The following is a 57002-nucleotide window of genomic DNA, read 5'->3' as shown; positions in this document are numbered from 1 at the left end:
GGCAGCCTGCGGGCCCAGGCACGTACCCAGTCGTCCATCGCGATCTCCGACGATGGTGTGAATTGGGTGCTGTGCAATGCCTCCCCGGATATTCGCGCACAGCTGCAAGGCTTTGCGCCGATGCAACCGGGCCGTGCCCTGCGCGACACCGGCATCAGTGCGATCATCCTGATGGACAGCCAAATCGACCACACCACGGGCCTCTTGAGCCTGCGCGAAGGCTGCCCGCACCAGGTGTGGTGCACTGACATGGTCCATGAAGACCTGAGCACCGGCTTCCCGCTGTTCACCATGCTCACCCACTGGAACGGCGGTCTGGCCTGGAACCGCATCGAACTGGACGCCAGCTTCACCATCCCGGCCTGCCCGAATCTGCGCTTCACTCCATTGCCACTGCGCAGCGCTGCGCCGCCTTACTCGCCGCACCGTTTCGACCCGCATCCCGGCGATAACATTGGCCTGATCGTTGAAGACCTGCGCACCGGCGGCAAACTGTTCTACGCCCCGGGCCTGGGCAAAGTCGACGCGCCACTGTTGGAGATCATGGCCGGCAGCGACTGCCTGCTGGTAGACGGCACGATGTGGGACGACGATGAAATGCAGCGCCGTGGCGTCGGTACCCGCACTGGTCGCGAGATGGGCCACCTGGCGCAAAACGGCCCCGGCGGCATGCTGGAAGCGCTGGAGCAACTGCCGGAGCAGCGCAAGGTGCTTATCCACATCAACAACACCAACCCGATCCTCGATGAAGATTCTCCCGAGCGGGCGGAGCTGGTGCGGCGCAATGTCGAAGTGGCTTACGACGGCATGAGCATTGAATTGTAGGAGCAGACGACATGACTGACACACCGTTGACTACCGCCGAATTCGAAGCCGCCTTGCGCGCCAAGGGCGCCTTCTACCATATCCATCACCCTTACCATGTGGCGATGTACGAAGGCCGTGCCAGCCGCGAACAAATCCAGGGCTGGGTCGCCAACCGCTTCTACTATCAAGTGAACATTCCCCTGAAGGACGCCGCGATTCTGGCCAACTGCCCGGACCGCGAGATCCGTCGCGAGTGGATCCAGCGCTTGCTCGACCACGATGGTGCTCCCGGTGAGGACGGCGGTATCGAAGCCTGGCTTCGCCTGGGCGAGGCAGTCGGCCTCGACCCGGACCAACTGCGCTCCCAGGAATTGGTGCTGCCCGGCGTACGGTTTGCGGTGGACGCCTACGTCAACTTCGCCCGTCGCGCCAGTTGGCAGGAGGCCGCCAGCAGCTCGTTGACCGAACTGTTCGCGCCGCAGATCCACCAGTCGCGCCTCGACAGTTGGCCGCAGCATTACCCGTGGATCGACCCAACCGGCTACGAATATTTCCGCACTCGCTTGGGGCAGGCCCGTCGCGATGTGGAGCACGGCCTGGCGATCACCCTGCAGCACTACACCACCCGCGAAGGCCAGGAGCGCATGCTGGAAATTCTCCAGTTCAAACTGGACATCCTGTGGAGCATGCTGGACGCCATGAGCATGGCCTACGAACTCAAACGCCCGCCGTATCACAGCGTGACCGAGCAGCGGGTCTGGCATAAAGGGATCACCCTATGAGCTTTGATCGCAGCAGAACACCGACCTGGCGCCAGGGTTATCGCTACCAGTACGAGCCTGCGCAAAAGGGCCATGTGCTGCTCTACCCAGAGGGCATGATCAAGCTCAATGACAGCGCCGCGTTGATCGGTGGTTTGATCGACGGCGAGCGCGACGTGGCCGCAATCATCGCCGAGTTGGATAAACAATTCCCAGGTGTGCCTGAGCTCGGTGATGACATCGAGCAATTCATGGAGGTCGCCCGTGCTGAGCACTGGATCACCCTTGCCTGAAAAGCCGGCCATTGGCCTGCCGCTGTGGCTGCTGGCCGAGCTGACTTACCGCTGCCCGCTGCAGTGCCCGTATTGCTCCAACCCGCTGGACTTTGCCGAGCAGGGCAAGGAACTGAGCACCGAGCAGTGGATCAAGGTATTTCGCGAAGCCCGGGAAATGGGCGCCGCGCAGCTGGGGTTTTCCGGCGGTGAACCGCTGGTGCGTCAGGACTTGGCCGAGTTGATCGCCGAGGCGCGCAAACTGGGGTTCTACACCAACCTGATCACTTCCGGCATCGGCCTCACCGAGCAGAAGATCAGCGACTTCAAGAAGGCCGGCCTGGACCATATCCAGATCAGCTTCCAGGCCAGCGACGAACAGGTAAATAACCTGCTGGCCGGCTCGAAAAAAGCCTTCGCGCAAAAATTGGAAATGGCTCGTGCGGTGAAAGCCCACGGCTATCCGATGGTGCTGAACTTCGTCACCCATCGGCACAATATCGACAAGATCGACCGCATCATCGAGTTGTGCATTGCGCTGGAAGCGGACTTTGTTGAGCTCGCGACCTGCCAGTTCTACGGCTGGGCGCAGCTCAATCGTGTTGGGCTGTTGCCAACCAAGGAGCAGTTGGTGCGCGCCGAGCGCATCACCAACGAATACCGCGCCAAGCTCGAAGCCGAAGGCCATCCGTGCAAGCTGATCTTCGTGACGCCGGATTACTACGAAGAACGCCCGAAAGCCTGCATGAACGGTTGGGGCAGTATCTTTCTTACAGTCACGCCAGACGGAACCGCCCTGCCCTGTCACGGCGCCCGACAGATGCCGGTGCAGTTTCCGAATGTGCGCGACCACAGCATGCAACACATCTGGTACGACTCGTTTGGCTTCAACCGCTTTCGCGGCTACGACTGGATGCCGGAGCCATGCCGCTCATGCGACGAGAAGGAAAAGGACTTCGGCGGCTGCCGTTGCCAGGCCTTCATGCTCACGGGGGATGCGAGCAATGCCGACCCAGTGTGCAGCAAGTCCGAGCAGCACGGCATCATCCTGCAAGCGCGGGAAGAGGCCGAACACGCCACCCAGACCATCGAGCAACTGGCCTTTCGCAATGAGCGCAATTCACGGCTCATCGCAAAAGGCTAACAGCCTCAGCGCTTGGCGATGATGTACACCGCGTGGATGATCCCAGGGAAGTAACCGCACAACGTCAGCAGAATATTCAGCCAGAACGCGCCGCCGAAGCCTACTTGCAGAAACACACCCAGTGGCGGCAGCAGAATGGCGATGATGATACGAATGATGTCCATGGGTCAGCTCCAAAAAATCGGCTCGTGTGAGCCGTGTAGCTAATCGACCTTTGCCATTCGTGAGGGTTCAGTGAATTCTGGCATTGAGCCATCCTGTAACGAGCAGGCAAAAAAACGCCCCCAGCCAAAAGAATCAGGCTGGAGGCGCCGCGTATACCGCGAGACGGTTCAGAAAAATGGGGTTAAACAGCGATGCCCTTGCGGCATTGCAGCTGTGCGGTACGCACGCGGGAGAAGGCGCGAGCAAGGCGCAGGAGCATTTCGTCAATGTTGCTTTTGCTCACCGTCAGCGCTGGCGTGAAGCGTAGGCAGTCAGGTTGCGGGGCGTTGAGGATCAGGCCTTCTTGCAGTGCGGCGCTTACTACAGCATCGGCAGAATCATCCGACAACGTCAGCCCCCACATCAGGCCCTGGCCGCGCAGTTGGCCGTGGTCGTAGCGATAGGCCAGACGAGTGAGGCCTTCGCCAAGATAAAGGCCGGACTCGCGCACATGCTCAAGAAAGCCATGCTCCAGCACGGTATCGAGTACCGCCGCGCCGGCTGACGCCATCAACGCATTGCCGTGATGCGTGCCTTCCAATTCGCCTACTTCGAAACAACACGCCTTGCCACGCGCCAGCAGCGCCGCCAGGGGCACGCCGCCGCCCAGACCTTTGCCAAGGGTGATGATGTCGGCGCGTACACCGTACTGTTGTTCGGCCAGCAACGTGCCGTAACGACCGAGGCCTGTCTGCACTTCGTCCAGGATCAGCAGGATCCCCAGTTCACGGCACAAGCGCTCAACGCCCTTGAGGTAGCGCTCCGTCGCAGGGGTTACGCCGGCACCCTGGATCGGTTCGAGCATGATGGCTACGGTTTGAGCATCGACAGCAGCGTGCAGCGCCGGCAGGTCGTTGAAAGGCACATGGCTGAAACCAGGCAATTGCGGTTCGAAACGGTTTTCCAAAGTACCGGCTGATGCAGCCAGCGCCGCGAAACTGCGGCCATGGCAACCGTTGCTGGCACTGATGATGCGGTACGCGCCACCACGATGCAGCTGACCCCATTTGCGCGCCAGCTTGATCGCCGCTTCACAGGCTTCCGCGCCACTGTTGAGCAGATAAGCCTGGTCGCTGCCGGTACGGTGACACAAACGGTCGACGAGGTTGAGTTGGGCACGGTTATGCAGACCCACGCCGGGGTTGATCAACGCTTGGGTCTGGTCACTCAGCGCTTTGATCAACACCTGGGGGCTATGGCCGAGGCTATTGGCGCCATTGCCTTGGCTGAAGTCCAGGTAAGCGCGGTCGTCGCTGTCCCACAACCAGGAACCTTGGCCACGCACGAAGACTTGCGGCGGCCTCGCCACCGTGGGCATCAAGGATTCGCTGGAAGGATCATCGTGCTGCGTATCCAAGACCAAATCGTCCAGACTAGGCGCGGGGCGGCGAATAGAGAACAAGTTCACAGATCCCCCCCGATAGCAACCGAGCAAGCCGCGAAGACTGCCTGTGAATTTTTTGAGTTGCCTATGTAAACGCTATCAACACAAACACTGTTCATTGCCTGATCTGGCCCTGTAAGCCCTGCGAATAGGCGCTAGACTAGGCGCCTAAAGGGCTAACAGCCATTTCGATTTTTCAGCTTTTTCGATAAGAAAGACTTATGGATTTCAAGCAACTGCGTTATTTCGTCGCGGTGTATGAAGAGGGCCATGTAGGCCGTGCCGCCGAACGTCTGTCGATTTCCCAACCAGCTTTGTCGCAACAGATTCGCCAACTGGAGCAGAACCTGGATGTGAGCCTGTTCGAGCGCAGCAGCAAACGTCTACTGCCAACCCTGGCCGCTCACACGCTGTACAACCACGCGTTGCCGTTGATAGATGGCATGCAGCAAGCCGTCGAAGCGCTGCGCAACTTCAAGGGCCAGGCCCTGCGCACCTTGGCTATCGGCGTGCTGCAAACCGTGCACACCAGCCTGGTGCCGCAGATGCTTGAGCGCGTACGCAAGGCCCAGCCGCATCTGGTGGTGCAGATTTACGAATTGACCGGGCTTGAGATTGAACGGCGCCTGCTCAATGGTTCGCTGGACATCGGCATCAGTTACCTGCCACCCCGTCAGCCGGGATTACATGGCGTGCTGCTGTATGAAGATGAGTTGAAAGTGGTCATTCCGGACGATCATCCCCTGCGCGAATTCAAGAAAGTCTCGCTGAAACAGGCGGCCGAGCTGCCGATGTTGTTGCTGGGGGAAGAGTTTCAAATCAGGCAGATCTGGCAGGGCCAACTCGCCAACCTTGGGCGACGGCCACAAGTCCAGGCTGAGCTCAACACCATGGTGGGGATTCTCGACAGCCTGCCCCATACCAAACTGGCAACGGTGCTGCCGGGGCGCTCCCAGGACGAACACAACAGCCAGATGCTGCTGTGGAAACCCTTGAGCGAACCGAGGGTGCCGCTGAAAGTAGGCTTGGTGTGCCGTGACGTGCAGCGCCAGCAAGCAACAGTGGCACTGCTGCGCACCTTGCTTGAAGACGTGATGAATGCCCCGCAGGCGCCGGCCTGACTTTTTCGCGGGCAAAAGAAAACCCCGCCGAAGCGGGGCTTTGCAGACTGTTTCCCTGACATCCATTTCACTCCGCCGTCCTGGCAGAATCCTACGTGTCCGTGTTGTTTCTTTGCGCTTCCTGCGCGACGTCCATGTGAAGTAGATTATCCGTGGATCCAATTTGGCGATAGAGGACGAATAGCAGCACGTCATGTAAGAGAATGCTTACACGCCCTCGCCCCCCTTAAAACAGTGCCTCATCCATCAAAAACAGTGATTCGCTACCGGCCTTTACCGACGCACTCAGCGAGTGAATACGCGGCAGCAGACGCGCAAAGTAGAAGCGCGCGGTCCCCAGCTTGCTGGCGTAGAAGTCTTCTTCAGCCTCTTTGCCCAACGCGGCCTTGGCCATACGCGCCCACATGTAGGCGTAGGCCATGTATCCAAACGCATGCAAATACTCCACTGAGGCCGCACCGATTTCGTTCGGGTTGGTCTTGGCGCGATCCAGCACCCAGGCCGTCAACTCATCGAGGTTGTCCACCGCCGCACTCAGCGGTTTGGTGAACTCAGCCAGGTCGGCGTTCGAGTGAGCAATGAACTGGCGGATCTCGTCGGCAAACAAGGTGTAGAACGCCCCGCCGCTGCCCACGATCTTGCGCCCCATCAAGTCCAGGGCCTGAATGCCGTTGGTGCCTTCGTAGATCTGGGTGATGCGCACATCACGCACTAGTTGCTCTTGGCCCCACTCGCGGATGTACCCGTGGCCACCAAACACCTGCTGGCCGAGCACCGTGGTTTCCAGGCCCAGGTCGCTGAGGAACGCTTTGGCCACCGGCGTCAGCAATGCCACCAGGTTATCCGCACGCTCACGGGCTGCGGCGTCTTCGCTGAACTTTGCGATATCCAGCTGCGTTGCCACGTAGGTGGAGAACGCGCGGCCGCCTTCGTTCGCAGCTTTCATGGTCAGCAGCATGCGGCGCACGTCCGGATGGACGATGATCGGGTCAGCGGCTTTGTCTTTCGCTTGAGCGCCTGTCGGTGAGCGGCTTTGCAGACGATCACGCGCATACTCAATCGCGTTCTGATAGGAACGCTCGCCGGACGCCAGGCCCTGGATACCCACACCCAGACGCTCGTAGTTCATCATGGTGAACATCGCCGCCAGCCCACGGTTAGGCTCGCCCACCAGGTAACCCACGGCTTCGTCGAAGTTCATCACGCAAGTAGCGGACGCCTGGATACCCATCTTGTGTTCAATGGAACCACAGCTCACCAGGTTGCGCGCGCCGAGGCTGCCGTCGGCATTGACCATGAACTTTGGCACCAGGAACAGCGAGATCCCCTTAGGCCCGGCCGGCGCATCCGGCAGCTTGGCCAAGACCAGATGGATAATGTTTTCGGTGAGGTCGTGCTCGCCACCGGTGATAAAGATCTTGGTCCCGCTGATTTTGTACGAGCCGTCCGTCTGAGGCTCGGCCTTGGTCCGGATAATCCCCAAGTCTGTGCCGGCATGGGCCTCGGTCAGGCACATGGAACCGGCCCATTCACCGGAATACATCTTCGGCAGGTAGGCAGCCTTGAGCTCTTCGCTGGCGTGGGTGTTGATCGATACGCACGCACCAGACGTCAACATCGGATACAGGCCAAACGCCAGGCTCGACGAGTTGATCATCTCTTCAACCTGGGCCGACACCGCCTTGGGCATGCCCATACCGCCAAACACCGGATCGCCGCCGACACCGACCCAGCCGCCTTCAGCGTAGGTTTTGTAGGCCTGTGGATAACCGTCCGGGGTAAACACCGCGGTGTTATCCCAGCGGCAGCCTTGCTCATCGCCACCGCGACTCAGCGGGGCGATGGATTTGGCGGTGACTTTGCCGGCTTCCTCGAGGATCGCCTCGACAGTTTCGGCGTCAACGCTGTCTGCCAATGCCGGCAATTGGGCCCATGTGTTGGCGACCTCAAAAACTTCGTTGAGGACGAAGCGCATATCACGCAGCGGCGCTTTGTAATCAGCCATGGCAAACCTCGTGAGAACGGGAAAAGTGATTCGATAGGATCGGTTTTACAGGCTCCGAGTGTACCCGAACAACTTTTCAGACACATAGGGTCCACTTGTGACTGACTGGTATTTTTAAGTCACTACAGTGCAAATGCCTCCGCTGGCAGACTCATCAGGCATTCGCTGCCCGCTTGCACGGCGGCGCGGTGGGTTGTGGTACGCGGCAGCAGACGCTTGAAGTAGAACTCGCACGTGGCCAGCTTGGCCTTGGCAAACTCGACATCGTCATGGGCCTGCGCCGCAATCGCCATGCGCAGCCACAGGTAGGCAAGGACGATGTAACCGCTGTACATCAAGTAATCCACGGCAGCGGCGCCCACTTCGTCGGGATTTTTCATCGCGGCCATGCCGACCTGGGTGGTCAACTCGCCCCACTCCTGGTTCAACTGATTGAGCTGCGCCACATAGGCCTTGAACTGCGGATGTTCGGCATTCGCGACGCAGAACTTATGCACAATCTTGGTAAACCCGCGCAGCAACTTGCCCTGGCTGCCCAGCACCTTGCGCCCCAGCAGGTCGAGTGCCTGAATGCCGTTGGTGCCTTCATAGATCGGCGCAATTCGCGCATCACGAGCCAACTGCTCCATGCCCCATTCGCGGATATAGCCATGGCCGCCAAATACCTGCATGCCGTGGTTGGTCACTTCCAGCCCGGTGTCGGTCATAAAGGCTTTGCAGATCGGCGTGAGGAACGCCAGCAGGTCTTCGGCTTCCTGGCGTTGAGCTGCGTCGCTGCTCAGGTGTGCAGTGTCGAGTAATTGCGCGGTGAAGTAGGTCAGCGCGCGATTGCCTTCGTTGAAGGCTTTCATGGTCAGCAGCATACGACGCACATCGGGGTGCACGATGATCGGGTCGGCGGCTTTGTTCGGCGCCTTGGCGCCAGTCAGGGAGCGCATTTGCAGGCGGTCGTTGGCGTATTTGATCGCGCCCTGGAAGCTCGCCTCGCCGTTGCACAGGCCCTGCATGCCGGTACCCAGCCGCGCGTGGTTCATCATGGTGAACATGCAGTTGAGGCCTTTATTGGCCTCTCCAATCAAAAAGCCCTTGGCGCCGTCGAAGTTCAGCACGCAGGTGGCCGAGGCCTTGATGCCCATCTTGTGCTCGATGGAGCCGCAGTGCACCGCGTTGCGTTCGCCGGAGTCAGCGTGGAACTTGGGCACGATAAACAGCGAGATACCTTTGGTGCCCGCGGGTGCATCCGGCAGTTTGGCCAACACCAGGTGGATGATGTTGGCGCTCATGTCGTGCTCACCGGCCGAGATGAAGATCTTGCTGCCGGTGATCGCATAGCTGCCATCGGCCTGGGGCACGGCGCGGGTCTTGATCAGGCCCAGGTCGGTGCCGCAATGGGCTTCGGTGAGGCACATGGTGCCGGTCCATTCGCCTGCGGTGAGTTTGCCCAGGAACGTGGCCTTCTGCTCTTCCGTCCCGTGGGCGTGGATCGCCGACATCGCGCCGTGAGTCAGGCCCGGATACATGCCCCATGAGGTGTTGCTGGAGCCGATCATCTCGCTGAGCACCAGGCCCAACGATTGCGGCAAGCCCTGGCCGCCGTAAGCCGGATCCGCCGCCACACCGTGCCAACCGCCTTCGACGTATTGGGCGAAGGCTTCCTTGAAGCCCTTGGGCGTGGTCACGACGCCATTGTCGAAATGGCAGCCCTCTTCATCACCGCTGCGGTTGAGTGGCGAGAGCACGTTCTCGCAGAATTTGGCGCCCTCTTCGAGGATAGCGCTGACCATGTCCGGGCTGGCGTCGGTTGCGCCCAGCGCGGCGTAGTGACCGTGGAAATCAAATACGTTGTCGATCAGAAAGCGCATGTCGCGCAGGGGAGCTTTGTACTCAGGCATGGTCATGTCTCCGGCAGCAGATGGTCTCAACCTACTGCTGGCCAGCGTCGCAAACAATCACTGTAGAACCGCTGAATACACCGCCATTACTTAACCGGCAGCGCTGTCCATACGCACCGCGCCACGGCGCGTCTGCCCGGCGGCAATCACGCAGTTACGCCCGGCGCCCTTGGCCGCATACAGCGCCTGGTCGGCGGACTTGAGGACTTCTTCGGAGCTGCGCTGCTCGGCCTGGCGTTCGGCCACGCCGATACTGACCGTCACCGACACACTCGTCGCGCCGCTGCCCGCCCGGCGCTGACGGCCTTGTTGATCATCCTGGGGACGGTCCGCGTTGCGCAGCTTAATGTCATAGTTGGCGATAATTTCGCGGATTTCCTCTAGGTGCGGCATGCACTCATCCAGGGTTTTGCCGGCAAACACCACGGCGAACTCTTCACCGCCGTAGCGGTAGGCGCGTCCACCGCCACTGACCTTGGACAACTTGCTCGCCACCAAGCGCAGCACTTGGTCACCCACATCGTGACCATGGGTGTCATTGAAACGTTTGAAGTGGTCGACGTCGGTCATCGCCAACACATAGTTGCGCCCCAGCCGCTGCATGCGCTCGTTGAGGGCGCGGCGTCCCGGCAGGCCGGTCAGCTCATCGCGGAACGCCATTTGATAGGCCTCATGGGCCACGCCGGCCGCGATCATCAACATCACCTGGCTGCACATGATGTTCAGGGTGAACGGCAGGATGAAGGTTTTCGGCAGCATCCAGAACAGCCCCAGCAACCCCACCAATTGCGCCGCGTGCAGCGGGCGCGGCTGGTACCAGTATTGGGCGGCGAGGGTGAGAAAACCGATCAGGAACATCGGGTACGACAACTGGATCAGGCTCATCCAGGTCCCGTGCAGCGCCGGCCAGCGGATCTCCGCCAGCCAGTTCAGCACCGCTTGGGGATAACTTTGCTCCAGGGCCAGCGCCACGCTGCCTATCGCCAGTACCACAGCGCAACGGGCCACGAAGTCGCGGAACAGGTGGGTTTTCTCCTGCCACAGCGCGTAGATGCTGAACAGCAGCGGCAACAACAGGCAACACAGATGAAACACCACGGCAGCGTCTTCGCGCACGCGGCCGTTGTCGCGATAGAAATCGGTCTGGGTATCGAGCAGGAAGTAGGCGATGTACACCGTGATCATCAAAAACAGCTCACGCTGGCGCCGATACACAGCGCAGTACGAACCGCCGAGCAACAGCACCAAGGTTGGCAACACATTGAACAGTGACGTGAAGAAGACGTTGAGGTCCTTGACGTACGCAGCCGAGAGCCCGGCCAGCAAGAGCAGCAACGAAGGGAGGAAATGACTGAAACGAACAGCGGACACGCGTGACAAGGGTAGAACTCCGACCCGCAAAAATGATGGCTATGTGCCTTAGCGCGGACAGTTAAGCACACCCTGCCTGTCACGTATCACATTGCCATCACTGTAACGGCAGGCGGCGACAATCCCTGAGCGCTGCGCTGTGTTTTTTATCGCCCATAAAAAACCGCCGCTTCCAAGGGAAGCGGCGGTTCAGGCAAACCCGGTGAGGCTTAGTAAGCCAGGCCGAAGTCTTCCTCTTTCATGTCCATCAGGTTGTTGGCGCCCGACAGCATGGTGGCTTTGTGCGCCAAAGTACGCGGCAGAATGCGTTGGAAGTAGAAGCGCGCAGTCTGCAACTTGGCGGTATAGAACGCCTCTTCGGTCGTGCCGGCAGCCAGTTTTTCGGCCGCCAGGCGTGCCATGTCGGCCCAGAAGTAAGCCAGGCAGGCGTAACCGGAATACATCAGGTAATCCACCGAAGCGGCACCGACTTCCTCACGGTCTTTCATCGCGGCCATGCCGACCTTCATGGTCAACTCGCCCCACTCTTTGTTCAGTGCAGCCAGCGGTGTAACGAACTCCTGAACGGCCGCGTTACCTTCATTGGCCTGGCAGAACTTGTGCACGATCTTGGTGAAGCCCTTGAGCGCCTCGCCTTGAGTCATAAGCACTTTACGGCCGAGCAGGTCCAGCGCCTGGATACCGGTGGTGCCTTCGTACAGCATCGAAATGCGGCTGTCGCGCACGTTCTGCTCCATGCCCCACTCGGCGATGAAGCCGTGACCGCCGTAGATCTGCACGCCATGGTTGGCCGATTCAAAACCAACTTCGGTCATGAATGCCTTGGCGATTGGCGTCATGAAAGCCAGCAGGCCATCGGCCTGTTTCTTGGCTTCGTCATCGGTGCCGTACTTGACGATATCCACTTGCTTGGCCGTGAAGTACACCATTGCGCGATTGCCTTCGGCGAAGGCTTTCATGGTCAGCAACATGCGACGCACGTCTGGGTGCACGATGATCGGGTCAGCGGCCTTGTCCGGTGCTTTGGGGCCGGTGAGGGAGCGCATTTGCAGGCGATCGCGGGCGTATTTCAGGCCGCCCTGGAAGCCGATCTCGGCATGGGCCAGGCCTTGCAGCGCAGTGCCCAGGCGAGCGGTGTTCATAAAGGTGAACATGCAGTTCAGGCCTTTGTTCGCCGGGCCGATCAGGAAACCGGTGGCCGCGTCGAAGTTCATCACGCAGGTGGCGTTGCCGTGGATACCCATCTTGTGTTCCAGGGAACCACAGGTCACCGCGTTGCGCTCACCCACCGAACCGTCGGCGTTAGGCATGAACTTGGGCACGATAAACAGCGAGATGCCTTTAGTGCCGGCCGGTGCGTCCGGCAGGCGGGCCAATACGATGTGGACGATGTTGTCGGCCATGTCGTGTTCACCGGCCGAGATGAAGATCTTGGTACCGGAGACTTTGTAGGAGCCGTCGGCCTGAGGCTCGGCCTTGGTGCGCAGCATGCCCAGGTCGGTGCCGCAGTGTGGCTCGGTCAGGCACATGGTGCCGGTCCACTCGCCCGATACCAGCTTGGTCAGGTAGGCCTCTTGCTGCTCGGGGGTGCCGTGCTCGGAGATGGTGTTCATCGCACCATGGGACAGGCCTGGGTACATGCCCCACGACCAGTTGGCTTCGCCGACCATTTCGCTCACGGCCAGACCCAGGGATTCCGGCAGGCCTTGGCCGCCGTGCTCCACGTCGTGGGCCAGGCTAGGCCAGCCGCCTTCGACGAATTGTTTGTAGGCTTCTTTGAAACCCGTCGGCGTCTTAACGCCTGACTCACTCCAGGTGCACCCTTCGATGTCGCCCACGCGGTTCAACGGTGCCAGCACTTGTTCACAGAACTTGGCGCCTTCTTCAAGGATGGCGTCAACCATGTCCGGAGTAGCGTCCTGGCAAGCCGGCAGACTCTGATAGTGCGCTTCATAACCGAGCAGTTCGTCACGAACGAAGCGAATATCACGCAAGGGGGCCTTGTAGTCAGGCATAGCGATAAACCTCTGCTGATGTAGCTGGAATGAACAACCGCGTGGATGTGTTGTGGCGGTCAAACAGGTGTTTGAAACATACGTTTACGACCTGGGGATGTCAAGCGTCGGGCAGATGCCGTCTGTCATGACGCACGTCAACTCAGGCGCAACAAGGCCTGAGGCGAGATGCCACATCGGGGAGAGTGTAGAGAGGGATCAGAATAAAACAGGACAAATGTGGGAGGGGGACGAGCCCCTCTCACATTTCGAGCGCCAGCAGATCAGGCGTAGGTGTCGATCAAGGTGCCGAGCATTTCGTCGGAAGCCTTGGCGACTTTGACGCCTAGCTCCACCTGAAACTTGCCTTCTGCCAGTTCCACCATATTGCTGGCGGAATCGGTCGGCTGGCCACGGTTGATCGCCTGCAAGCGATCATTCTGGGCATCGGAAGGTTGGCTGGTGGCTGCGCTGGCGATCTTGCCAGCGGCCTGGTCGACACGGCTCTGCCCGGACTGAATGGTGTTCAGGCCCGAATAAAACGCGCTGCTTCCAGAGATTTCCATGGCTTGAGCCTGCCTTTAGAGAATCGTGAATGTTGATTGAAGCAGAGAACCTGGCAAAACGCCCGTCAAAAACACTAATGGCATAATGCCTTAGCGATAGCCAAAATCAGTCAAGCAAGTCCAACTGTAAGTATTGCGCCACGGCTTCGGCGCTGGCGTGCTTGAGTTTCGGCACTCGACCCAGGCACGGAGCAGGCAGCCGTTCGGCCAGGGTGGCGAGGTTTTCTTCCAGACGGGAGGTCTTGGGGTCGATGATGTTCGCCACCCAGCCCGCCAGCGACAGACCATCCCTTGCGATGGCTTCGGCGGTGAGCAAAGCATGGCTGATACAGCCCAGGCGCACGCCTACCACCAAGATCACCGGCAGTTTGAGCCCGATGGCCAGGTCCGACAGATTGGCCTGGTCAGCCAACGGCACGCGCCAGCCACCTGCGCCCTCGATCAAGGTGAAATCCGCTTGCCGCGCCAGAATCTGCTGCATGGGCTTGAGCAGCGATTGCACCGTCAGCGAAACCCCTGCCTCCCTTGCTGCCAAGTGCGGGGCGATGGCGGGCTCGAAAGCCACCGGATTGACCTCGGCATAACTCAACGGCAATGAACATTCGGCCAGCAGCGCCAATGCATCGGCATTGCGCAGGCCCTCGGGGGTTACTGCGCAACCGGAGGCGACAGGTTTACCAGCGGCGGTGCTTTTGCCGGCTTGGCCGGCTGCATGCAGGAGGCCGGCGGCGATGGTGGTCTTACCGACGTCGGTGTCGGTGCCCGTAATGAAATAAGCGGCGTTCATAGAGGTTTCTCCAGTACGGCGTACACCACTTGATAAGTCGCCGGCAGGCCTTGGGACTGGCGGAATCGCTCATAAGCCTCGACCAGTGCAACAATCCGCGCACGGCCCGTCAGCCCTCCGGGGCGTCCGGGGTTGAGATTGTGTGCACCAAGAGCCTTCAATTCATGGGTCAGACTGCGCACATCCGGGTAATGCAGCACATGGGGCTGGCGCTCCAGGCTGACCACACGCAGGCCGCTGGCCGCACACAGTTGCTGGTAAGCCTCAAAGGTGCGGAAGCGATTGACGTGCACCAGGCCATCGGCGGCGCGCCAGCTTTCGCGCAGCTCATCCAATGTACCCACACACAAACTGGCAAAGGCCAATACCCCGCCCGGTTGCAGCACGCGATGTGCCTCGCTGAGCACTGCATCGAAGTTGGCACACCATTGCACCGCAAGGCTGGAGAAGATCAGCCCGCAGCTTGCATCGTGCACGGGCAAACGCTCGGCATCTCCCGCGATGAAATGCGCCGCGCCGCCTAAAGGCCGCGCATGGTTGAGCATGCCCTCAGCGATATCCAGCGCCACGCCCTCGCTGGCCGGCAATAACTCACCCAGCACGCGACTGAAATACCCAGTGCCGCATCCCATATCCAGCCAACGTCGTGGCGCGCACGCTGACGGCAGGCGCGACAGCAGTTCATGCCCCACCGCTCGCTGCAGCTCGGCGACGCTGTCGTAACTGGCCGCCGCACGGGAAAACGACGCCGCTACTTGGCGCTTGTCCGGCAAGGCACCCGGCAGAGGGGGGTGGGATAAATCAGTCATCAACGCACTCATGCAAAAAAGCCTGGATGGCCCCCGCTACTCCGTGGGGATCCTCCAGAAGAAAAGCGTGACCGGCCTGTTCAATCAGACCGATTTCAACATCGGGGAGCAGCGTCAGCAGGTCGCTGGCGGCTTCGGCAGGCACCAACCCGTCCATACCGGCAAACAGATGCAACTGCGGGCCGCGATAGGCCAGCAAGGCTTCGCGGGTGTCCAATTTCGCAAGCAGTTCAAGACCGGTCATCAACGCGCCGGACGGCGTCTGCGGCGCGCCGCTGACCAACAAACGCGCCAGCCCGCGAGGGTCTTCAGCACCTTTGGCGCACAACAGTCCGAAGCGCTTGAGGGTGACCTGGGAATCGGCGTGGCAGCCGGCGAGGAAGGAATCGAACGTCTGCGCAGGCATCGCACTCGGCCAACCCTGGTGGGCGACAAAACATGGATTGCTCGCCAGGGTCAGCAACCCGCAGCAGCGTTCGCCACGTCGCGCCGCCAATTCCGAAGCCAGCATGCCGCCCAGGGACCAGCCGCCGAGCCAGGCGTTATCCGGCAATGTGGCGTCGAGTTCATCCAGCCATTCGCCGAGATCGCTGGAGTCCAGCACCGGCAACGGCTCGATCTGTACGTGCAGGTGTTCGTCCAGCCCTTGCAATGCGGCGGCCAAAGGTTCCAGCGGCGATACGCCGAGGCCCCAGCCGGGCAGCAATATCAGTCGATCACGCATGGTCGGGCTCCAGGGCGCCTAGCAAGCGGAAACACTCTTCCAATGCGTTTAACAATAGCTGCACCTGCGCCTCGCTGTGGGCCGCCGTCAATGTCACGCGCAAACGGGCGCTGCCGACGGGCACCGTCGGTGGTCGGATCGCAGTGACCATCAAGCCGCGCTCGCGCAGCATCTGGGACAAACGCACGGCTCTGGCGCTGTCGCCAATCAGGATCGGTTGGATCGGCGTAAAGCTGTCCATCAAGTCCAGGCCGAGCTGCTCGGCGCCCTGCCGGAACTGGCGGATCAGGCCATTAAGGTGTTCACGCCGCCAATGTTCGGTGCGCAGCAGCTCCAGGCTTTTCAACGTGGCGCAGGCCAACGCGGGTGGTTGGCTGGTGGTGTAGATATACGGCCGGGCGAACTGGATCAGGCTTTCGATCAATTCTTCACTGCCCGCCACAAACGCGCCGGCGGTGCCGAAGGCTTTGCCCAGGGTGCCGACCAGTACCGGCACGTCTTCCTGACTCAAGCCGAAATGCTCGACGATCCCTGCGCCGTTGGCCCCCAACGGGCCGAAACCATGGGCGTCGTCCACCATCAGCCAGGCGCCTTTGGCCTTGGCTTCACGGGCCAGCGCGGGCAAGTCGGCCAAATCGCCGTCCATGCTGAACACGCCATCGGTGACCACCAACGTATTACCGGTGGCTTTCTCCAGGCGCTTGGCCAAGCTGGCGGCGTCGTTATGCAGGTAGCGATTGAACCGCGCACCGGACAGCAAGCCCGCATCCAGCAAGGACGCGTGATTGAGACGGTCTTGCAGCACCGTATCGCCCTGCCCCACCAGCGCCGTGACTGCGCCCATATTGGCCATGTAGCCCGTGGTAAACAGCAGCGCACGGGGGCGACCGGTCAGGTCAGCCAGGGCCTCTTCCAGTTCATGGTGCGGCGTGGCGTGCCCGACCACCAAATGCGATGCGCCACCGCCCACGCCCCAACGGGACGCACCGGCACGCCAGGCTTCGATCACTTGAGGATGATTGGCCAGGCCCAGGTAGTCGTTATTGCAGAAGGCGAGCAACGGTTGGCCGTCGACCACCACGTCAGGACCTTGGGGGCTCTGCAGCAGTGGCCGCTGACGGTAAAGGTGTTCGGCACGGCGGGCAGCGAGGCGCGCGGATAGATCAAAAGACATGCAGGCCTCGGACTAGCAGGATTAACTCGATCAAATTGTGGGAGGTGGCTTGCCCCCGATAGCAGTGGGCCAGTCACTCTATTTATCGACTGACACTCCCTCATCGGGGGCAAGCCCCCTCCCACATGGGCCTTTCATTTCAATCAGACGACAGCGTTGTAGAACTGCTCGCTGCTCTTCTGCTCGACCAACGCCTGCTCAATCGCCGCTTGATGCACTTCATCGGCGTGCTCTTCACGGGCTTCCGGCAGGATGCCCAGGCGCGAGAACAGTTGCATGTCCTTGTCGGCCTGCGGGTTGGCGGTGGTCAGCAGTTTGTCGCCGTAGAAAATCGAGTTGGCGCCGGCGAAAAACGCCAGGGCCTGCATCTGCTCGTTCATGGCTTCACGGCCGGCGGACAGCCGCACATGGGACTGAGGCATCAGGATGCGCGCCACGGCGAGCATCCGGATGAAGTCGAACGGGTCGATGTCTTCGGCGTTTTCCAGCGGCGTACCGGCCACTTTCACCAGCATGTTGATCGGCACCGACTCCGGATGCTCCGGGAGGTTGGCCAACTGGATCAGCAGGTTGGCACGGTCGTCGAGGGACTCGCCCATGCCGAGGATGCCGCCGGAACAGATCTTCATCCCCGAATCACGTACATAGGCCAGGGTTTGCAGGCGCTCGCTGTAGGTGCGGGTGGTGATGATGCTGCCGTAGAACTCCGGCGAGGTGTCCAGGTTGTGGTTGTAGTAGTCGAGGCCGGCCTGGGCCAGGGCTTCGGTCTGGTCCTGGTCAAGACGGCCGAGGGTCATGCAGGTTTCCAGGCCCATGGCCTTCACGCCTTTGACCATCTGCAGCACGTACGGCATGTCTTTGGCCGACGGGTGTTTCCAGGCGGCGCCCATGCAGAAGCGCGTCGAACCGATGGCCTTGGCGCGGGCAGCCTCTTCGAGGACCTTCTGCACTTCCATCAGTTTTTCTTTTTCCAGGCCAGTGTTGTAGTGGCCCGACTGCGGACAATATTTGCAATCTTCCGGACAGGCGCCGGTTTTGATCGACAGCAGCGTCGACACCTGCACACGGTTCGCGTCGAAATGCGCACGGTGTACTGTCTGCGCCTGGAACAACAGGTCATTGAACGGCTGCACAAACAGTGCTTTGACTTCAGCCAGGGACCAATCGTGACGCAAGGTGGCGGTGATGCTGGCGCTCATGGGCGATTCCTTGATTATGCTTTGGCAAACGCTGCGGGAAGGGCAATACCCACAGGCGCGACACGGATGCTCGGCATATTTAAGGAAGATTCATGCACTGTCAACCAAGATACAAACACGAAGTTTACATCTGGTTAAAAAACATACGCACCTGTTTAATCTGCGATGAGGCCACAGAAACAGACGATTGTGTGTGCAACGTCTGCGAAACCGAGCTGCCCTGGCTGATGGAGCACTGCCAGACCTGCGCGTTACCCTTGGCGATGGACGGTTTGATCTGCGGCCAATGCGTGAAACACCCCCCCGCCTTTAAACAAGTAATCGCCCCCTGGACCTACAGCTTTCCCGTGGACACCTTGATCAGTCGCTTCAAGCACCAGGCGCGCTGGCCCCTCGGGCATCTACTGGGGCACTTGCTGGGGCAACACCTGCGGGATCGCTTCGACAACAACGAACTCACTCGCCCAGACGTTCTGCTGCCGGTACCCATGGCCCGCCAGCGCCTGCGCGAGCGTGGTTATAACCAGGCACTGATGCTGGCGCGCTGGCTCAGTGCCGACCTGAATATCCCCTACGATGAACACTTGTTATTACGCCCCCATGAAACCATGGCGCAACAGACCCTCGACGCCAAGGCGCGCAAACGCAACCTGCTCAACGCCTTCGCCCTGACCCCTGATGCCCTTGTACAAGGCCGCCACCTGGCGCTGGTGGACGACGTGCTCACCACCGGCGCCACCGCCCACAGCCTGGCGCGGCTGTTGATCAACGCCGGCGCGCGACAGGTGGACGTGTACTGCCTGGCCCGCACACCCAAGCCCGGCACTTGACTCTCATGCCTTACAGCCGCAACGTCCGCTCATCCCAACACAGCATATGCCCATGTCTCTTCCGACTTTACTGAGCCAACACATCGTCCGCCGCCCCCAACGCATCGCCCTGCTTGGGCATATCGCCGAACAGGGCTCCATCACCCGCGCCGCCAAGAGTGCTGGCTTGAGTTACAAGGCCGCTTGGGATGCCATTGATGAACTGAACAACCTCGCGCAAAAACCGCTGGTAGAACGCAGCGTCGGCGGCAAAGGCGGCGGCGGCGCCAGGCTCACGGCTGAAGGGGAACGGGTATTGCGCCTCTATCAACGCCTGCAAGCCTTGCAGGCTGAGGTGCTGGGCTCGGACGAAGCCGCCAGTGACTTCAATCTGCTGGGCCGTCTGATGCTACGAACCAGCGCGCGCAATCAGTTGCATGGCCTGGTCATCAGAATTGAAAGCCATGGCCGCAACGACCTGATTCATTTGCAACTCGCGGGTGGATTGACCCTCGCGGCGCAAATCACCCACGACAGCACACAACGGCTGGAGCTGGAGATCGGCGTGGAAGTCGTCGCGCTGATCAAGGCTGGCTGGCTGGAATTGCTGGCACCGGATGGCGCCGTAACACTCGGACACAATTGTATGAGCGGGACGCTAGACGCCATTCTCCACGCCGAGGACGGTCCCAGCGAAGTGCGTATCGCCCTGCCCAATGGCCAGGTTTTATGCGCCCTGGCGCAGCCCGACGTACTCATCGCCCTGGACGCCGCCGAAGGCCAGGCGATCCAAGTGCAATTTGCCCCCAGTCATGTGCTGCTCGGCACACCGGTCTGAGCCGCAGAGTTCTTCAAACTGCAACAACTTCGTCACACCCGCTCCTTATGGTGTCTGCAAAAACCGCAGGGAGCCTGAGATGAGCCTATTAGAAGAAAACCAAGCCACCGACCTTGAACAGATGGTTGGCCTCACCCGCCGCCGCTTCATCGGCGCCGGCGCCCTGTGCGGTGCCGCGATGTTCCTGGGCGGCAACCTGCTGAGCCGCAGCGCACTGGCCGTGAACGCCGCGTCCGCCAGCCCGCTGCTGGGGTTTGCCAGCATCGCTGCCGCCACCAGCGACACCATCACTTTGCCGCCGGGCTACAGCGCCTCGGTGCTGATCAGTTGGGGCCAACCGCTGCACAAGAGCGCGCCGGCTTTCGACCCTTCCGGCAACGGCACGGCCAAGGCCCAGGAACAACAATTCGGCGACAACAACGATGGCATGAGCCTGTTCGCCTTCCCCGGCGACGACAACCGCGCGCTGATGGCGATCAACAACGAATACACCAATTACCGCTATCTCTACGCCCACGGCGGCGCGCCGCAATCGGCGGAAGATGTGCACAAGGCCCAGGCCAGCGAAGGCGTGTCGGTAATTGAAGTGCGGCGCAAGGGTGACACCTGGCAGTTCGTCCAGGACTCGCGTTACAACCGCCGTATCCACGGCAACTCGCCAATCCGCCTGAGCGGCCCTGCTGCTGGCCACGACTGGCTGAAAACCAGCGCCGACAAATCCGGCAAGAAAGCCCTCGGTACCTTCCAGAACTGCGCTAACGGCAAGACACCGTGGGGCACTTATCTGACGTGTGAAGAGAACTTCACCGACTGCTTCGGCAGCAGCAACCCACAACAAACCTTCGACGCCGCACAGAAACGCTACGGCGTGGTGGCCGCCAGTAAAGACATCAACTGGCACCAGCACGACCCCCGCTTCGACTTGGCCAAGAACCCCAACGAGCTCAATCGTCATGGTTGGGTGGTGGAAATCGACCCATTCGATCCGCAATCCACCCCGGCCAAACGCACGGCGCTGGGCCGCTTCAAACACGAAAACGCCGCCCTCGCTGAAACCCGCGACGGCCGCGCGGTGGTGTACATGGGCGACGACGAGCGCGGTGAGTTCATCTACAAGTTCGTCAGCCGCGACAAGATCAACCACAAGAACCCCAAGGCCAACAAAGACTTGCTCGACCACGGCACCTTGTACGTGGCGATCTTCGACGCGGGCAACGGCGATGCCGATCATCCCAAGGGCAAAGGCCAGTGGGTCGAGTTGACCCATGGAAAAAACGGTATCGACGCCAGCAGCGGTTTCGCCAACCAGGCAGAAGTGCTGATCCACGCGCGCCTGGCCGCCAGTGTGGTCAAAGCCACGCGCATGGACCGCCCGGAATGGATCGTGGTCAGCCCCACCGATGGCCAGGTTTACTGCACCCTGACCAACAACGCCAAGCGCGGCGAAGACGGCCAACCGGTAGGCGGCCCCAACCCACGGGAAAAGAACGTCTACGGCCAGATCCTGCGCTGGAAAGCCAATGCCGATGACCACGGTGCGGCCGATTTCAGCTGGGATTTGTTTGTGGTCGCCGGCAACCCCGGCGTACACGCGGGCAAGCCCAAGGGCGGATCGTCCAACATCAACCCGCAGAACATGTTCAACAGCCCCGACGGTCTGGGCTTCGACAAGGCCGGACGCCTGTGGATCCTCACCGATGGCGATTACAGCAACGCGGGCGACTTTGCCGGGATGGGCAACAACCAGATGCTCTGCGCCGACCCAGTCACCGGAGAAATCCGCCGCTTCATGGTCGGGCCGGTGGCGTGTGAGGTGACGGGTATCAGCTTCTCACCAGATCAGAAAACGTTGTTTGTGGGGATTCAGCATCCGGGGGAAACCGGCGGCTCGACTTGGCCGGAGCATCTGCCGAATGGCAAGCCGCGTTCGTCGGTGATAGCGATTCGGCGAGATGATGGCGGGATTGTCGGCGCCTGATAGGCCGCTATCGAGGGCAAGCGTCCTCCCACATCAGACCGCATTCCTACAGGATAAACGCGGTCACCTGTGGGAGGGCACTTGCCCCCGATGACAATGGCACAGGCGCCCCCTATCTCAGGCTTGGTGCGTTACCATACCCGGCCGGAAGCGGCGCCCTGCTGCCCGCAGGAGTTCCCATGGCCCATCCGTTTGAAACCCTCACCCCTGACCTCGTGCTCGACGCCGTCGAAAGCATCGGTTTCCTCAGCGATGCTCGTGTTCTGGCGCTCAACAGCTACGAAAACCGCGTGTATCAGGTGGGTATCGAAGACGGTGAACCGCTGATCGCCAAGTTCTATCGCCCTCAACGCTGGACCAACGACGCGATCCTTGAAGAACACCGCTTCACCTTCGAGCTGGCCGACTGCGAAGTGCCAGTAGTCGCGCCATTGATCCACAACGGCGAGAGCCTGTTCGAACACGCCGGCTTCCGCTTCACCTTGTTCCCTCGCCGTGGCGGCCGTGCGCCAGAGCCCGGCAACCTTGATCAACTGTATCGACTCGGGCAACTGCTCGGCCGTTTGCACGCGGTGGGTTCGACCCGCCCGTTCGAACACCGTGAAGCCCTGGGCGTGAAGAACTTCGGTCACGATTCACTCAACACGCTGCTCGAAGGCAATTTCATTCCCAAAAGCCTGCTGCCGGCCTACGAGTCCGTTGCCCGCGACCTGCTCAAGCGTGTGGAAGAGGTCTACAAGGCCACACCGCACAAGAACATCCGCATGCACGGCGATTGCCACCCCGGCAACATGATGTGCCGCGACGAGATGTTCCATATCGTCGACCTGGATGACTGCCGTATGGGACCGGCGGTGCAGGACCTGTGGATGATGCTCGCTGGCGACCGTCAGGAATGCCTGGGCCAACTGTCCGAGTTGATGGACGGCTATCAGGAATTCCACGATTTCGACCCGCGGGAATTGGCGCTCATCGAACCGCTGCGCGCCCTGCGCCTGATGCACTACAGCGCTTGGCTGGCGCGGCGTTGGGACGATCCCGCCTTCCCCCACAGCTTCCCGTGGTTCGGCAGCGAGCGGTATTGGGGTGATCAGGTGCTGGCACTGCGCGAGCAGCTTTCGGCGCTCAATGAAGAGCCGCTCAAACTCTTCTGATTGCTTGTGAACGTGGGAGGGGGCTTGCACCCTCCTACACAAAGCAGACCGCATTACCAAGCCAGTCCCATTGCCTGTCAAATATCCTTACAATCGCGCTTTGTTAGCTGCCTAAGCAAGGATTCTGCAATGCACGCCGCCAACCCCCGCAAGGGGTACATCCTGGGCCTGAGCGCCTATGTCATCTGGGGCTTGTTCCCGCTCTACTTCAAAGCCATCGCCAGCGTACCCGCCGCCGAGATCATCGTTCACCGTGTGCTGTGGTCGGCGTTGTTCGGCGGCTTGCTGTTGATGGTGTGGAAGCATCCCGGTTGGTTCCGCGAGCTGCGCGACAACCCCCAGCGCCTGGCGATCCTTGCCCTCAGCGGTTCGTTGATTGCCGGTAACTGGCTGACGTATGTGTGGTCGGTGAACAGTGGCCGCATGCTGGAAGCCAGCCTGGGTTACTACATCAACCCGTTGGTGAATGTACTGCTGGGCATGTTGCTTCTCGGCGAACGCTTGCGTCGCCTGCAATGGGCTGCCGTGGGCCTGGCCGCAGTGGGCGTGGCGCAACAGGTGTGGCAAGTGGGCAGTTTGCCGTGGGTGTCGTTGGTGCTGGCGCTGACCTTTGGCTTCTACGGCCTGATCCGCAAACAGGCACCGGTCAAGGCGCTACCAGGGCTGGTGGTGGAAACCTGGATGCTGGTGCCAATTGCCGTCGCGTGGCTGCTGTTCAACCCCTCCGCCCACAGTGCGCAACTGGCGTTCTGGAGTACGTCCGAAGCCTGGTGGCTGGTGGCCGCGGGTCCGGTAACGCTCATCCCGCTGGTGTGCTTCAACGCCGCCGCACGGCATTTGCCGTACACCGCGCTGGGTTTCTTGCAGTACGTCGCGCCGACCCTGGTGTTGCTCGAAGCCGTACTGCTGTTCGGCGAACACCTGGCGCCAAGCACGCTGATTGCCTTCGCCTTTATCTGGGCTGGGTTGGTGGTCTACAGCGTGGACGCCTGGCTGACCGTGCGCAAACGCTGATCAAATAACGTACAGCATCCTGCAAGCCACAGCCGGCATGGCTTGCAGGCATTCACCCCAAGGTTATCCACAGGCCCATGCAAGATTTCCATGCATAACCTTGTGGACAAATTACTCCTCGTTACGCAGCTCCACCATCAAGTCATCGGCCAAGGTTTCCAGGGATTGCTGCAAGCTCTCCAGGGACAACGATGGTGGCACCTGCAACAACGCTTCAGCTGTGAACAGCGTGTCGCCACTCATAGGGGCCGGGCGCACATCCGTGCTCAAGCGCTCCAGGTTCACGCCCTGCTGACTCAATAACGCCGTGATCTCACGCACGATGCCCGAACGGTCATTGCCCACCATCGTCATCACAATTGGTTTGGACGCCGAGGCCTGCCCAGTGCTGCCCTCACCCACCAACACGCGAATGCCGTGTGTGGATAAGTCCTCCAGCGCCCCCAATAACGCCTGACGGCTTTCCGTAGGTACGCTGACCCGCAAGATCCCGGCAAACTGCCCGGCCATATGGGCCATGCGGCTTTCCAGCCAGTTGCCACCGTGGGCGGCAATGTTCTGCGCGATGCGCTCGACCAGGCCGGGTTTGTCGGCGGCGATAATTGTGAGTACAAGATGGTCCATGGCGAAGCCCTCTGAATTCAATCTACAAGGTGGACCCGGGGGCCCACGAAAACAAATCGTGTACCATTTTTATATTTATCTGGAACAATCTAATAGTTTTTTGAGAACATCCTGTTCTCCGCTGTGACCGTACGACCAAAGTGGGTCGCTAAACGACGTATTTAGTCTAATTTTCACAACCGCAACTCATCATGTAGTATGCCCAACCGTGCACTACATAATGAAAATCTGAAAAAGCGCATAAGCTCCGCAGAGTGAGGCAAGCAATGACTGAACACGTTCAAGTCGGTGGCCTGCAGGTCGCCAAAGTCCTGTTCGACTTCGTGAACAACGAAGCCATTCCCGGTACCGGCATCACTGCCGACCAGTTCTGGGCCGGCGCCGATAAGGTCATCCATGACCTGGCACCGAAGAACAAAGCCCTACTCGCCAAACGCGACGATTTCCAGGCGCGCATCGATACCTGGCACCAGACCCATGCCGGCCAGGCTCACGACCCGGTGGCCTACAAAGCCTTCCTGCAAGACATCGGATACCTGCTGCCAGAAGCCGCAGATTTCCAGGCTTCGACCCAAAACGTCGATGACGAAATCGCCCGTATGGCCGGCCCACAGCTGGTGGTGCCGGTGATGAATGCCCGTTTCGCCCTCAACGCCTCTAATGCGCGTTGGGGTTCGCTGTACGACGCGCTGTATGGCACCGACGCCATCAGCGAAGCCGACGGCGCCGAGAAGGGCAAGGGCTACAACAAAGTGCGTGGCGACAAAGTGATTGCCTTCGCCCGTGCCTTCCTCGACGAAGCCGCGCCGCTCAGCGCCGGCAGCCACGTCGATTCCACCGGTTACAAGATCGTCGACGGCACGTTGATCGTCAGCCTCAAAGGCGGCAGCAACAGCGGCCTGCGTGACGATGCGCAACTGATCGGCTTCCAGGGCCCGGCGGCCGAGCCGATTGCGATCCTGCTCAAACACAACGGCCTGCACTTCGAAATCCAGATCGACGCCAGCACCCCGGTCGGCCAGACCGACGCTGCCGGCGTGAAAGACGTACTGATGGAAGCTGCGCTTACCACCATCATGGACTGCGAAGACTCCGTCGCCGCCGTGGATGCCGACGACAAAGTGGTGATCTACCGCAACTGGCTCGGCCTGATGAAAGGCGACCTGGCCGAAGAAGTGGCCAAGGGCGGCAAGACCTTCACCCGTACCATGAACCCTGACCGTGTCTACACCGGCATCGACGGTCAGGACGTGACGTTGCATGGCCGTTCGCTGTTGTTCGTGCGCAACGTTGGTCACTTGATGACCATCGACGCGATCCTCGATAAGAACGGCGATGAAGTGCCGGAAGGCATCCTCGACGGCCTGGTCACCAGCCTGGCGGCGGTCCACAGCCTCAACGGCAACAACACCCGCAAGAACAGCCGCACCGGCTCGGTGTACATCGTGAAGCCGAAAATGCACGGTCCGGAAGAAGCCGCGTTTACCAACGAGCTATTCGGTCGCATCGAAGACGTGCTGAACCTGCCGCGCAACACCCTCAAGGTCGGGATCATGGACGAGGAGCGCCGCACCACGGTCAACCTCAAGGCCTGCATCAAGGCGGCCAGCGAGCGCGTGGTGTTTATTAACACCGGCTTCCTGGACCGCACCGGCGACGAAATCCACACCTCCATGGAAGCGGGCGCGATGGTGCGCAAGGCCGCCATGAAGGCCGAAAAATGGATCGGCGCCTACGAGAACTGGAACGTCGATATCGGCTTGAGCACGGGCCTGCAAGGCCGCGCACAGATCGGTAAAGGCATGTGGGCGATGCCCGACCTGATGGCCGCGATGCTCGAACAGAAAATCGCTCACCCATTGGCCGGTGCCAACACCGCCTGGGTACCGTCGCCTACGGCGGCTGCGCTGCACGCCCTGCACTATCACAAGGTTGACGTATTCGCCCGCCAGGCCGAACTGGCCACGCGCGAGCGCGCCTCGGTGGACGACATCCTGACCATCCCCCTGGCCAGCAACACCGATTGGTCCGAGGAAGAAATCCGCAACGAGCTGGACAACAACGCCCAGGGCATCCTCGGCTACGTGGTCCGCTGGATCGACCAAGGCGTCGGCTGCTCCAAAGTGCCGGACATCAACGATGTGGGCCTGATGGAAGACCGCGCCACCCTGCGTATTTCCAGCCAGCACATCGCCAACTGGTTGCGCCACGGCATCGTCAACGAAGCCCAGGTGATGGAAAGCCTCAAGCGCATGGCGCCAGTGGTGGACCGTCAGAACGCAGGGGACGCGCTGTATCGCCCACTGGCCCCGGACTTCGACAGCAACATCGCGTTCCAGGCAGCGGTGGAGTTGGTGATTGAAGGGACCAAGCAACCCAACGGTTACACCGAGCCGGTGTTGCACCGTCGGCGTCGGGAGTTCAAGGCTAAAAACGGCCTGTAAATGAAAAAGCCCTGATCGAGAGATCAGGGCTTTTTCTTTGGGGCTGTGTTGTGGATGTACGCGGTCAACTGTGGGACGGGGCTTGCTCCCGATGAAGCCCGTGCAGATACCGCAAAAATCAGGAAGCCATCCCCAACTCGCGCTTGACCAGTTTCGCTAACTTCACGCTGTCGATCGGCTTGAGCAAAAAGTCCACCACACTCAAATGCATCGCATCGATCACATCCGGCGCTTCGGCGTCCCCCGACATGATGATGATCGGCAGCGCCGCGCGGGTGGATTCGCGCACTTGGCGGATCAACTCCAGGCCATTGCTCGGTGCCATGCGCAAGTCGGTGATCAGCAAACCGATGGAGCTGCTGGATTTCAACAAATTCCACGCTGCCTCACCACTCTCGGCAGTCATGCAGCGAATACCGTCCAGAGCAAGGATCTCCGCCAGCAGTTCTCGCGCATCCTTGTCGTCATCGACAATCAGCACGCGTTGCGGCGGTAAATCAGGCTCCAGCATCACGGCGCTCAGGGCCTCGCGCTCGGCATCACTCAAAATATCGTGGTCGGACATACGGTTCTCAACAATTTTCATCAATCTCCCAGCACACTCGTCAGACATCTGCGGAAGGGCGATCAATGTGCACTTCGTCGGAAAGTTTGACTAGTGGGTGTTCCACGGGGTTTGGACGATATTCATGTAAGGTTTTTCCCTAGCTCTACGCTGTTTTCATCGACCTAGACTTACGTCCAATGGGCACCTATCGCGTAGGAGTCGACCATGCAGGACGATAACGACAAAAAAACTGCGGTCACTGTTATGAGTAAAGCTGATGCTTTCACGCAGGCGGGTAAAACCGCCGTGTTGCAGAACATCCACGGCACTTTGCAATTCCTGCAACGTTTCCCGCCATTCAATCAAATGGAAAATGCGCACCTGGCATTTCTGGTTGAACAGTGTCAATTACGTTTCTTCGGCCCTGGCGAGAGCATTCTCAAGCCGTCGGGCGGGCCGGTGGAGCACTTCTACATCGTCAAACAAGGCCGCGTCGTGGGCGAACGACCGGACTCGGCAGAAACCACCTTCGAAATCACCACTGGCGAGTGCTTCCCCCTTGCTGCGCTTTTAGGTGAAAGAGCCACGCGCACCGAGCATAAAGCCGCCGAAGACACCTTCTGCCTGCAACTGAACAAGCCCGCCTTTATCAAACTGTTTGCCCTCTCCAGCCCGTTTCGCGACTTTGCCCTGCGCGGCGTCAGCAGCCTGCTGGATCAGGTCAACCAGCAAGTGCAGCAAAAAGCCGTGGAAACCCTAGGCACGCAGTATTCGCTCAATACCCGTCTGGGCGAATTGGCCATGCGCCACCCGGTAATGTGCAGCCCGGACACGCCACTGCGCGAAGCGGTGACGCTGATGCACGAGCAACAGGTGGGCAGCATTGTGATCGTCGACGTCCATCAGTCGCCCCTGGGGATTTTTACCCTGCGCGACCTGCGCCAAGTGGTCGCCGACGGCACCAGCGATTTCAGCCAGGCGATCGACAGTCACATGACCCAGGCGCCGTTTTTCCTGACCCCGGACCACAGCGCATTCGACGCCGCCATCGCCATGACCGAACGGCATATCGCCCATGTGTGCCTGGTCAAGGACCAGCGCCTGTGTGGCGTGGTATCCGAACGCGATCTGTTTTCCCTGCAACGGGTCGATCTGGTGCACCTGGCCCGCACCATCCGCAATGCGCCCCGGGTGGAGAACCTGGTGGCGATTCGCGGCGAGATTGGCCAGTTGGTCGAGCGAATGCTCGCCCATGGCGCGTCATCCACCCAGATCACTCACATCATTACCCTGCTCAACGATCACACGGTGTGTCGAGTAATCGAGTTGACCCTCGCCGAAAAAGGCGACCCCGGCGTGCCGTTCAGTTGGTTGTGTTTCGGCAGCGAAGGCCGCCGCGAGCAGACGCTGTACACCGACCAGGACAACGGCATTCTGTTCGAGGCCAAGGACGCGGTGGAGGTCGCCGAGATTCGCGGTCGGTTGCTGCCCCTGGCGCAGCAGATCAACCAGAGCCTGGCGCTGTGCGGGTTCAGCCTGTGCAAGGGCAATATCATGGCTGGCAACCCCGAGCTGTGCCTATCGCGGGCGGAATGGGCGCGGCGGTTTGCGGCGTTTATTCGTGAAGCAACGCCGGAGAACCTATTGGGTTCGAGCATCTATTTTGATCTGCGGGTGGTGTGGGGCGATGAACAGGGGGGCGATTTTTTGCGCCAAAACGTCCTGGATCAGGTCGCAGATAACCGGCTGTTTCAACGCATGCTTGCCGAGAACGCCTTGCGCCAACGGCCACCTGTAGGACGTTTCCGCGAATTCGTGCTGACACGTAAAAGCGGTGAAAAAGCCACGCTCGACCTCAAGGTGCAGGGCCTCACACCGTTTGTCGACGGCGCGCGCCTGCTGGCGCTGGCCAATGGCATCCACGCCAACAACACCCTGGAGCGTCTGCGCCAGTTGGTGGCCAAGGAAGTCATCGAGCCGCTGGACGGCGCCGCGTATGAAGAGGCGTACCACTTTATCCAGCAAACCCGCATGCAGCAGCACCAGTTACAGACCCGCGAGAACCAGCCGTATTCCAACCGCGTCGACCCCGATAGCCTCAACCACCTGGACCGGCGCATTCTGCGCGAATCCCTGCGCCAGGCCCAACGCCTGCAAAGCAGCCTGACGTTGCGGTATCAACTGTGAGTTTATTCGACTGGTTACGTGCGAAAAAACCTGGCCTTGATGCCGCGCAACAACGGCGCCTGGTGCAACTGTCCAAGCCCGCGGCATTGGGCGATAACCCACTGCGTACCCAACGCTGGGTGGTGGTAGATCTGGAAACCAGCGGCCTGAATCTCAACCGTGACCAAGTGCTGTCCATCGGCGCGGTGGTGATCGAAGACGGCGCGGTGGACTTTTCACAGCTGTTCGAACGCACCCTGCAGCGCGCCGAAACAAAGCTCAGCCCCAGCGTGTTGATCCATGGTCTGGGGCCCAGCGCCATCGCCGCTGGCAGTGATCCGGTGGAAGCGCTGCTGGACTTCATGGCATTTGTCGGCGACAGCCCATTGCTGGCCTTCCATGCACCGTTCGACCAGCACATGCTCGGCCGCGCACTCAAGGACAGCCTGGGTTATCGCCTGGCGCATCCGTTTCTGGATGTGGCCGACATCGCCCCACTGCTGTGCCCCGAGGCGCCTATCCGCGAAGCCGGACTGGACGACTGGATAAACCATTTCAAACTGCACGTGGGCGAACGCCATCACGCCAGCGCCGACGCCCTGGCCACGGCGGAGCTGATGCTTATCTTGTTCAGTCGTGCGCGACAACAGCAGATCGACTCCCCGAAGGCGCTTCAGGAGCGCTTGAGCCAATGGAAACGGCGCAAGCAAGCGCCCTCTTTCTAACCAATTAAATAAATGACCTTTAGGTGAAAGGGTTTTCATTGTGGTGAGCGGGCTTGCCCCGCGCTGGGCTGCGGAGCAGCCCCAATCCAGGCACCGTGTTTCTTCAGTCATAACCCATTGGCAGGTGTTAGGGCCGCTTCGCAGCCCAGCGCGGGGCAAGCCCGCTCACCACAGAAAATCTAGTCACCACAGAAAGCCCCCTCACAACAGAAAACCTGCTCACCACAGAAATCCTGCTCACCACAAAGAGCCCGTCTCACCAGGCAACGCTCATCTACCAATGAGATGTCATTAAGCCTTCAACCCGACGGACGCCAATTGCGCCCATCCCACGCCTCTGACACAATCGCGAATAATTCTCGTTAGTTTAAACCCCTTGTTTATTCGGTGATGCCTTGTCGTCGGTCCAGAACCCACACAGTGAGCTTGTTGGCGCGTTGTATCGCGACCATCGTGGCTGGCTGTTGGCCTGGCTGAGGCGCAATGTGGCCTGCCCGAGTCGCGCCGAAGACCTGAGTCAGGACACCTTCATGCGCCTGCTGGGCCGTGACGAGCTGCGCGCCCCCCGCGAGCCACGGGCATTTCTGGTGGCGATCGCCAAAGGCTTGCTGTTCGACTACTTCCGGCGCGCCGCCTTGGAACAGGCCTATCTCGCCGAATTAATGCTAGTCCCGGAAAGCGAACACCCTTCTGCGGAAGAACAGCAACTTATCCTGGAAGACCTCAAGGCCATCGACCGCCTGCTCGGCAAGCTGTCGAGCAAGGCCCGCGCCGCGTTCCTCTATAACCGCCTCGACGGCCTGGGCCACGCGGAAATCGCCCAGCGCCTCGGCGTGTCAGTACCCCGTGTGCGCCAGTACCTGGCCCAGGGCATTCGCCAGTGCTACATCGCGTTGTATGGCGAACCGTTGTGAGTGCCATCAGCTCAAAACCGGTCTCGGCCCGTGTGCTGGATGCGGCGATTGCCTGGCAGCTGTCCCTGGATTCCGGCGACGGCAGCGCGGTGGAACGTGAAGAGTTCAGCAAATGGTTGGCCAGTAATGAAGAACACGCTCGCGCCTGGCGCCAGTTGGGGATGCTCGACCAGCGCTTTGGCGTAGCCTCGGGCCCGGCGCGGGCGGCGTTGTTGCAATCGCGTGAAGGTATTCGCCAACGGGTGCGCAAGCTCGGTACTGGCCTGGCGAGTATCGCGCTGGTGTGCGGTTTGGCGTTGTTTGCCGGCGAGCGTTATGTGCCGATCCACTATTGGCTGGCCGACCAACGCACCGCCACCGGCGAACAGCGCACGCTGAAACTCGCGGACGGCACGCAAATCAACCTCAATACCCACAGCGCCATCGACGTACGCTTTGATGAAAAACGCCGGCTGATCGTGTTGCAGGAAGGCGAAATCCTCGTCGAGACCGGCCACAACGACGCGCGCCCGTTCTACGTGCAAACCCGCGACGGCAGCCTGCGGGCACTGGGCACGCGGTTTATCGTCAGGCGCGAAGACGACGCCACGCGGTTGAGCGTCTTGCAATCGGCAGTCGCGGCGCAGCCGCAAGCATTGCATCAAGAACAGATTTTCAAGGAAGGCCAGCAAGTGCTGATGCGTGGCGACGGCCTCGGCCCAGCACTGGCCGTCACCCCTGCCACCGACGCCTGGACCCGCGGCATGCTGGTGGTCGACAACGCCCGCCTGGGCGATGTGGTGGAAGAGCTCAGCCGCTACCGCACCGGCTACTTGGGTGTGGATAAAAGCGTGGCTGACCTGCGCATCACTGGCAGCTTCCCGCTGCACGACACCACCCTTGCGCTCAACGCTCTGCTGCCGACCCTGCCGGTGCGGATCGAGCAGCACACGCCGTGGTGGGTAACGGTCACGGGTAAGCCTTAGGGTCTGGGGTGGCTGGGCTATCGCTATCGACGATTCGACTTGCCCCCGATGAGGCCCTCACACCCACCGCAAAAATATTTCGATCCTGCCCTATCACTTCTCGATTCTCGTTCGGCACATAGGCAATTGCGAATTACTTCCATTCAGGAGCCGCCCCATGTCCCGCACGCTAGACACCTTGTTGCGCCCCAGCCTGTTAGCCGTGGCCATAGCCCTCAGCGCCCCGCTGGCCAGCCCTTCACTGTTTGCAGCCGAACAAGCGTCCAGCGTGCGCGCCTACAACCTGCCGGCTGCACCGCTGGCCACCACCCTGAACCAAATCGCCAGCCAGGCCGGCCTCGCGCTGACCCTCAACCCGTCGCTGGCCGCCGGCAAGACCTCGGCGCCGGTCCAGGGCCAGTTCGATGCACAAGGTGCACTGCGCGAGGCGTTGCGTGGGACTGGGTTGCAATTGGAACAGGGTGGTGCGGGGACGTTTACCTTGGTGGCGATTCCTGAGGGGGTTGTGGCGTTGCCAGAGACCAGCATCACCGGACAGGGCAGTTATGAAAGCGCATGGGGGCCGGTGGATGGTTATGTCGCCACCCGCACAGCGGCTGGCACCAAGACCGATACTCCTATCGCCGAGTTGCCTCGCTCGGTCACGGTGATCACTCGCCAGCAAATGGAAGACCGCTCCGTTCTCAACCTTAACGATGCACTGCGTTACACCGCTGGCGTGCAGAGCAGTGGCTACGGATCAGACTCGCGCAGTGACTGGCTGCTGGTACGCGGGTTTGTCCCAACCCAATTCCTTGACGGTCTGCCATTGCCCAAAGGCAACTACGCCACGCCGAAGATTGACACCTGGAACCTGGAACGCATCGCAGTCCTCCGAGGTCCGGCCTCGTCGGTCTACGGGCAAACCCCACCCGGCGGTTTGCTGGATATGGTCAGTCGCCGCCCCCAGGCCGAAAGCTCGAACGAAATTGAAGTTCAGGCAGGCAGCAATAACCACAAACAGATCAACTTCGATAGCACCGGCAAGATCGACGATGAAGGACAGTTCCTCTACCGCGTAAGCGGCGTGGTGCGCGACAGCAACACCGCCGTCGACCACATCCCGGACAAGCGCTACAACGTCGCACCCAGCCTGACGTGGAATATCAACGACGACACCAGGTTCACGCTGCTGACCCAGTTCACCCGCGACGATACGGGTATCACCGGGCAGTTCCTGCCACTGCAAGGCACCAAGTTGAGTTCACCGGCCGGCAAGATTTCCCACCACAAAAACCTTGGCGATCCGGACTGGGAATTCTATGACCGCACTTACTACGCGCTGGGTTACGCGTTCGAGACGCGCCTGAACGACACCTGGCAGTTCCACCAAAACCTGCGTTACACCAAGAATGACCTGTCCTTCCAGGGCATTACCGCCGGTGGCGCGTTCTTTCCAAATGGGCCTGAAGTTGCGGTTGATGCCGATGGCAACGTGAGTCGTTCCGCTGGCAAGGTCGATGAAAACATCGGCCAATTCGCCGTCGACAACAACTTCCAGGCAGACTTCAAGACCGGCGCAATCAATCACACCCTGCTGCTGGGTCTCGACCACCAGCGCTCCGACAGCGATGCGCGCTGGTTGTGGGGATCGGCGGGCGTGCCGACCATCAACTTCAACCGTCCGGTGTATGGGCAGGACTTCTCGAAAGTCACCTACTTCACCATGTATGACTACAACCAGAAGACCCAGCAGACCGGCCTCTACCTTCAAGACCAAATGGCCCTCGACAACTGGCGCCTGACCCTCGGCGGGCGTGAAGACTGGGTCCATACCGGCACCACGTTTCATAACCTCAACGACGCAACCAATACTCAGCGTGACAAACATTTCAGCGGTAACGCGGCGCTGAGCTATGTCTTCGACAACGGCATCACTCCGTACCTGTCCTACGCTGAATCATTCCAGGCCGGCTCGGGTACACAAGTAGCCAGCACCGGAGCATTTAAGCCCACCGAAGGCAAGCAATATGAAGCCGGTATCAAATACCAGCCTCCCGGCACCAAAGCATTATTCACCGCTGCAGTGTTCGACCTGACACAACAAAACACCTCGGTCACCGAAGGCAGCATCACTCGCCAAGTCGGTGAGGTACGGGTTCGAGGCCTTGAACTGGAAGCCAGTGCCGACGTCACCGAAAGCCTCAAGCTCGTAGGTTCCTACACCTATAACGACAGTGAAATCACCGAAGGGGTTGCGGCAGAAAAAGGCAATCGCCTGAACCAGTTGCCTCGCAACCAAGCCACAGGCTGGGCCGACTACACCTGGCACAGCGGCATGCTGGACGGGTTCGGCGTGGGTGCAGGTGTGCGCTACGTCGGCGACACCTACGGCAATGCTGCCAACACCGACCTCGGTCATGTGGGGTCCTACACCGTATATGACGCCTCCGTGCACTACGATCTGGGCCGCGTAAACAGTTCTATGAAAGGTGTGACGGTGGCGGTCGACGCCAAGAACATCTTCAACAAGGATTACCTGTCGACCTGCGACGGCTTCTACTGCTACTACGGCGACCAGCGTAACGTGGTCGCCAGCGTGAACTACAAATTTTAAGATGGTGAAAAACCGCTGATGAAGGGCCGCCTGAACTGCGGCCCTTTTGCCTTTTGGAGCCGTGATGAAAAGCAAAACCATCCGCCGCTGGTCCTTCATCCACACTTGGACCAGCCTGATCTGCACCGTATTCCTCCTGCTGCTCGCCCTCACCGGCCTGCCACTGGTGTTTCACCATGAGATCGACCATCTGCTGGGCAACGAGCCCACACTGGCGCAGATGCCTGCCGATACGCCGCAGCTCAACCTTGAGCAACTGGTCGCCAAGGCGCAGGCCCATCGCCCCGGTGAAGCCATGCAATACCTGGCGTGGGACGAGGACGACAAGAACGGTGTGATCGCGATCATGGCCGCCACTGCGGGCACTGAGCCCAATTCGTCCCACACCTTTATGCTCGACGCGCGCACCGGCGAGTCGGTGGAGATGCCTTCGGCCAATGGCGGTTTCACGCTGTTCCTGCTGCGTCTGCATGTGGACATGTTCGCCGGGCTGCCGGGCAAGTTGCTGCTGGCGTTCATGGGCGTGTTGTTTGTGCTGGCGATCATCTCCGGCACAGTGTTGTACCTGCCGTTTATGCGCCGATTGAAGTTCGCCACTGTGCGCCAGGACAAATCCACCCGCCTGCGCTGGCTGGATCTGCACAACCTGATCGGCGTGGTCACCCTGACCTGGGCGCTGGTGGTGGGCGTGACCGGCGTGATCAGCGCCTGCGCCGACCTGATCATCGCCGCGTGGCGTCAGGACAGCCTCAACGCGATGATCGAACCGTACAAGAATGCCCCGCCGCTGACCCAGCGTGCCCCAGCAACGGAACTGCTGACCATCGCCGCCAAGGCCGCCCCTGGTATGCAGCCGGATTTTATCGCCTTTCCTGGTACACGCTTTTCCAGCGAGCATCATTACGCGGTGTTCATGAAAGGCAGCACCCACCTGACCTCGCACCTGCTCACGCCGGTGCTGATCGACGCGAGCACCCTGGCCGTCACCGCCGTTGCCGAACGGCCGTGGTACATGGACGCCATGGGCATGTCCCAGCCGCTGCACTTCGGTGACTACGGCGGCATGCCGATGAAAATCCTGTGGGCGGTGCTGGATGTGTTGACCATCGTTGTGCTGCTCAGCGGGATTTATCTGTGGATCGTCCGGCGCAAGGCGGGCAAGGCATGAAGCCAAGACAGTCGAGTTTCTGGAAGGTATTTGGCATCCCGCTGGGGATTGGCCTGCTCAGCGCCGCCGGGTTGTTTGCGGCGTTGCTGGGTGATGGTCCGTGGGATTCGTTGAGTTGGGTGGGGTTGGGGATACCGGCCGCCATTGGCATGTGGGCGTTGTTCAAGCGGCGTGGCTGAGGGCGCTATCGGGGCCAAGCCCCTCCCACAGGTGTTCCGTGGTCGTCATGACAACTCGGTCAACCGTGGGAGGGGCGGTGCGACGATTCGACTTGCCCCGATGAGGCCCTCAAAAACACCCGCACTCCCCCTCGCCAGCCACCGCGCAACCCTCTAGGCTAGCCACAGTCAATTTTGAGGTTTGCCCATGGCCACTCCCAGCATGACCTTGTTCCATAACCCCGCGTCACCGTTCGTTCGTAAGGTCCGCGTGCTGCTGATCGAAACCGGCCAGCAGGATCGCGTGGCCCTGCAAGGGTGCATGCCGACCCCGGTCAGCCCGGACGCGCAGGTGGTGCAAGGCAACCCCGTGGGTAAGATCCCGGCCCTGCGCCTGGCGGACGGCAGCGCGTTGCACGACAGTCGGGTGATCCTTGATTACCTCGACCACCAGCATGTGGGCAACCCACTTATCCCCCGCGACGGCTCGGCCCGCTGGCGCCGCCTGACCCTGGCCTCGATGGCCGACGGCATCATGGATGCCGCCGTGCTGGTGCGTTATGAATCGACCCTGCGTCCGGTGGAGAAACATTGGGCGCCTTGGCTCGACGAGCAGCGCAACAAGATCCGCCGCGCCCTCGCCGAGCTGGAACAGGATGCCATCGCCGAGCTGACCAGCCACTTTGACATTGCTTCGATCAGCGTGGCCTGCGCCCTGGGCTACCTCGACTTCCGTCATCCGGACATGCAGTGGCGCGTCGACAACCCTAAGCTTGCCGGCTGGTACGCCGAAGTCAGCCAGCGACCTTCGATGCTGGAGACCCAGCCGCCGGTCTAGCAAACCGCTCAGCTTTCCTGTGGTGAGTGGACGGTCTGTGGTAGTGGGCTATCCGTGGTGAGCGGGCTGTCTGTGGTAGTGGGCTTGCCCCGCGCTGGGCTGCGAAGCGGCCCCAAAACCTGCCAATCGGGTATTGCTGAAAAAACGCGGTGTCTGGATTAGGGCTGCTTCGCAGCCCAGCGCGGGGCAAGCCCGCTCACCACAGACAACCCGTTCACCCCAAAAAATCCACTCACCACAGACCGCTCACTCTCCACAGCCCGCCCGCTCACCACGCAAACCTCACTCACCACAACAGCGGAAAACAGCGCGTTAATTTTCTCCACCAACTGCGACCGCTCTTGCCGATCCTCTCGTAACCCACTCATTGCACCGCCTCCAGATCAAACGCCAACGGCTCGACCACCTTGCGCTTGCCCACGCCGTACCAATCCAGTTTGCGCGTCAGCACCATCACCGTTCCCAGCAGGCCGAACAACAGCAGCGAGCCCATCAGCAGCGCGTAATCCTCGGCGCTCAACAGCCCGTATAACAAGCCGTACAACGCCGCCAACCCCGCCGAAAACCCCAGGCCGTGGGCGACGCTGCGCAGCACATGGCACACATAAAAGCCGATCAACATCACACAGGCACTCGCCGAGATCAGGTACGCCAGGGCAAAACCCAAGTGCTCGGACAACGACAACAGCAGCAGGTAGAAGAACGCCAGCGCCACACCCACCAAGGCGTATTGAATCGGGTGCACTGCCAGGCTCTTGAGCACTTCGAAGAGGAAGAAGCCGGCAAAGGTCAGGGCGATGAACAGCAGCGCGTATTTGATCGCACGGTCGCTCTTGAGGTACTGGTCCACCGGATCGATGAAGTTCACGCCGAAGCTGCGGCTGTTGAAGTCCTCACAGCTGTTTTCGGACAAGCAGCCACGCAGGGCTTCTTCGAGGTTGGTGGAGAAGAACGAAGTCTGCCAGTTGGCGGTGAAGCCCTGGTCGGTGACCTCACGCTGAGCCGGCAGGAAGTTGCCGATAAAGCTCGGGTGTGGCCAGTTGGACGCGAGTGAGACCTGGCTGGTCTTGCCCACCGGCACCACTTGCAGTTGCTCGGTGCCCTGCAGGCGCAGGTCAAAGGCGAAGTCCATGGCGGCCGGTTTCTTGTTGTCCTGCGCCGGCAGTTCGACGTGTACACCTTCACCCAACCAACCGACCTGACTGCCCGGCGAGAACTCCAGGCGCTGGCTGCCCAGCTCCAGTTTCAGCGCGTTTTCGATACCGCGAATATCGCTGATGCCCACCGCCAGAAACGCCGGCTCAAAGCGGTAATCGGCATAGTTCTCGGTGATGCCCCATTGCTCCGGCAGCACAAAACGCCCGCTGATGCGATTGTCGGCGTGGAACAGCCGAGCTTGGTAAATGCCCCGTGCGCGCAGTTCTGTCTGCACCTTGCCGTCGAGTTCAAAACGCTCCGGAAGGAAATACAAACGACCACGCACTTCACGGGTTTCTTCGTAGCGCTTGTTGAGCTTTTCATTGAGCTTCCACTCACGCACGGTCTTGCGATACGGCACCACCATCACCGGGCCGGTGAGGCGTTGGGCGTAGCTGGAGCTGCGTGCGATGTCCATCAGTACGCCGTCGCGCAGTTGCTGGCGGTCGCTGATGATGCCGTTGATCATCAGCAACGGAATCAGCAACAGCAGGATCAGCAGCGCAATCGCGCCAAGTTTGAAAAGCAGGCTGCGGTTCATGGGTCTCTCCCTGTTTTGATGGAGAGAGAGTGGGCCGCGCATGTGGGGGATTTATGTGGGCAATGTGGAGACTGTGTGGAGATGCAGTTCTACGCGCACGCCGCCGGGGACGTTACCGATCTGCAATGCGCCGCCGTGAAGCTTCATCACTTCCTCGACAAAGTTGAGGCCCAGCCCCGTGCTTTTGCGTCCGCTGGCCGGGCGTGGCAGGGAATAAAAACGTTCGCTCAGGCGCGGCAACGCGTAGTCGGGAATCGGTGCGGCCTGGTTGAACAGGCTCACCTGCACATCGTTATGGTGCGTCTGTGCAGCGAATGCCAACAGGCCGCCAGGGGGGGTGAAATCCAAGGCGTTCTCCAGCAGATTTCCCAGTGCCTGGCGAAGGAGGAAGGGCTCGCCGAACACCTTCACATCCGCCGCAATCGTCTGCTCCACTTGCAAGCCGGCGCCTTCGATCCGCGCACATTGGGCCTTGAGCACGTCGTCGACCAAGGCTGCCAGCGGGATACTCACCTGCTCTTCCAGGCCTTGGCGTTGTTCCACTTGCGCCAGGTTCAGCAAACGCTCGATCAACTGCTGCAGGCGTGCGCTTTCACTGTCGATATTGCCGACAAAACGCTGCTGCTGCTCGCGGGTCATATCACCCTGCAACAGCTCTGCCGCGCCACGAATCGCCGCCAATGGGCTTTTCAATTCATGGGTCAGGGTGTGCACGTAATGCTCGACGTAGGCCTTGCCCTCCAGTTGCGTGCGCATGTGCTCCACGGCAGTGGATAACTGCTTCAACTCGCCGCCACGGTAGTGAGGCAACTCGGCGCGCCGGCCTTCGCTGACCGCCTCGGCATAGGCCGTCAGCCGTCGCAGCGCGACGCTCAACCACCACGACAACAGTGCGCCCAACAGCAGGCCCAGGATGACTAATCCGGCGCCGTACCACAGCAGGCGCCGCTCAGTGCGATCCACATAAGGCTGCAATGAACTGTTGGGCTTGGCCACGGTGACCACGCCGATGATCTGGCCGTTGTCGCGGATCGGTGCACCTACGTGCATCACTGATGAAGTGGCGTCATCCGGTTGGCTGCGGGTGGAGCGGGCGCCGTATTCGCCGCGCAGCGTCAGGTAAACATCGTTCCATTTGGAGTAGTCCTGGCCCACCGCTTCGCCTGTGGAGTCGAGCAACACGATGCCTTTGGCGTCGGTGACATAGATGCGGTGGTTGACCTGGTTTTTCGGCAGGCCCCAGATGGTCGCGCCCGGCTGACGGTTCCCGTAGGCCTTGAGCAATTCCTGCCAGTGGCTTTGGCCGAGGGTGCGGTTTTTGACGTCATCGCGCAGGATCTCGGCCAACAGGTTGGCGGTGTCCACCAGGGTTTCCTCGGTGGACTGGCGCACGCCGGGACGGATTTCCTTCATCACCGTGCTGAGCACGAAGTAACCGGTGAGGCCGATAAACAGCGCGTACACCAGGAAAATCCGCAGTCCCAGGCGCATCAGCTGTTGCTCGGGCTGTAGCTGTAGCCCAGGCCGCGATGGGTCTGGATCGGTTCGGCGTCCGCCGCGACGCTACGCAGTTTGCTGCGCAGGCTTTTGATATGGCTGTCGATATTGCGCTCGTAGCCGGCATCCGCCGGTACGCCTACGGCATCCAGCAATTGCTCGCGGCTGAACACCCGCTCGGGTTGTTCAAGCAGGCTCTGCAGCAGGCGGAATTCATGGCGCGTGAGGCTCAGGGGCTGGCCCCGATAGGTGATCTGCATGCGTTCCAGGTCCACCTGGAACACCGCCGGTGCAACGCCGGGGCCGACCCGCTTGAGAATCGCCCTGACCCGCGCCGCCACTTCCCGTGGGCTGAACGGCTTGACCACATAATCGTCGGCGCCGATTTCCAGCCCCACTACCCGGTCGATCTCAGCATCGCGCGCGCTGAGGAACATCACCGGCACTTCGGTGAAACGGCGCAATTGCTTGCAGGTTTCAAAACCGCTGATGTCGGGCAGGCCGATGTCGAGGATGATCAAGTCGGCGGGCGTCTGCCGCTGATGGGCCAATGCCTCCTGGCCGAGACTCAGCCAGGTGGTGGTAAAGCCCTCGCCTTGCAGGGCGAATATCAGCGTGTCGGCTATCGCCGCTTCGTCTTCGACAATCAGGATGTGGGGCATGGGTTCAAATCAGCAGTCCGGTTTGTCGGCAGTGTACCGACGAGCCGGGTTTACCGCTGCGCCAAATTCACGCAAGGCCTTGGCGCCGATCAGCAACGGATAATTGAAGCTGCTGCGGTCGGTCAGGTTGACCTCGACGGTCCGCTTGACGTTGCCCAGACACATTTCCAGGTCGATCACCGGGCGCTTGGCGACGCTGGCTTCGTCCTTGTCGTCGTCTTCGTCGGCGCGGCTCTTGATCTTGCTGATGCGCGAGACTTTGTGTTCGTAGACCTTATCGGAGGCGTCCTTGCCGCCGAGACGGAAGCGCACCCAGTCATCGCCATCACGGGTGAAGGTGTCGATGTCGCGGGCCGACAGCGAGGCGGTCAGCGCGCCGGTGTCCATCTTGGCCTTGAAGGTTTCGCCGATCTCCGGCAGTTGAATGTATTCGTAGCGACCGTAAAGGGTCGGTTCGGCTGCCATGGCAGGCAGCGCAACGAGGGCAAGCAAGGCAAGGATAGATTTCACGTAGGTGGTTTCCTTGAATTAAGTAGGCGGATTCTAGACCGCAAAAGCGACCGTTAGTTAGTCAGCCCAACATACCCGGAACATTGTGAAACATTCGTCCGACGCTTTGCGATTTGGCCTCTAGACTCAGCTTGCTTATCATGATCCGCCCACAAGATCCCAAGAGTTGCTTATGCGCCGCCTGCTCACCGGCTGTTTGGTCACCCTGCTGCTATTACTCAATACGCTGATCCTGATCGGCCCCTTGCTGGTGTTCGCCCTGCTCAAGCTGGTGGCACCGGGGCGCTACCGTGACTATGCGTCATGGGCGGTGATGTGGATCGCCGAGACCTGGGCCGAGATCGACAAACTGATCTTCGCCCGCTGCATCCCGACGCAATGGGACATTCGCGGCGGCGACGACTTGCGCAGGGACACCTCCTATCTGGTCATCAGCAACCACCAGTCCTGGGTGGATATTCCGGCGCTGATCCAGGCGCTCAACCGGCGTACGCCGTTCTTTAAATTCTTCCTGAAAAAAGAACTGATCTGGGTGCCCTTCCTGGGCCTGGCCTGGTGGGCGCTGGATTACCCGTTCATGAAACGCTACACCAAGGCGTTCCTGGCCAAGCACCCCGAGCTGGCGGGCCAGGACTTGAAGATCACCAAACAAGCCTGTGAGCTGTTCAAGCGCCAGCCGGTGACGGTGGTCAATTACCTGGAAGGCACGCGGTTCAGCGAGGCCAAACGCAGGCAGCAGGACTCACCCTTCACCCAGTTGCTCAAACCCAAGGCAGGCGGTGTGGCGTTTGTGCTGGCAGCGATGGGGGAACAGCTGGACGCAATCCTCGACGTCACGGTGGTCTATCCGCAGCAGAAGATTCCGGGGTTCTGGGACTTGATCAGCGGCGCGGTGCCGAAGGTGATCATCGACATCCAGACCCGTGAGCTGGACCCGGCGTTGTGGCAGGGAGATTACGAGAACGATCCGGCATTTCGCCAGACCGTCCAGAACTGGGTCAACCAGCTCTGGAAGGAGAAAGACGCGCGCATCGAACAACTGCGCGTGCAGAGCATTTAGCTGCCGGTGCCCCAGGCCTGGGCCAGTTTGCCCAGCACCGAACTGCTGGCGCCCTGGCCGCCCAGGTATTGCAGGATCACCGGAGCGAATTGGCCGATCATGCCGCTGTCCATGCCCAACGCGCTGAACGCGGTGTTGAGGTCATTGGTGTTCTTCACGTTACCCAGCAAGCCGTCCAGGCCGCTGGTTTTGCTGCCACCGGTCTGGCCGAGCATCCCGCTCAAGGCCCCGAGGCTGCCCAATGCATTGTTGCCCGACAGCTGATCCAGGCCCGGCACACTGTTGCCCAGTTGCGAATAATCGTTGCCGCTCAGTTTGTTCTTGGCCAGGCCCAACATCGCGCCGGTGCCACCAACGGCTTGCTCGGGGGTGATATTGAGTTGCGAGGTCAGCGCGCTCAGCAAACCGGCCGTCTCGGACGACGGTGCGGCGGCAGCGGCTTTGTTGCTACCGCCCTGCATGCCGGAAATGGCATTGGCCGCATCACCAAGGCTGAAGCCCGCGGCGAGTACGGGGCCGGCCGCCAGAGTCATCAGGCAGGAAAGGGCGAAACCGCGTGAAATCTTCATTGAAACAACCTCTGGATATAGGTGCGAAAGCAGGCGTTTGACTGGGCATTCCGGGGGATTGTTCCCACACACGCATCCGAATCGCCCTGCCCTACGTATAGGCTTTATACGCTGCCCGGAGCTGGATGGAATGAATGCCCAAGCTGAACTAACCTCTGCCTACCGTGCGCAGTCCCGTCGCCCTCAAACGAGAGCCTGGAGAAGCCCTATTACGCTCACTGATGCTGACACGTTGCGGCCCCTGCTGGCCCAATGCGCCTTGGGCAATCGCCAAGCGTTTGAAACGCTCTATCGCAGTGTTTCGCCGCGTCTGCACGGGGTCGCCATGGTGTTTATGGGACGCCAGGACCTGGCTGAAGAGGTGCTGCAGGAAGCCTTCGTACGCATCTGGTACAACGCCTCGCGCTACGAAGCCCACCTGGCGGCGCCGATGACCTGGATGATCAACATCACCCGCAACCTGGCCATCGACCAACTGCGTAAACGCCGCGAACAGCCTTTGGCCGACGGTCAACAGGACGCCTTGCTCGACGAAGGCCCCAGCGCCTACGAACGGCTCGACAGCGAACGCGAAGCCCGCGCGCTCAACCGCTGCCTCGACACCCTCGACGGCATGCAGCGTCAATCGATCACTGTGGCTTACTTCCAGGGCCTGTCGTGTTCGGAGTTGGCCGAACACTTGGCCGCGCCGCTGGGCTCGGTCAAATCCTGGATTCGCCGCGGCATGGAGCGCCTGCGCAGGTGCCTTGAATCATGAACTACAAAACCACAGCCCTGCGCCGCGCCCTGGCCGCCGACTACGCCATCGGACTGATGCCCGCCACCGCCCGTCGGCGTTTTGATGCGCTGTTATTGGAAGACGCCGCGCTGCGCGTTGAACTGGGCCATTGGCAGGAAGCGCTTGCCAGCCTGACCGGCGCATTGCCCGAACGGCCGGTGCCCGAGCATGTGTGGGCGGGCATCAAGTCACGGATCGAGCCGCAGGTGCTGCACATGCCGGCCAAGAAACCGTTGTGGACCAACCTGCGACTGTGGGCGGCGGCGTTCGGGATTGTTATCGCAGTGCTGGTGGGCGTGTTGTACCAGCGCGACCTGGGTGTGGCGTACAAAGCCACACTGGTCGCCGCCAACCAACAACCCGCGTTGCAGATCAAGGCCTTTGCCGACCACCTGCAAGTGGAACCCTTGTCACTGGCCGCCGTGACGTCGGCACAGGACCTGGAATTGTGGGCCATCAAGCCCGGAGGCAAACCAATCTCCCTGGGCTTGGTGCCCGCAGTGGGCAAAGGCCGAATCCAACTGAGCGAAGCGCAGCGAGCCTTGCTTACCGCACCGCTGACCTTGGCCGTGAGCCTGGAACCACACGGCGGCTCGCCCACCGGGCAACCCACCGGACCGGTGCTGTATCAGGGCCAATTGGCATCACTTTGACCTGCAGGGGGCCAGGAACCCATCGCGCAAACCAGAGTCCATGACAGCACTGAAAGCACTGTCAGGAACAACGTTATGAGCGCGACACGCCCCACAATCATTGAGCCCAAGCCGCCTTTCTGGAGCCGTCCACGCCTGTTTATCGGCGTCTGCGTGGCCGTGATCGCCGGCCTCGGCGGCGCGTTCTACACTCAGGACAACGTCAAGTCCGCCGCCACCCTGATCACCACCACCCAACAGCCGGCGGCGCAGGTCATGGCGCACAAGGATTACCTGGAAGTGCAACCCATCGCCATCACCGCACCCGCGCCGGACCAGAGCCTGGAACTGTGGGCGATACCCGACGGCGGCAAGCCCGTGTCACTTGGACTGATACCGGAGGATGGCGAAGGCATCATCGGCTTGAACCCGAGGCAGCAGGCCTCGATCAGCAAACCGGTGGAATTGATGGTGAGCGCGGAGAGCAAAGGCGGCTCAGTGAGCAAGCAACCGACGGGGCCGACGGTCTATCAGGGGGCTTTGGCAACGCGCTGAGCCCATTGCCGCAAGGGTGCTCTGAGCACCCCGTTTTTTATCAAAATTGAATCTAAGCCACTGTCATTTCTCACAGTAGATGCTTGATAAAAACTCCCTCAGCATTCAAGTCCAATGCACAAGGGAGTCTCTCTCATGAACCTCAACCGTGTTGTTTGCCTATTGGCAATGCTCACTGTGACCGGTCACGTCTTTGCACAAACTTCTTCCTGCCCCAAGCCTGCCGACATCAAGCAATACCGGATGGACAAAGGCGGCTACCACTATGTGGCTGATGGTCCTTTGGATCAGAAATGGGCCGGCGAGAACGAGACCGCTAAAGAACTGCGCATGGCAAGCCTGGAATTTACGGCGGCAAACTACAAGCCCATAAACGACGAGAGAAACAGCATGCCTGCGGTCATCTGTGATTACTCCGGGGCCGGCGATGACGCCGTGAGACTGGTACTAAAACCTGTGCATCAGTTCTCACATGCGCCCAATACGTTCTGGGAAGCCAACTACTGCAAGGCTAATGACAACTTGAAATGCATGTTCAACCATCAATGAACGTTGCGCTGTGTAGGGCTGATTTGTAGTCATCAGCCCTAATTTAGGTAGTCCGTTCCCGAAACGCTACCAACTTCCTTGTACACGCCTTACATCCCTTATGGCGCCTTCTTATAGTCCTGCACCTCAGTCTTGGAGGTGTACGCGATGCAGGGATCTTACGCATTTATCAATGAGCGGCCACAGCCTTATCCGTTGCTCAAACTGAGCCTTTCTCTCACCCCAAATACCCAAATCAAGTTCGACATCCTCAACCAACACATTCGCAACACCGTAGTACTGCCTGGACATTTGGTCATTATCGGGGACAGCCGAACAGCTTCCTGTACCGCTGAAGAAGCCCGACTGATGCGATCGGCAGCCAACATCAAGCATGCGCTGTTGGCACACTCCGCCGCGGATCAATTTATGATCAAAAACTACGATCAATTGCAGACCATCATGTCCCATGCGTCTTTGGGCATCGGCAGTGTGAGCGGTGCTTGGATTAATCACCTGACGCAGATCGAGCAGACGCTCAAGGAAATCGATGAATTGCATAAGCAGTACCTGAGGAACGGTACCGTGAGTGCGAGAAATGAATTTCTGGCTAAGCGTAGGGCGTTGTTTGCGAAGCTGGATACCCAACTCTCCGGGATGGCGCGCTTTGGTACGGGGCTGAAGAATGAAGGTTCAATCAAGAGAATGCTGGGGATCTCCAGCAAGAGCTATTGGCATCACGGGGAGATTCGCGGGTATGAGGACACAGTCGAGCGTATAGCCAAGGCGTCGCAGATATTGAAGAAGGGCACTTACATTGGTCTTGCGCTGGATGTTGGGTCGACAGCATTGGAGATAGCAGAGGCGTGTTCCATAGGGCGTGAGCAAGAATGTACGCGAGCGAAATATGTTGAAGGAGGCAAGTTGGTAGCTGGCGTTGGTGGCTCATACTTGGGAGCAAGACTTGGAGCCTCGATTGGCATCGGCGCCTGCATGTTAGTTTTTGGAATACCCACGGCTGGCGCCGGAGCCTTGGCATGTGCCATCGTCGGCGGTGCCGCAGGCGGCCTAGGGGGAGCCGCGCTGGGAACCGGACTTGCGCAAAGCACAGGCGATTTTATCTATAAGACTGCGAGGGATTAAATGGTCTGGTTCTACCTCGGTATTGGTTCAGTCATCCTGATGCTATTGAGCTTTCCGCTGATCTTTTGTGCCATGTATAAAAAGCTGGATGCTGCAGAAGGCTATGTGCAATACAGCACCTATCTAGTCGTGCAAAAACATATCTTCCGTAATTCACACTTTGAAGGACGCCCCCAGCGCGTATTCGCCATGGCGACGATTATTCTTATTCCAAAAATACTTCAATGGAAACATCTGGTGCTTGTTGAGGACGTTGAAAGAATACCAAGACATCTTAGGTATTGGATGGTGATACCGACACTCACTGCCTGCCTATCCTTTGCCGGCATGTTTATCAGTTGGTTTTTTATATAAGACTTATCTGCGATAAAAAAGGGCGACTCTAAGTCGCCCTTATCTATCAATTACGCCGCACTAAACAACTTATGCGGATCAATCACGAACTTCTTCGGCACGCCCGCATCGAACTCGCCATACCCACGTGGTGCGTCATCCAGGCTGATCACCTGCACACCGACGATTTCGGCAATGTTGATACGGTCCCACATGATCGCCTGCATCAGTTGGCGGTTGTACTTCATTACTGGCGTTTGCCCAGTGTGGAAGCTGTGGGATTTGGCCCAGCCCAGGCCGAAGCGGATGCTCAGGCTGCCCATTTTCGCGGCGGCATCCACAGCACCTGGATCTTCGGTGACGTACAGGCCGGGGATACCGATCTTGCCCGCCACACGCACCACGCCCATCAGTGAGTTGAGCACCGTGGCCGGAGCTTCGGCCTTGACGCCGTCGTGACCGTGACCGCGTGCTTCAAAGCCTACGCAGTCAACCGCGCAGTCCACTTCGGGCTCGCCGAGGAGCGCGGCGATTTGTTCGTGCAATGGAGTGTCGGTGGAGAGGTCGACGATTTCAAAACCCTGAGCCTTGGCGTGGGCCAGGCGGATGGAGTTGACGTCGCCGATGATCACCACCGCCGCGCCCAGCAGGCGTGCAGACGCAGCAGCTGCCAGGCCGACGGGACCGGCGCCGGCGATGTAGACGGTGCTGCCAGGGCCAACGCCAGCAGTCACCGCGCCGTGGTAGCCGGTGGGGAGAATGTCGGAGAGGCAGGTCAGGTCACGGATTTTCTCCATGGCCTTGTCACGGTCGGGCAGTTTGAGCAGGTTGAAGTCGGCGTACGGCACCAGCACGTACTCGGCCTGGCCACCGGTCCAGTCGCCCATATCGACGTAGCCATAAGCACCACCGGCACGGGCCGGGTTGACGGTCAGGCACACGCCGGTGTGTTGTTCTTTGCAGGAGCGGCAGCGGCCGCAGGCGACGTTGAAGGGGACGGAAACCAGGTCGCCGATCTTCAGGTTTTCGACGTCGCTGCCCTTCTCGATCACTTCACCGGTGATCTCGTGACCGAGCACCAGGCCGGTCTGGGCGGTGGTGCGGCCGCGCACCATGTGTTGGTCGGAGCCGCAGATGTTGGTGGAGACCACGCGCAGGATGACGCCGTGTTCAATCTTCCTGCCACGGGGGTCCTGCATTTTGGGATAGTCGATTTTCTGTACTTCGACCTTGCCGTTGCCGAGATACACGACACCACGATTACCAGACATGCTTTCACCTCGCTGTTGTTTTTATGGAACTGCGTTGCCCGTTGGGTGGGCAGCGCGTTTAAGTGCTCGGGTACAGATGCTGTTATTGCGTTGTTTGTGAGGGCCTCATCGGGGGCAAGCCCCCTCCCACAGTTGACCGAGTTCTACCTTTGGAATGCGGTCGAATGTGGGAGGGGGCTTGCTCCCGATGGCGGCAGTCAGAGCACCACCGTCCGATTGGCATTCAAGAACACCCGCCGCTCAATGTGATACCCCACCGCCCGAGCCAATGTCAGCCCTTCGATGTCCCGCCCCTTGGCAATCAAATCCTCGGGATAGTGGCTGTGATCCACCACCTCCACGCCTTGGGCGATGATCGGACCTTCGTCCAGATCGTTGTTGATGTAATGCGCCGTAGCGCCGACGAGTTTCACGCCCTTGTTGTACGCCTGGTGATAAGGCTTGGCGCCCTTGAACCCCGGCAGCAACGAGTGGTGGATATTGATGGCCTTGCCGTCCAGCTTGCGGCACAGCTCCGGCGACAGCACTTGCATGTAGCGCGCAAGGATCACCAATTCGGCGCCCGTCTCTTCAATCACCTGCCACACCTGACGCTCCTGGGACGGTTTGTCGTTGGGGTCGAGGGGGAAATGGTAGTAGGGAATTTGATGCCAGTCGGCCAAAGGTTTGAGATCGGGATGGTTGGACACCACTGCGACCACATCCATAGACAGCTGACCGATACGCTGGCGGTACAGCAGGTCGTTTAGGCAGTGATCGGCCTTGGAGACCATGATCACCACTTTTGGCCGGTAGTTCGGCGCCGTCAGTTCGAAGATCATGCCAAAGGCTTCACCGCGCGTGGCCAGGCCATCGCGGAAAGCCTGCTCGTCGAAGCCATCCGGCTGGCGGAATTCGACGCGAATAAAAAACCGACCCGAGAGACGGTCATCGAACGAATGGTGCTCGGTGACGTAGCAGCCCTGTTCGAACAGATAGCGGGTGACCGCGTCCACCGTGCCGAGCACGCTGGGGCAGTCGGCGGTCAAAATCCATGTATCGGGTGCGCGGCTCATACTGGAATCCTCAGGCCCTTGTGGCGAGGGGGCTTGTCCCCCGTTGAGCTGCGAAGCAGCTCCAAAACCCGCCACTCGGTTATTGCAGAAAAAATGAGCTGACCTTAGTGGGACCGCTGCGCGCTCCAACGGGGGGGCAAGCCCCCTCGCCACAAAAGCGCCCACTCGATCAGGCTTGAACGCTCAGGCCGAATTCGGCCGAGGCGTCCTGCAACCACAACCACCAGTAATCCGAGAAGCTGCGACGAATCACCAGTTCCCAGGTGTCTTCAGCCGTGTGGCGGATCACCAATTGCGACTTGGCGAACACCGTGCCCACTGCCTTGCCCACCGGGAAGTTGTTGGGGTGCACGTCGTAGCTGGTGGATTTCATCAGCACATCACGCACGTTCGGGCCGCTCAGTTCGAGGATCTGCTGACCGCCGCTGACGTTGACGACCTGGATATGCAAATCACCCAGAGCGGCGCGCAGGTTTTGTTCGGCGGCGAATTCCTCACCGCTTGGCACGATCAGCAACCACTCATCCGGGCCGAGCCATTGCAGGCTGGTTTCGCCTTTGACGATGACCTGCAGGGCGCCGGGCAGTTCGATGCCCAGGGCCTTGTGCACGCCGGCGGCGAAGGCTGCGTCATGGCCGTCACCACGAAGGGTCAGGTGGCCGAGGAGTTTCTTTTCACGCACGGTCACGCCGGCGTTCTTGCGGCCCTTACCGACCAGGCTGGCGAGGTCGGCATGGTGCAGCGACGACTCGGCCTTGGCGCCGGAGGTGGGGCGTTGTTGGTAAACATTGGCTGCTGTCATAAAGTACCTATCTGAATTCTGGGGTGACTGTTCTGGCCTCATCGGGGGCAAGCCCCCTCCCACATTTGAAAGTATTCACCCATCAAAATGTGGGAGGAGGCTTGCTCCCGATGGCCGCGCCGCGGTCTATCAGATGTTCTGCCGATCACCCTTAGGATCAAAGAACACCGAAGACACAATCTCCGCCTCGATCACGCTGCCATCCGCCTGGGGTGAGAACACCCGCTCGCCGATGCGCTTCAAGCCGCCCTTCACCACGCCCATGGCAAACGAATAGCCCAGGGAGTTATGCGCATAACTTGAGGTGACGTGGCCGACCATCTTCATCGGGATCGACTGCTTCGGATCGAACACCAGTTGCGCGCCTTCCGGCAGCCACACAGTCGGGTCGATCGGCTTTAAGCCCACCAGTTGCTTACGCTCTTCGCGCACGCAGTCTTCACGGTTCATCCCACGCCAGCCGATCCACGAGAACGGTTTGGTGCGGCCAACGCACCAGCCCATGTTCAGGTCGTCCGGGGTCATCGAGCCGTCGGTGTCCTGGCCGACGATGATGAAGCCCTTCTCGGCCCGCAGTACGTGCATGGTTTCGGTGCCGTACGGGGTCAGGTTGTACTTCTTGCCGGCCGCGACGATCTGTTCCAGCACGCCCATGGCGTAGTCGGCCTGCACGTTGACTTCGTACGACAGCTCACCGGTAAACGAGATACGGAACACCCGCGCCGGCACACCGCCCACCAGGCCTTCTTTCCAAGTCATGAACGGGAAACCGTCCTTGTCCAGGTCGATGTCGGTGACTTCGGCCAGCAGCTTGCGGCTGTTAGGACCGGACAGGGTCATGGTCGCCCAATGGTCGGTGACCGAGGTGAAGTACACCTTGAGGTCCGGCCATTCGGTCTGTTGGTAGATTTCCAGCCACTGCAGCACACGGGCGGCGCCGCCGGTGGTGGTGGTCATCAGGAAGTGGTTGTCGGCGAGACAGGCGGTGACGCCGTCATCGAAGACCATGCCGTCTTCCTTGCACATCAGGCCGTAACGCGCCTTGCCCACATCAAGCTTGGTCCAGGCGTTGCTGTAGATGCGGTTGAGGAACTCGCGCGCATCCGGGCCCTGGATGTCGATCTTGCCGAGGGTCGACGCATCCAGCAGGCCGACGCTGTCGCGCACGGCCAGGCATTCGCGTTTCACGGCGGCGTGCAGGTCTTCACCGTTGCGCGGGAAGTACCACGGGCGTTTCCACTGACCGACGTCTTCAAACTCGGCGCCGTTTTTCACGTGCCAGGCTTGCAGCGCGGTGTAGCGCACGGGTTCGAAGATGTGCCCACAGTGCCGGCCCGCTACCGCGCCGAAGGTCACCGGCGTGTAGTTGGGGCGGAACATGGTGGTGCCCATCTGCGGAATGGTCACGTTCAGCGAGCGTGCGGCAATCGCCAGGCCGTTGACGTTGCCGAGCTTGCCCTGGTCGGTGCCGAAGCCCAACGCGGTGTAGCGTTTGACGTGTTCCACCGACTCGAAACCTTCGCGGGTGGCGAGTTCGATGGCGGCGGCGGTGACGTCGTTCTGCAGGTCGACAAATTGCTTCGGCGCCCGTGCGGTAGCTTTCTCGTGAGGCACTTGGAACAGCGCCAGGGTTGGCTCTTCCAGACGGCTCAAGGCTTTTGGCAGCGTACCTTCCACCGGGGCAAAACCGGCTTCGCTGGCCGCGCGTACGCCGCCTTCAAAACCATCCGCCAGGGAATCGCCAAGGCCGTAGACGCCGTTGATGCCACCGACGCACACACGTTTCTGCGGTGCTTCGCCCGGTACAAAACCGAGGATGTCTTCGCGCCAGGTCGGCTTGCCACCCAGGTGCGAGGCCAAGTGGACCACTGGGCTGTAGCCGCCGGAGCTGGCCACCAGGTCGCAGTCCAGCCACTCGCCGGGGCTGGTGACTTTATGCGCCTTGACGTCGATCGCGGCGATACGCGCAGCGGTCACGCGCTTGGTGCCACGAGCCTCGATCACGGCGCTGCCGGTGAGGATACGAATACCTTTGGCGCGAGCTTCTTCAACCAGCGCGCCGCGTGGGTTGTGGCGCACATCCGCCACCGCGACTACTTGCAGACCGGCATCGAGCCAGTCCAGCGCAACGCGGTAAGCGTGGTCGTTGTTGGTCGACAGCACCAGCTTTTTACCCGGTGCTACGCCATAGCGACGCACGTAGGTGGAAACCGCACCCGCGAGCATATTGCCCGGCACGTCGTTGTTGCCGTACACCAGCGGACGCTCGCAAGCACCGGTCGCCAGGACCACACGCTTGGCACGCACGCGGTGGATGCGCTGGCGCACCACACCAATCGGCGCACGGTCACCCAAGTGATCGGTGAGGCGCTCGTGAATGGTCAGGAAGTTATGGTCGTGGTAACCGTTGACGGTGGCGCGGGGCAGCAGCACCACGTCCGGCAGGGATTTCAGTTCGGCGATGACACTCGCGACCCATTCAGTGGCCGGCTTGCCGTCGAGGCTTTCGCGGGAATCGATCAGCGAACCGCCGAACTCTTCCTGCTCATCGGCGATGATCACGCGGGCACCGCTGCGCGCAGCAGCCAGTGCAGCAGCGAGGCCGGCGGGGCCTGCGCCGACCACCAGCACGTCGCAGTGACGGTTGAAGTTGTCGTAGGTGTCCGGGTCGTTCTCGGTCGGCGAGCGACCCAGCCCTGCGGCCTTACGGATGTACTTCTCGTAGGTCATCCAGAACGATTGCGGGTACATGAAGGTTTTGTAGTAAAAACCCGGCGGCATCAGCTTGCCGCCGACCTTGCCGAGAATGCCCATCATGTCGTTGTTGACGCTCGGCCAGCCGTTGGTGCTGGTGGCGACCAGGCCTTGGTACAGCGCCTGTTGCGTGGCGCGCACGTTAGGGATTTGCGTGGCTTCGGTGGCGCCGATCTGCAGCACCGCGTTTGGCTCTTCAGCGCCCGCAGCAAAGATGCCCCGTGGGCGCGAGTACTTGAAGCTGCGGCCAATGATGTCGACGCCGTTGGCCAGCAATGCAGCGGCCAGGGTATCGCCTTCAAAGCCTTTGTAGCTCTGGCCGTTGAAGCTGAAGGTCAGGACTTTATTCCGGTCGATCCGGCCACCGTTGGACAGGCGATTGATCTGGCTCATACCTTCTCTCCAGAGGCCTTGGCGGTGAATTGCGGCTTCTCACCGATCTTGTAGGTTTCAAGAATTTCGTAGGTCACGGTGTCGCGGGTCGCGTTGAAATATTGGCGGCAACCGGCGGCATGGATCCACAGTTCGTGATGCAGGCCGCGCGGGTTGTCGCGGAAGAACATGTAGTCGCCCCACTGCTCGTCGGTGCAGGCATTAGGGTCCAGCGGGCGCGGGATGTGCGCTTGGCCGGACGCGTGGAATTCCTCTTCGGAGCGCAGTTCGCCACAGTGAGGACAGAAGATATGCAACATAGGAAATTTCTCCTGTTAGTGGGCGACGGCCGCAGCGCCGTGTTCGTCGATCAACGCACCGTTGTGGAAACGGTCGATGGAGAAAGGTGCAGCCAATGGGTGCATTTCACCCTTGGCGAGACTCGCGGCAAACACGTTGCCTGAGCCCGGCGTAGCCTTGAAGCCACCGGTGCCCCAACCGCAGTTGAAGAACATGTTCGGCACTGGGGTCTTGGAGATGATCGGGCAGGCGTCCGGCGTGGTGTCGACGATGCCGCCCCACTGACGGTTCATACGCACGCGCGACAGCACCGGGAACATCTCGACGATGGCCTGGATGGTGTGTTCGATCACCGGGTACGAGCCGCGCTGGCCGTAGCCGTTGTAGCCGTCGATACCGGCGCCGATCACCAGGTCGCCCTTGTCGGATTGACTGATGTAACCGTGCACGGCGTTGGACATGATCACGCTGTCGATAATCGGCTTGATCGGCTCCGACACCAACGCTTGCAGCGGGTGGGATTCGATCGGCAGGCGGAAACCCGCGAGCGAAGCCATGTGGCCGGAGTTACCCGCCGTCACCACACCGACGCGCTTGGCGCCGATAAAACCCTTGTTGGTTTCCACACCGATGCACACGCCGTTTTCCTTGCGGAAACCGATCACTTCGGTCTGCTGGATCAGGTCCACGCCGAGTGCGTCAGCGGCGCGGGCAAAGCCCCAGGCCACGGCATCGTGACGGGCCACGCCGCCGCGACGTTGCACGGTGGCGCCAAGCACCGGGTAGCGGGTGTTCTTGGAGCAATCCAGGTACGGAATCTCGTCGGCCACTTGCTTGGCATTGAGCAGTTCGCCGTCCACGCCGTTGAGGCGGTTGGCGCTCACTCGGCGCTCGGAATCACGGATGTCCTGCAGGGTGTGGCACAGGTTGTAGACGCCACGCTGAGAGAACATCACGTTGTAGTTCAGGTCCTGGGACAGGCCTTCCCACAGTTTCATCGCGTGCTCGTACAGGTGCGCCGACTCATCCCACAGGTAGTTGGAACGCACGATGGTGGTGTTGCGCGCGGTGTTACCGCCGCCCAACCAACCTTTCTCGACCACGGCTACGTTGGTGATGCCGTGCTCTTTCGCCAAGTAGTAGGCGGTCGCCAGACCATGCCCGCCGCCGCCGACGATAACCACGTCGTAGACCTTTTTCGGGGTCGGCGTGCGCCACATCTTCTGCCAGTTTTCGTGGTGGCTGAGGGAGTGCTTGAAGAGGCCGAAGCCCGAGTAGCGTTGCATAGTCATTACTCCAAAACCGCGCTCAGCGATAAACCGGGAAATCAGCGCACAGGGCAGACACGTGCTTGGCCACGTTGGCCTCGACGTCGGCATCGCCGAGGTTGTCGAGGATGTCGCAGATCCAGCCAGCCAACTCAACACACTGCGCCACTTTGAAACCGCGCGTGGTCACCGCCGGGGTGCCAATGCGCAGGCCCGAGGTCACGAACGGTGACTGCGGGTCATTCGGCACGGCGTTTTTGTTGACGGTGATGTGGGCGCGACCGAGGGCGGCATCCGCCTCTTTGCCGGTGAGGCCCTGACGGATCAGGCTGACCAGGAACAAGTGGTTATCGGTGCCGCCGGACACTACATCGTAGCCGCGTTTGATAAACACGCCGGCCATGGCCTGAGCGTTGTCGATCACCTGCTGCTGGTAGACCTTGAAGCCTGGCTCCTGGGCTTCCTTGAAGCACACGGCCTTGCCGGCGATCACATGCATCAGCGGGCCGCCCTGGGCGCCAGGGAACACGGCGGCGTTGAGTTTCTTTTCAATTTCTTCGTTGGCCTTGGCCAGGATCAAACCGCCACGTGGACCGCGCAGGGTTTTGTGGGTGGTGGTGGTGACCACATCGGCGTAAGGCAGCGGATTCGGGTACAGGCCTGCGGCGACCAGGCCGGCGACGTGGGCCATGTCGACGAACAGCAGCGCGCCGACTTTGTCAGCGATGGCGCGAAAACGTGGGAAATCCAGGGTCTTGGAGTAGGCAGAGAAACCGGCCACCACCATTTTCGGCTTGTGCTCGACGGCCAGGCGCTCGACTTCGTCGTAGTCGATCAAGCCGGTGTCGGTGTTGATGCCGTATTGCACCGCGTTGTAGAGCTTGCCCGAGGACGACACTTTGGCGCCGTGGGTCAGGTGGCCGCCGTGGGCCAGGCTCATGCCCAGGATGGTGTCGCCGGCATTGATCAACGCCAGGTACACAGCGCTGTTGGCAGACGAACCGGAGTGTGGCTGCACGTTGGCGTAATCGGCGCCAAACAGTTGCTTGGCGCGCTCGATGGCCAGGGCTTCAACCTTGTCCACGTGCTCGCAGCCGCCGTAGTAGCGCTTGCCTGGGTATCCTTCGGCGTATTTGTTGGTGAGGCCGCTGCCTTGAGCTTCCATCACACGCTTGCTGGTGTAGTTCTCCGACGCGATCAGCTCGATATGATCTTCCTGACGCTGCTCTTCGGCATTCATGGCCGCCAGCAGTGCGTCGTCATATCCCTGGATCTGGTCTTGTTTGCTGAACATCGCGTCTCTCCCAGCCTTTCGTATTGTTGAGGCCCGTCGCAGGGCCCTTTGATGCGATGGTAGGGCTGGCGCAGACAGGCCAAATGCCTACGGACGCCACGCAAAGGTGCGTTTACGACATTGCCGGAACAACACAGAACAAATGTGGGAGGGGGCTTGCTCCCGATAGCGGTGTATCAGCCACAGCATGTGCAAGCTGATCCACCGCTATCGGGAGCAAGCCCCCTCCCACAATGGGTCAGGTGATGAACTTGCGAAGGAGTAGCAGCAGCAGGAAATGCGCGGGATAGAGCACATACGCCCAACGACGCATGGCCGGGGGCCCGGCGCTTTTGGCATGTCGCAATAAGACCAATCCGGCCAATGGCGCAATCAGGCATGCAGCCAACCCCAACAGCGCCACCGGCGTGCCGCTATTGAGCAGGATCTGCCACTGGTTGGCCGCGACGCAGACCAGGCCCGGCAACACACTGAAATACCAAGGCCGACTAAACACCAGCAGCATCGCCAATGACAGCAATACACCAAAGAAACCGAACATTAAGTGGGATGAAAATACGGCCGCTATCGTGGCGGCGATCAACGCCAATCCTCGATCAATAAGCGCCTTCTGCTGCCATCCTCGGGCAACCAGCAAGCCCAAGGCCAAGGTCGGCAGCACATTCAACGTATCGGCATCGTCGATAAACATCCGGTACGGCACTTCGCTGATCACACTGAACAGCAGCA

The 57002-nt window shown here is 60.5% G+C and carries 53 protein-coding genes (2 of these 53 cut by a window edge); 26 read left to right on the top strand and 27 right to left on the bottom strand.

All coding sequences use genetic code 11. The features are described 5' to 3' along the window. The 4 genes in view from pqqB to pqqE are tightly spaced (at most 11 nt apart) and all read left to right on the top strand, a layout consistent with a single transcriptional unit that may run on beyond the window. Nucleotides 1-825, top strand: the 3' portion of a protein-coding gene (gene pqqB, locus ACEN2T_RS19720) for a pyrroloquinoline quinone biosynthesis protein PqqB (protein WP_442117343.1). The gene continues 87 nt to the left of window position 1, outside the view; 825 of the gene's 912 nt are visible here — the last part of the coding sequence; the start codon falls outside the window, past its left edge; it ends in the stop codon at nt 823-825. 11 nt (nt 826-836) lie between these two features. After that, the gene (gene pqqC, locus ACEN2T_RS19715; protein WP_099601639.1) at nt 837-1589 is read left to right on the top strand and encodes a pyrroloquinoline-quinone synthase PqqC; all 753 of its coding nucleotides are present in this window, start codon (nt 837-839) and stop codon (nt 1587-1589) included. Further along, nucleotides 1586-1861, top strand: a complete 276-nt coding sequence (gene pqqD / locus ACEN2T_RS19710) for a pyrroloquinoline quinone biosynthesis peptide chaperone PqqD (protein ID WP_095185054.1) — start codon at nt 1586-1588, stop codon at nt 1859-1861. The genes pqqC and pqqD overlap by 4 nt, the downstream gene beginning before the upstream one ends. Beyond that, nucleotides 1854-2984 carry a pyrroloquinoline quinone biosynthesis protein PqqE gene (gene pqqE / locus ACEN2T_RS19705; RefSeq protein WP_095185055.1) on the top strand — a complete coding sequence of 377 codons (1131 nt, stop codon included), beginning with the start codon at nt 1854-1856 and terminating at the stop codon, nt 2982-2984. Before pqqD ends, pqqE begins: the two co-directional genes overlap by 8 nt. A 5-nt stretch (nt 2985-2989) precedes the next feature. Here pqqE and ACEN2T_RS19700 read toward each other — a convergent pair whose 3' ends face one another. Together ACEN2T_RS19700 and ACEN2T_RS19695 are read right to left on the bottom strand one after the other, a co-directional pair. Continuing rightward, nucleotides 2990-3148: a YqaE/Pmp3 family membrane protein gene (locus tag ACEN2T_RS19700; protein ID WP_003194776.1), complete on the bottom strand. Its 159-nt coding sequence runs from the start codon at nt 3146-3148 to the stop codon at nt 2990-2992. 182 nt (nt 3149-3330) lie between these two features. Continuing rightward, on the bottom strand, nt 3331-4596 hold the full coding sequence (locus ACEN2T_RS19695; RefSeq protein WP_032883908.1) for an aspartate aminotransferase family protein: 1266 nt from the start codon (nt 4594-4596) through the stop codon (nt 3331-3333). A 197-nt stretch (nt 4597-4793) separates the two neighbouring features. On the opposite strand from ACEN2T_RS19695, the gene ACEN2T_RS19690 reads away from it, so the two are divergent. Further along, complete coding sequence (locus ACEN2T_RS19690) at nt 4794-5693, top strand: LysR family transcriptional regulator (protein WP_032883909.1); 900 nt, start codon at nt 4794-4796, stop codon at nt 5691-5693. A gap of 226 nt (nt 5694-5919) precedes the next feature. Here the strand turns inward: ACEN2T_RS19690 and ACEN2T_RS19685 are convergent, their stop codons facing one another. The 10 genes from ACEN2T_RS19685 to bioB all read right to left on the bottom strand — a co-directional run bounded on the left by ACEN2T_RS19685 (nt 5920) and on the right by bioB (nt 18214). After that, nucleotides 5920-7698, bottom strand: coding sequence for an acyl-CoA dehydrogenase C-terminal domain-containing protein (locus tag ACEN2T_RS19685; RefSeq protein ID WP_032883911.1), 1779 nt, complete (start codon nt 7696-7698; stop codon nt 5920-5922). A gap of 122 nt (nt 7699-7820) precedes the next feature. Then, on the bottom strand, nt 7821-9590 hold the full coding sequence (locus ACEN2T_RS19680; RefSeq protein WP_442117342.1) for an acyl-CoA dehydrogenase C-terminal domain-containing protein: 1770 nt from the start codon (nt 9588-9590) through the stop codon (nt 7821-7823). A gap of 90 nt (nt 9591-9680) precedes the next feature. Further along, a complete protein-coding gene (locus tag ACEN2T_RS19675) occupies nt 9681-10970 on the bottom strand; it encodes a diguanylate cyclase (protein WP_442117341.1) in 1290 nt (429 codons plus the stop codon). A 200-nt stretch (nt 10971-11170) separates the two neighbouring features. After that, nucleotides 11171-12976, bottom strand: coding sequence for a phenylacyl-CoA dehydrogenase (locus tag ACEN2T_RS19670; protein WP_032883916.1), 1806 nt, complete (start codon nt 12974-12976; stop codon nt 11171-11173). 263 nt (nt 12977-13239) lie between these two features. Beyond that, nucleotides 13240-13521, bottom strand: coding sequence for a hypothetical protein (locus ACEN2T_RS19665; protein WP_032883917.1), 282 nt, complete (start codon nt 13519-13521; stop codon nt 13240-13242). A 106-nt stretch (nt 13522-13627) separates the two neighbouring features. Then, nucleotides 13628-14308, bottom strand: a complete 681-nt coding sequence (bioD, locus tag ACEN2T_RS19660; protein ID WP_032883918.1) for a dethiobiotin synthase — start codon at nt 14306-14308, stop codon at nt 13628-13630. Beyond that, the gene (bioC, locus tag ACEN2T_RS19655) at nt 14305-15117 is read right to left on the bottom strand and encodes a malonyl-ACP O-methyltransferase BioC (protein ID WP_099601642.1); all 813 of its coding nucleotides are present in this window, start codon (nt 15115-15117) and stop codon (nt 14305-14307) included. Before bioC ends, bioD begins: the two co-directional genes overlap by 4 nt. Further along, nucleotides 15110-15841, bottom strand: a complete 732-nt coding sequence (locus ACEN2T_RS19650; RefSeq protein ID WP_442117340.1) for an alpha/beta fold hydrolase — start codon at nt 15839-15841, stop codon at nt 15110-15112. Before ACEN2T_RS19650 ends, bioC begins: the two co-directional genes overlap by 8 nt. Continuing rightward, nucleotides 15834-17015 carry an 8-amino-7-oxononanoate synthase gene (gene bioF, locus ACEN2T_RS19645; protein ID WP_122763581.1) on the bottom strand — a complete coding sequence of 394 codons (1182 nt, stop codon included), beginning with the start codon at nt 17013-17015 and terminating at the stop codon, nt 15834-15836. Before bioF ends, ACEN2T_RS19650 begins: the two co-directional genes overlap by 8 nt. Before the next feature lie 143 nt (nt 17016-17158). Beyond that, on the bottom strand, nt 17159-18214 hold the full coding sequence (gene bioB, locus ACEN2T_RS19640) for a biotin synthase BioB (RefSeq protein WP_032883922.1): 1056 nt from the start codon (nt 18212-18214) through the stop codon (nt 17159-17161). A gap of 92 nt (nt 18215-18306) precedes the next feature. Between bioB and ACEN2T_RS19635 the strand changes: the two genes are divergently transcribed. From ACEN2T_RS19635 to rarD, 5 genes are all read left to right on the top strand, one after another. Beyond that, a complete protein-coding gene (locus ACEN2T_RS19635) occupies nt 18307-19044 on the top strand; it encodes a ComF family protein (RefSeq protein WP_095185061.1) in 738 nt (245 codons plus the stop codon). Between the two features lie 52 nt (nt 19045-19096). Further along, nucleotides 19097-19861 carry a TOBE domain-containing protein gene (locus ACEN2T_RS19630; protein ID WP_095185062.1) on the top strand — a complete coding sequence of 255 codons (765 nt, stop codon included), beginning with the start codon at nt 19097-19099 and terminating at the stop codon, nt 19859-19861. Between the two features lie 79 nt (nt 19862-19940). Next, nucleotides 19941-21839, top strand: coding sequence for a PhoX family protein (locus ACEN2T_RS19625; RefSeq protein ID WP_442117339.1), 1899 nt, complete (start codon nt 19941-19943; stop codon nt 21837-21839). A 179-nt stretch (nt 21840-22018) separates the two neighbouring features. After that, a complete protein-coding gene (locus ACEN2T_RS19620; RefSeq protein WP_032883927.1) occupies nt 22019-22993 on the top strand; it encodes a serine/threonine protein kinase in 975 nt (324 codons plus the stop codon). Nucleotides 22994-23122: 129 nt separating this feature from the next. Beyond that, nucleotides 23123-24007, top strand: a complete 885-nt coding sequence (gene rarD / locus ACEN2T_RS19615; RefSeq protein WP_032883928.1) for an EamA family transporter RarD — start codon at nt 23123-23125, stop codon at nt 24005-24007. Between the two features lie 111 nt (nt 24008-24118). Here the strand turns inward: rarD and ACEN2T_RS19610 are convergent, their stop codons facing one another. Further along, nucleotides 24119-24631: a glycine cleavage system protein R gene (locus ACEN2T_RS19610; RefSeq protein WP_442117338.1), complete on the bottom strand. Its 513-nt coding sequence runs from the start codon at nt 24629-24631 to the stop codon at nt 24119-24121. Between the two features lie 266 nt (nt 24632-24897). Between ACEN2T_RS19610 and ACEN2T_RS19605 the strand changes: the two genes are divergently transcribed. Then, nucleotides 24898-27075, top strand: a complete 2178-nt coding sequence (locus ACEN2T_RS19605) for a malate synthase G (RefSeq protein WP_032883935.1) — start codon at nt 24898-24900, stop codon at nt 27073-27075. Nucleotides 27076-27193: 118 nt separating this feature from the next. Here ACEN2T_RS19605 and ACEN2T_RS19600 read toward each other — a convergent pair whose 3' ends face one another. Further along, the gene (locus ACEN2T_RS19600) at nt 27194-27640 is read right to left on the bottom strand and encodes a response regulator (RefSeq protein WP_032884510.1); all 447 of its coding nucleotides are present in this window, start codon (nt 27638-27640) and stop codon (nt 27194-27196) included. Between the two features lie 246 nt (nt 27641-27886). Between ACEN2T_RS19600 and ACEN2T_RS19595 the strand changes: the two genes are divergently transcribed. The 8 genes from ACEN2T_RS19595 to ACEN2T_RS19560 all read left to right on the top strand — a co-directional run bounded on the left by ACEN2T_RS19595 (nt 27887) and on the right by ACEN2T_RS19560 (nt 37152). After that, nucleotides 27887-29809 carry a putative nucleotidyltransferase substrate binding domain-containing protein gene (locus ACEN2T_RS19595; protein WP_442117353.1) on the top strand — a complete coding sequence of 641 codons (1923 nt, stop codon included), beginning with the start codon at nt 27887-27889 and terminating at the stop codon, nt 29807-29809. Then, nucleotides 29806-30513 (top strand): 3'-5' exonuclease, encoded by a 708-nt coding sequence (locus tag ACEN2T_RS19590; RefSeq protein WP_122756320.1) that lies wholly within the window; start codon nt 29806-29808, stop codon nt 30511-30513. The genes ACEN2T_RS19595 and ACEN2T_RS19590 overlap by 4 nt, the downstream gene beginning before the upstream one ends. A gap of 395 nt (nt 30514-30908) precedes the next feature. Next, nucleotides 30909-31427, top strand: a complete 519-nt coding sequence (locus tag ACEN2T_RS19585; protein ID WP_032883939.1) for an RNA polymerase sigma factor — start codon at nt 30909-30911, stop codon at nt 31425-31427. Next, a complete protein-coding gene (locus tag ACEN2T_RS19580; RefSeq protein ID WP_442117337.1) occupies nt 31424-32392 on the top strand; it encodes a FecR domain-containing protein in 969 nt (322 codons plus the stop codon). The genes ACEN2T_RS19585 and ACEN2T_RS19580 overlap by 4 nt, the downstream gene beginning before the upstream one ends. 157 nt (nt 32393-32549) lie before the next feature. Further along, nucleotides 32550-34988: a TonB-dependent siderophore receptor gene (locus tag ACEN2T_RS19575; RefSeq protein ID WP_442117336.1), complete on the top strand. Its 2439-nt coding sequence runs from the start codon at nt 32550-32552 to the stop codon at nt 34986-34988. Nucleotides 34989-35052: 64 nt separating this feature from the next. Next, nucleotides 35053-36156, top strand: coding sequence for a PepSY-associated TM helix domain-containing protein (locus ACEN2T_RS19570; protein WP_442117335.1), 1104 nt, complete (start codon nt 35053-35055; stop codon nt 36154-36156). Then, complete coding sequence (locus tag ACEN2T_RS19565) at nt 36153-36335, top strand: hypothetical protein (RefSeq protein WP_095185067.1); 183 nt, start codon at nt 36153-36155, stop codon at nt 36333-36335. Before ACEN2T_RS19570 ends, ACEN2T_RS19565 begins: the two co-directional genes overlap by 4 nt. 187 nt (nt 36336-36522) lie before the next feature. Further along, nucleotides 36523-37152 (top strand): glutathione S-transferase, encoded by a 630-nt coding sequence (locus tag ACEN2T_RS19560; RefSeq protein WP_442117334.1) that lies wholly within the window; start codon nt 36523-36525, stop codon nt 37150-37152. A gap of 364 nt (nt 37153-37516) precedes the next feature. Here the strand turns inward: ACEN2T_RS19560 and creD are convergent, their stop codons facing one another. The 4 genes from creD to rloA2 are packed head-to-tail and all read right to left on the bottom strand — an operon-like array spanning nt 37517 to nt 41559. After that, a complete protein-coding gene (gene creD / locus ACEN2T_RS19555) occupies nt 37517-38890 on the bottom strand; it encodes a cell envelope integrity protein CreD (RefSeq protein WP_099601655.1) in 1374 nt (457 codons plus the stop codon). A gap of 51 nt (nt 38891-38941) precedes the next feature. Next, the gene (creC, locus tag ACEN2T_RS19550; protein WP_032883957.1) at nt 38942-40381 is read right to left on the bottom strand and encodes a two-component system sensor histidine kinase CreC; all 1440 of its coding nucleotides are present in this window, start codon (nt 40379-40381) and stop codon (nt 38942-38944) included. Next, complete coding sequence (creB, locus tag ACEN2T_RS19545) at nt 40381-41049, bottom strand: two-component system response regulator CreB (RefSeq protein ID WP_032883959.1); 669 nt, start codon at nt 41047-41049, stop codon at nt 40381-40383. Before creB ends, creC begins: the two co-directional genes overlap by 1 nt. Nucleotides 41050-41058: 9 nt before the next feature. Beyond that, nucleotides 41059-41559 (bottom strand): retropepsin-like aspartic peptidase RloA2, encoded by a 501-nt coding sequence (rloA2, locus tag ACEN2T_RS19540; protein WP_442117333.1) that lies wholly within the window; start codon nt 41557-41559, stop codon nt 41059-41061. A gap of 172 nt (nt 41560-41731) precedes the next feature. Between rloA2 and ACEN2T_RS19535 the strand changes: the two genes are divergently transcribed. Continuing rightward, nucleotides 41732-42619 (top strand): acyltransferase, encoded by an 888-nt coding sequence (locus ACEN2T_RS19535; protein WP_442117332.1) that lies wholly within the window; start codon nt 41732-41734, stop codon nt 42617-42619. On the opposite strand, the gene ACEN2T_RS19530 is transcribed toward ACEN2T_RS19535, so the two are convergent. Continuing rightward, nucleotides 42616-43188, bottom strand: a complete 573-nt coding sequence (locus tag ACEN2T_RS19530) for a DUF2780 domain-containing protein (protein ID WP_032883963.1) — start codon at nt 43186-43188, stop codon at nt 42616-42618. The genes ACEN2T_RS19535 and ACEN2T_RS19530 overlap by 4 nt on opposite strands. Nucleotides 43189-43318: 130 nt before the next feature. Between ACEN2T_RS19530 and ACEN2T_RS19525 the strand changes: the two genes are divergently transcribed. The 6 genes from ACEN2T_RS19525 to ACEN2T_RS19500 all read left to right on the top strand — a co-directional run bounded on the left by ACEN2T_RS19525 (nt 43319) and on the right by ACEN2T_RS19500 (nt 47178). Next, nucleotides 43319-43945 carry a sigma-70 family RNA polymerase sigma factor gene (locus ACEN2T_RS19525; RefSeq protein ID WP_122754275.1) on the top strand — a complete coding sequence of 209 codons (627 nt, stop codon included), beginning with the start codon at nt 43319-43321 and terminating at the stop codon, nt 43943-43945. Next, complete coding sequence (locus ACEN2T_RS19520) at nt 43942-44619, top strand: anti-sigma factor (protein ID WP_442117331.1); 678 nt, start codon at nt 43942-43944, stop codon at nt 44617-44619. Before ACEN2T_RS19525 ends, ACEN2T_RS19520 begins: the two co-directional genes overlap by 4 nt. Before the next feature lie 75 nt (nt 44620-44694). After that, a complete protein-coding gene (locus tag ACEN2T_RS19515) occupies nt 44695-45153 on the top strand; it encodes an anti-sigma factor (RefSeq protein WP_032883966.1) in 459 nt (152 codons plus the stop codon). 135 nt (nt 45154-45288) lie between these two features. Then, a complete protein-coding gene (locus tag ACEN2T_RS19510) occupies nt 45289-45702 on the top strand; it encodes a DUF3757 domain-containing protein (RefSeq protein WP_163033279.1) in 414 nt (137 codons plus the stop codon). A 147-nt stretch (nt 45703-45849) separates the two neighbouring features. Next, entirely contained in the window at nt 45850-46824 is a 975-nt protein-coding gene (locus ACEN2T_RS19505; protein ID WP_442117330.1) for a hypothetical protein, read from the top strand. Beyond that, a complete protein-coding gene (locus ACEN2T_RS19500) occupies nt 46825-47178 on the top strand; it encodes a hypothetical protein (RefSeq protein WP_122756312.1) in 354 nt (117 codons plus the stop codon). 50 nt (nt 47179-47228) lie between these two features. Here ACEN2T_RS19500 and fdhA read toward each other — a convergent pair whose 3' ends face one another. From fdhA to ACEN2T_RS19460, 8 genes are all read right to left on the bottom strand, one after another. After that, nucleotides 47229-48428: a formaldehyde dehydrogenase, glutathione-independent gene (fdhA, locus tag ACEN2T_RS19495; protein WP_005792122.1), complete on the bottom strand. Its 1200-nt coding sequence runs from the start codon at nt 48426-48428 to the stop codon at nt 47229-47231. A gap of 197 nt (nt 48429-48625) precedes the next feature. After that, nucleotides 48626-49483 (bottom strand): formyltetrahydrofolate deformylase, encoded by an 858-nt coding sequence (gene purU / locus ACEN2T_RS19490; protein ID WP_032883972.1) that lies wholly within the window; start codon nt 49481-49483, stop codon nt 48626-48628. Between the two features lie 169 nt (nt 49484-49652). Next, the gene (locus ACEN2T_RS19485; protein WP_032883974.1) at nt 49653-50285 is read right to left on the bottom strand and encodes a sarcosine oxidase subunit gamma; all 633 of its coding nucleotides are present in this window, start codon (nt 50283-50285) and stop codon (nt 49653-49655) included. A gap of 129 nt (nt 50286-50414) precedes the next feature. Then, the gene (locus ACEN2T_RS19480) at nt 50415-53432 is read right to left on the bottom strand and encodes a sarcosine oxidase subunit alpha (RefSeq protein WP_442117329.1); all 3018 of its coding nucleotides are present in this window, start codon (nt 53430-53432) and stop codon (nt 50415-50417) included. Continuing rightward, nucleotides 53429-53731, bottom strand: a complete 303-nt coding sequence (locus ACEN2T_RS19475) for a sarcosine oxidase subunit delta (protein ID WP_003194855.1) — start codon at nt 53729-53731, stop codon at nt 53429-53431. Before ACEN2T_RS19475 ends, ACEN2T_RS19480 begins: the two co-directional genes overlap by 4 nt. Nucleotides 53732-53746: 15 nt before the next feature. Further along, nucleotides 53747-54997 (bottom strand): sarcosine oxidase subunit beta, encoded by a 1251-nt coding sequence (locus tag ACEN2T_RS19470; protein ID WP_010207084.1) that lies wholly within the window; start codon nt 54995-54997, stop codon nt 53747-53749. 22 nt (nt 54998-55019) lie between these two features. After that, nucleotides 55020-56273, bottom strand: coding sequence for a serine hydroxymethyltransferase (glyA, locus tag ACEN2T_RS19465; protein ID WP_032883977.1), 1254 nt, complete (start codon nt 56271-56273; stop codon nt 55020-55022). A 238-nt stretch (nt 56274-56511) separates the two neighbouring features. Next, nucleotides 56512-57002: the 3' portion of a TraX family protein gene (locus tag ACEN2T_RS19460; RefSeq protein ID WP_442117328.1), read on the bottom strand. Its footprint extends 238 nt past the window's final position; only the last 491 of its 729 coding nucleotides appear in the window; its start codon lies beyond the right edge, outside the window — the gene reads right to left on this strand; it ends in the stop codon at nt 56512-56514.

This window comes from Pseudomonas sp. W22_MBD1_FP4 (assembly GCF_052113765.1).
Taxonomy (GTDB): Bacteria; Pseudomonadota; Gammaproteobacteria; order Pseudomonadales; family Pseudomonadaceae; genus Aquipseudomonas; species Aquipseudomonas sivasensis.
The sequence above is the reverse complement of the archived record's forward strand: the minus strand, read 5'-3'. Positions and strand labels throughout refer to the sequence as shown.

Excerpts from the sequence above, each read along its gene's own strand:
- pqqC (WP_099601639.1), top strand. The coding sequence starts at position 837 with ATGACTGACACACCGTTGACTACCGCCGAATTCGAAGCCGCCTTGCGC.
- pqqD (WP_095185054.1), top strand. The coding sequence starts at position 1,586 with ATGAGCTTTGATCGCAGCAGAACACCGACCTGGCGCCAGGGTTATCGC.
- ACEN2T_RS19700 (WP_003194776.1), bottom strand. The coding sequence starts at position 3,148 with ATGGACATCATTCGTATCATCATCGCCATTCTGCTGCCGCCACTGGGT.
- ACEN2T_RS19690 (WP_032883909.1), top strand. The coding sequence starts at position 4,794 with ATGGATTTCAAGCAACTGCGTTATTTCGTCGCGGTGTATGAAGAGGGC.
- ACEN2T_RS19685 (WP_032883911.1), bottom strand. The coding sequence starts at position 7,698 with ATGGCTGATTACAAAGCGCCGCTGCGTGATATGCGCTTCGTCCTCAAC.
- ACEN2T_RS19680 (WP_442117342.1), bottom strand. The coding sequence starts at position 9,590 with ATGCCTGAGTACAAAGCTCCCCTGCGCGACATGCGCTTTCTGATCGAC.
- ACEN2T_RS19670 (WP_032883916.1), bottom strand. The coding sequence starts at position 12,976 with ATGCCTGACTACAAGGCCCCCTTGCGTGATATTCGCTTCGTTCGTGAC.
- ACEN2T_RS19665 (WP_032883917.1), bottom strand. The coding sequence starts at position 13,521 with ATGGAAATCTCTGGAAGCAGCGCGTTTTATTCGGGCCTGAACACCATT.
- bioD (WP_032883918.1), bottom strand. The coding sequence starts at position 14,308 with ATGAACGCCGCTTATTTCATTACGGGCACCGACACCGACGTCGGTAAG.
- bioC (WP_099601642.1), bottom strand. The coding sequence starts at position 15,117 with ATGACTGATTTATCCCACCCCCCTCTGCCGGGTGCCTTGCCGGACAAG.
- ACEN2T_RS19650 (WP_442117340.1), bottom strand. The coding sequence starts at position 15,841 with ATGCGTGATCGACTGATATTGCTGCCCGGCTGGGGCCTCGGCGTATCG.
- bioF (WP_122763581.1), bottom strand. The coding sequence starts at position 17,015 with ATGTCTTTTGATCTATCCGCGCGCCTCGCTGCCCGCCGTGCCGAACAC.
- bioB (WP_032883922.1), bottom strand. The coding sequence starts at position 18,214 with ATGAGCGCCAGCATCACCGCCACCTTGCGTCACGATTGGTCCCTGGCT.
- ACEN2T_RS19635 (WP_095185061.1), top strand. The coding sequence starts at position 18,307 with ATGCACTGTCAACCAAGATACAAACACGAAGTTTACATCTGGTTAAAA.
- ACEN2T_RS19630 (WP_095185062.1), top strand. The coding sequence starts at position 19,097 with ATGTCTCTTCCGACTTTACTGAGCCAACACATCGTCCGCCGCCCCCAA.
- ACEN2T_RS19625 (WP_442117339.1), top strand. The coding sequence starts at position 19,941 with ATGAGCCTATTAGAAGAAAACCAAGCCACCGACCTTGAACAGATGGTT.
- ACEN2T_RS19620 (WP_032883927.1), top strand. The coding sequence starts at position 22,019 with ATGGCCCATCCGTTTGAAACCCTCACCCCTGACCTCGTGCTCGACGCC.
- rarD (WP_032883928.1), top strand. The coding sequence starts at position 23,123 with ATGCACGCCGCCAACCCCCGCAAGGGGTACATCCTGGGCCTGAGCGCC.
- ACEN2T_RS19610 (WP_442117338.1), bottom strand. The coding sequence starts at position 24,631 with ATGGACCATCTTGTACTCACAATTATCGCCGCCGACAAACCCGGCCTG.
- ACEN2T_RS19605 (WP_032883935.1), top strand. The coding sequence starts at position 24,898 with ATGACTGAACACGTTCAAGTCGGTGGCCTGCAGGTCGCCAAAGTCCTG.
- ACEN2T_RS19600 (WP_032884510.1), bottom strand. The coding sequence starts at position 27,640 with ATGTCCGACCACGATATTTTGAGTGATGCCGAGCGCGAGGCCCTGAGC.
- ACEN2T_RS19595 (WP_442117353.1), top strand. The coding sequence starts at position 27,887 with ATGAGTAAAGCTGATGCTTTCACGCAGGCGGGTAAAACCGCCGTGTTG.
- ACEN2T_RS19575 (WP_442117336.1), top strand. The coding sequence starts at position 32,550 with ATGTCCCGCACGCTAGACACCTTGTTGCGCCCCAGCCTGTTAGCCGTG.
- ACEN2T_RS19570 (WP_442117335.1), top strand. The coding sequence starts at position 35,053 with ATGAAAAGCAAAACCATCCGCCGCTGGTCCTTCATCCACACTTGGACC.
- ACEN2T_RS19565 (WP_095185067.1), top strand. The coding sequence starts at position 36,153 with ATGAAGCCAAGACAGTCGAGTTTCTGGAAGGTATTTGGCATCCCGCTG.
- ACEN2T_RS19560 (WP_442117334.1), top strand. The coding sequence starts at position 36,523 with ATGGCCACTCCCAGCATGACCTTGTTCCATAACCCCGCGTCACCGTTC.
- creD (WP_099601655.1), bottom strand. The coding sequence starts at position 38,890 with ATGAACCGCAGCCTGCTTTTCAAACTTGGCGCGATTGCGCTGCTGATC.
- creC (WP_032883957.1), bottom strand. The coding sequence starts at position 40,381 with ATGCGCCTGGGACTGCGGATTTTCCTGGTGTACGCGCTGTTTATCGGC.
- creB (WP_032883959.1), bottom strand. The coding sequence starts at position 41,049 with ATGCCCCACATCCTGATTGTCGAAGACGAAGCGGCGATAGCCGACACG.
- ACEN2T_RS19535 (WP_442117332.1), top strand. The coding sequence starts at position 41,732 with ATGCGCCGCCTGCTCACCGGCTGTTTGGTCACCCTGCTGCTATTACTC.
- ACEN2T_RS19530 (WP_032883963.1), bottom strand. The coding sequence starts at position 43,188 with ATGAAGATTTCACGCGGTTTCGCCCTTTCCTGCCTGATGACTCTGGCG.
- ACEN2T_RS19525 (WP_122754275.1), top strand. The coding sequence starts at position 43,319 with ATGAATGCCCAAGCTGAACTAACCTCTGCCTACCGTGCGCAGTCCCGT.
- ACEN2T_RS19520 (WP_442117331.1), top strand. The coding sequence starts at position 43,942 with ATGAACTACAAAACCACAGCCCTGCGCCGCGCCCTGGCCGCCGACTAC.
- ACEN2T_RS19515 (WP_032883966.1), top strand. The coding sequence starts at position 44,695 with ATGAGCGCGACACGCCCCACAATCATTGAGCCCAAGCCGCCTTTCTGG.
- ACEN2T_RS19510 (WP_163033279.1), top strand. The coding sequence starts at position 45,289 with ATGAACCTCAACCGTGTTGTTTGCCTATTGGCAATGCTCACTGTGACC.
- ACEN2T_RS19505 (WP_442117330.1), top strand. The coding sequence starts at position 45,850 with ATGCAGGGATCTTACGCATTTATCAATGAGCGGCCACAGCCTTATCCG.
- ACEN2T_RS19500 (WP_122756312.1), top strand. The coding sequence starts at position 46,825 with ATGGTCTGGTTCTACCTCGGTATTGGTTCAGTCATCCTGATGCTATTG.
- fdhA (WP_005792122.1), bottom strand. The coding sequence starts at position 48,428 with ATGTCTGGTAATCGTGGTGTCGTGTATCTCGGCAACGGCAAGGTCGAA.
- purU (WP_032883972.1), bottom strand. The coding sequence starts at position 49,483 with ATGAGCCGCGCACCCGATACATGGATTTTGACCGCCGACTGCCCCAGC.
- ACEN2T_RS19485 (WP_032883974.1), bottom strand. The coding sequence starts at position 50,285 with ATGACAGCAGCCAATGTTTACCAACAACGCCCCACCTCCGGCGCCAAG.
- ACEN2T_RS19480 (WP_442117329.1), bottom strand. The coding sequence starts at position 53,432 with ATGAGCCAGATCAATCGCCTGTCCAACGGTGGCCGGATCGACCGGAAT.
- ACEN2T_RS19475 (WP_003194855.1), bottom strand. The coding sequence starts at position 53,731 with ATGTTGCATATCTTCTGTCCTCACTGTGGCGAACTGCGCTCCGAAGAG.
- ACEN2T_RS19470 (WP_010207084.1), bottom strand. The coding sequence starts at position 54,997 with ATGCAACGCTACTCGGGCTTCGGCCTCTTCAAGCACTCCCTCAGCCAC.
- glyA (WP_032883977.1), bottom strand. The coding sequence starts at position 56,273 with ATGTTCAGCAAACAAGACCAGATCCAGGGATATGACGACGCACTGCTG.